This is a genomic window from Citrobacter sp. Ce104, assembly GCF_030334595.1.
In the GTDB taxonomy this organism is placed as follows: Bacteria; Pseudomonadota; Gammaproteobacteria; order Enterobacterales; family Enterobacteriaceae; genus Citrobacter; species Citrobacter europaeus.
This window is the reverse complement of sequence record NZ_JAOWDP010000064.1, coordinates 115344-173014: the sequence shown is the minus strand read 5'-3', so window position 1 is coordinate 173014 and position 57671 is coordinate 115344. Positions and strand designations below refer to the sequence as shown.

Here is a 57671-nt window from a genome sequence, read left to right as displayed (position 1 = left end):
GTTTGCATCAACTGGTGCGATGTGGCATGTTTTGCTTAGCTCATAATACTTTATCCAGTATTGGGATTTTCTTTAAAATAAAAGTTACTACAAGGCTGGTAAGAAAAATCAACACTGCAATAAATATGGTGCTAAAGAATGATAAATTCATATCTTGATTTTTAAATGAAAATTTTATGAATGCTTCAAGGATGAATATGTGAATGCAATATATCCCTAATGTATACTTAGGAATAAAAGATATAATTATATTTGAATCTTTAATCGTTTTGGATATGTTCAGTAAAAAAAAGAATAATGAAGCGGATGCAATTATCACCAAGGGTGAAAGGTTGGAGTAAAATAACGCATTTGGTTTTTGATTGTACTCACTCCAGTATGATGTTATCCATGCGGTTATTAAACTAGATGAAATGAATATTAATAGGGAAATAGTTGTGATTAATTTGTTGCCATAAGGAATGGATGCTCGCGCAATTACTTTGCCAAGAAGAAGGTAACCTGTCAGGTTTATGAAGGTCGATAATTGATAGTTATTTATGAATAAATCGACATTTAAATTAAGAACTTTATCTAAAATAGAGAGTATTGACAAGAAAAACCATATTGCTATATATGCCAAGGAATATTTTAGATGAGAGTTACAATAAAATGCACTCAGTACCGGGAGTGTTAAGTAGAAACCAATGCAGGCATATAAATACCATAGGTGATATTTTATTGGTGCTTTAGCGATTGTTAGACACCAGTCAATAATATTATTAAATTGTAGGTCGTCTGCGAATGTATAAAAAATAGACCAAAATAATAAACAATATACTATTTTGATAATGCGACGAATAGGTTTAACTGATTTCTGTTGTATAAGAAGGGTACCCGTAATCATTATGAAAAGAGGTACGCATACTCTAGTAAAAGAGTCAATAATATTAGCGGTTTGCCAGTTTTCACCATTTTCGTAAAAACCATAACCGGCAATGTGTAGAATAACAACCAAAATGCAAGCTGTTGAACGAGTAAAATTAATGCCTTTTGACAAGTCTTTTTCTATGCATTCCATCAGATCACCGAGCTTGCTTTATTAAGTTACTTAGGACTCAAATATTGATTTTGCAATATTATCCGAATTTTCTCTAACATTCCATCTTTGAATTTGTTGATGATATATCACAGTTCTATTTTTGTTGGGGGTTTCTTAAGTTGGTTTAAGTCAGATGCTTGAGTAAGCAATAAACTTAAATCAAATCCAGCAAGTTCTTTTTTTTCTCGTTTACATTGTGTCATAACCAGTACAATGCATCGTACGTGCTAAGCATACATCTAAGACTGAACATAAGGCATCCCTGTCAACCGGAGATAATGCCTTATGGCTCAGGATTACCACCACGGGGTGCGCGTTGTTGAAGTCAACGACGGCACCCGCTCCCTCACCACGGTAAGCACTGCTATCGTGGGTATGGTCTGTACCGGCGATGATGCTGATGCGTCCGTGTTCCCTCTCAATAAGCCAGTTCTGCTGACGGATGTGCTGGAGGCCAGCGGTAAAGCAGGCGAGTCCGGCACGCTGGCCCGTTCGCTGGATGCGATTGCCGACCAGTCAAAACCCGTGACGGTTGTTGTGCGTGTGGCGCAGGGCGAAACCGAAGCGGAAACCACCTCCAATATTATCGGTGGTGTCACGTCCGACGGTAAAAAAACGGGTATGAAAGCGCTGCTTTCTGCGCAGTCGCAGCTGAAAGTTAAGCCGCGCATTCTCGGTGTGCCGGGGCATGACACACAGGCGGTAGCCACTGAGCTGATGAGTGTGGCGCAGAGTCTGCGCGGTTTTGCTTATCTGTCCGCCTATGGCTGCAAGACGGTGGAAGAAGCCATTGCTTACCGGGACAATTTCAGCCAGCGCGAGGGGATGCTGATCTGGCCTGATTTCATCAACTTTGACACCGTTCTGAAAGCCGATGCAACGGCTTTTGCTACCGCCCGTGCGCTCGGTCTGCGCGCCAAAATAGACGAACAGACCGGATGGCACAAAACCCTGTCCAACGTGGGTGTGAATGGCGTCACCGGTCTTTCCGCTGATGTATTCTGGGATCTGCAGGACCCGGCAACGGACGCGGGGCTGCTGAACCAGAACGACGTCACCACGTTGATCTGCAAAGACGGCTTCCGCTTCTGGGGTTCCCGCTGCCTCAGTGACGATCCCTTGTTTGCGTTTGAGAGCTACACCCGCACGGCGCAGGTACTGGCTGACACGATTGCAGAGGGGCATATGTGGGCGGTGGATAAGCCACTGAATCCGTCACTGGCCCGCGACATTATCGAAGGTATCCGCGCCAAATTACGCAGCCTGGTGAATCAGGGATACCTCATCGGGGCGGACTGCTGGCTGGATGAGTCAGTGAACGATAAAGACTCCCTGAAAGACGGGAAACTCACCATCGACTACGACTACACGCCTGTGCCGCCGCTTGAAAATCTGATGCTGCGCCAGCGCATCACCGATCGCTACCTGGTCGATTTTGCCAGCCGTGTCAGTGCATAAGGGGGATACATGGCATTACCACGCAAGTTAAAACACCTGAACCTGTTCAACGACGGGAACAACTGGCAGGGGATCGTTGAGTCCCTGACTCTGCCGAAATTCACCCGCAAGTTTGAGAAGTATCGCGGCGGCGGTATGCCGGGCGCGGTGGATGTGGATATGGGGCTGGATGACGGCGCACTGGACACGGAATTTTCAATCGGCGGCACCGAACTGTTGTTATTCAAGCAGATGGGCAAGGCAACCGTTGACGGCATCCAGCTGCGTTTCACCGGCTCCATTCAGCGTGACGATACCGGCGAAGTGCAGGCCATTGAGCTGGTTGTGCGCGGGCGTCATAAAGAAGTGGATTCCGGCGAGTGGAAAACCGGCGAGAGCAGCACCACCAAAGTCAGCAGCACCAACAGCTACGCGAAGCTGACCATTAACGGCGAAGTGCTCTATGAGGTTGATCTGGTCAACATGATTGAAATCGTTGACGGCGTGGACCTGATGGAAGCACACCGTAACGCCCTTGGCCTCTGATTTAACTTAACGGCGCGGTGATCCGCGGCAGTATCTGATTAACAGGAAACGAACATGAGCGACAAGCTGACTGAAAAAACCGTACAACTGGATACGCCAGTCATGCGCGGTAAAACCCAAATCACCGAAATTGTGCTGCGTAAGCCGCAGTCCGGTGCGCTGCGCGGCACCCGCCTGCAGGCCATTATGGATATGGACGTGGGGGCCATGATGACAGTGATCCCGCGTATTTCCACCCCAACGCTGACCGCACAGGAAATGGCTGAACTGGACCCCGCCGATCTCACCGCGCTGTCGGTCGAGGTGGTGACTTTTTTGTTGAAGAAGTCGGTGCTTGCCGGTTTACCGACAGCCTGACGATTGATGACCTGGTGGCGGATATCGCCACCATCTTTCACTGGTCGCCGTCCATCACTGACGTTATGCCGCTGACTGAGGTGCTGGAGTGGCGGCACAAAGCGATTCAGAGAAGCGGGGCCAGCGATGAGTGACAATAACCTGCGTCTGCAGGTGATTCTGAATGCGGTTGACAAGCTCACCCGCCCATTTCGATCCGCGCAGGCCAGCTCAAAAGAGCTGGCTGCCGCTATTCAGCAAAGCCGCGCCCGGCTGAAAGAGTTAGATTCTCAGGCGGGCAGAATTGATGGCTTCCGTAAGGCCAGCGCGCAACTGGCAGTCACAGGTAACAGCCTTAAAGCCGCCCGCGAAGAAGCGGCAAAACTCGCCACGCAGTTTACTGCGACCAACCGCCCGACGGCAGCACAGGCCAGACTGCTTGAGCAGGCTAAAAATCGCGTCACCGATTTACAGGGAAAATATAACGGGCTGCGTCAGTCAGTGCAGCGTCAGCGCCTTGCGCTGAATGAGGCAGGGCTTGATACAAAGAAACTGAGCAGCGCACAGCGTGAGCTACGGCAGAACGCCGATGAAACCCGACTGGCACTGGAGCGACAGCAAAAATCCCTGAAACGCCTGGGTGAACAGCAGGCGAGAATGAATGCGGTTCGTGATCAGTATTCGCGCCGTCTTGAGGTTCGGGATCGCATAGCCGGAGCCGGAGCCACCACTACGGCTGCCGGGCTGGCAATGGGTGCGCCGGTTATGGTTGCAGTGAAAAGCTACGCCAGCATGGAAGATGCCATGAAAGGCGTGGCAAAGCAGGTAAACGGGCTGCGGGACGATAACGGCAACCGTACAAAACAGTTTTATGACATGCAGGATGCCATCAAGGCCGCCAGTGAACAACTGCCGATGGAGAATGGCGCTATAGATTATGCCGCGCTGGTTGAAGGGGGCGCGCGTATGGGCGTGACCAACCAGGACGATCCCTTTGAGGACCAGAAACGTGACCTGCTGGCCTTTGCATCCACGGCGGCAAAAGCTGCAACGGCCTTTGAGCTGCCCGCCGATGAGCTGGCGGAAGGATTGGGGAAAATCGCGCAGCTCTATAAAGTGCCGACGCGCAATATTGAACAACTGGGCGATGCGCTGAACTACCTGGACGATAACGCCATGTCAAAGGGTGGGGACATTATCAACGTCCTGCAGCGTATGGGGGGCGTGGCTGACCGCCTTGACTTCCGAAAGGCTGCTGCGTTGGGTTCAACATTCCTTTCTCTTGGGGCTGCCCCGGAAATTGCCGCCAGCGCCTCTAATGCCATGGTGCGTGAGCTGTCCATTGCCACCATGCAAAGCAAGCGCTTCTTTGAAGGTATGAACCTGCTGAAACTCAATCCTGCGGAGATTGAAAAGCAGATGACCACCGATGCCATGGGCACCATTCAGCGGGTTCTGGAGAAGGTCAACAATCTGCCGCAGGACAAGCGCCTGTCAGCCATGACAATGATTTTTGGTAAAGAGTTTGGCGATGATGCGGCAAAGCTGGCTAACAACCTGCCGGAGCTACAGCGTCAGCTGAAACTCACATCAGGCAGTGGTGCTAATGGCTCCATGCAGAAAGAATCCGACATTAACAAGGATTCATTGTCTGCGCAGTGGTTGCTGGTTAAGACGGGCGCGCAGAACGCTTTCAGCAGCCTGGGGGAAACGTTGCGTCAGCCGCTGATGGATATTATGGGCATGGTTAAGGATGTGACTGGGGCGCTGCGTCGCTGGGTGGAGCAGAATCCCGTGCTGGCTGGCACGCTGATGAAATTGGCGGCGGCTACGGCGGTGATCACTGTCGGGCTGGGTACACTTGCCGTGGCGGTGGCTGCTGTGCTGGGGCCGGTTGCGGTGATCCGGTTTGGCCTGTCTGTGCTGGGTGTAAAAACATTACCTTCCGTTGCTGCAGCAGTAACACGTACTGGCAGTGCCCTGTCATGGCTGGCAGGTGCGCCACTTTCTCTGTTGCGTAGGGGGATGGCGTCATCCGGTGGCAGTGTCGGGTTGCTGAGTGCCCCGTTTAATTCTCTGCGTCGCTCAGCCGGAATAGCGGGTAATGCACTGAAAACGGTGGCAGGTGCGCCGCTTGCCATGTTCCGTGCCGGTATGTCAGGCATCCGTGGTGTTATCGGTATGGTGATGAACCCGCTGGCGGTGTTGCGGGGTGGGCTGACAGCTGCCGGTGGCGTATTGCGTTTTCTTGTTTCTGGTCCGCTGGCATTACTTCGCGGCGCGCTGTTTGGCATTTCTGGCCTGCTGGGCGCGCTGCTCAGTCCGATAGGGCTGGTTGTGGCTGCGCTGGCTGGTGTGGCGCTGGTTGTGTGGAAATACTGGCAGCCCATCGGTGCATTTCTGGGGGGCGTGGTGGAAGGGTTCAAAGCCGCTGCAGCACCCATCAGCGCCGCCTTTGAGCCGCTCAGACCCGTGTTTCAGTGGATTGGTGACAGGGTGCAGGCATTGTGGGGCTGGTTCAGTGATTTACTCACGCCGGTTAAATCCACTTCCGAAGAACTGAACAGCGCAGCTGCAATGGGGCGCCGGTTTGGTGAGGCGCTGGCTGAAGGTCTGAATATGGTGATGCACCCGCTGGAATCACTTAAATCCGGTGTGTCGTGGCTGCTGGAAAAGCTCGGTATTGTCAGTAAGGAGGCGGCAAAGGCGAAACTGCCCGCGCAGGTTACGCAGCAGCAGCCCGCCACGGTGAACAGTGACGGCAAAGTGTTGCTGCCGCCCGGCGGGTTCCCGGCTTACGCGGGGATGTATGACACGGGCGGGATCATTCCAAGCGGGCAGTTTGGCATTGTTGGAGAAAATGGCCCTGAAATTGTGAACGGACCAGCAAATGTCACCAGCAGGCGGCGTACTGCTGCGCTTGCCTCTGTCGTTGCTGGCGTGATGGGGGTAGCTGCGACACCTGCAGAAGCGGCTCCGCTTCATCCCTTCAGTCTGCCTGCGAGTGCATACCAGACACAGCCTGTTAAGGCAGACAGCCCGCCGTCGGTTATTCGTTATGAGATAAATGCGCCCATTCATATCGTCGCGCAGCCGGGGCAGAGTGCGCAGGATATTGCCCGTGAAGTGGCACGCCAGCTTGACGAGCGGGAACGCAGGGCGAGGGCAAAAGCGCGCAGCAATTTCAGCGATCAGGGGGGATATGAATCATGATGATGGTGCTGGGTTTATATGTATTTATGTTGCGCACTGTCCCTTATCAGGAACTGCAGTATCAGCGCAGCTGGCGACATGCAGCCAACAGCCGGGTGAACCGCCGCCCGTCAACGCAGTTTCTTGGCCCGGATAATGATTCACTGACACTGTCCGGGGTCCTGCTGCCGGAAGTGACCGGAGGCAGGCTGTCATTGCTGGCGCTGGAGTTGATGGCAGAGCAGGGCAAAGCCTGGCCTTTGATTGAAGGTAGCGGAACCATTTACGGCATGTTTGTTATTGAAAGTCTGAGCCAGACAAAGACGGAGTTTTTTACCAGCGGCATGCCCAGGCGCATTGAGTTTACGATCACCCTCAAACGGGTTGATGAGTCGCTGTCTGACATGTTCGGGAGTCTGAGTGACCAGCTCAGTAACCTGCAGGACTCTGCAGCGTCTGCGATTGGGGGGATTAAAAACACGGCTGGAGGATTGCTTCAGTGAACGTTAATTCTGATCTCCTGAATCTGAACAGCAAAAGCCCCGCATTCAGTATCGTCATTGAAGGTAAGGACGTGACGACCGTGCTGGATACCCGCCTTATGAGTCTGACGCTGACGGATAACCGGGGGTTTGAAGCGGACCAGCTTGATCTGGAGCTGGACGACGCCGACGGGCTGATCGCCCTGCCGCGACGTGGGGCAGTGATTCAGCTGGCGCTGGGCTGGAAAGGCCAGCCGCTTTTTCCTAAAGGGGCTTTTACCGTGGATGAAATCGAACACTGCGGTGCCCCTGACCGGCTGACCATCCGGGCGCGAAGCGCAGATTTCCGTGAAACCCTCAATACACGGCGCGAAAAATCATGGCATCAGACAACGGTAGGGGAGGTGGTAAAGGAAATAGCCGCCCGGCATAACCTCAAAATGGCGCTGGGTAAAGACCTGACGGATAAGGCGCTGGATCATCTGGACCAGACCAATGAAAGCGATGCAAGTTTTCTGATGAAACTGGCGAGACAGTATGGGGCGATTGCTTCCGTTAAGGACGGGAATCTGCTGTTTATCCGGCAGGGACAGGGAAGAACGGCGAGCGGCAAGCCGCTGCCGGTTATCACCATCACGCGCAAAGCCGGTGACGGTCATCGGTTCACCCTTGCTGATCGTGGTGCCTATACCGGTGTTATTGCCAGCTGGTTGCATACGCGTGAACCCAGGAAAAAAGAGACAACCAGTGTTAAGCGTCGTCGAAAGAAAACCACCAAACCCAAAGAGCCGGAAGCAAAACAGGGCGATTATCTGGTGGGAACGGATGAAAACGTGCTGGTTCTTAATCGTACTTACGCCAACCGGAGCAATGCAGAGCGCGCAGCAAAAATGCAGTGGGAACGTCTGCAGCGTGGGGTTGCTTCATTTTCCCTGCAGCTCGCTGAGGGGCGGGCTGATCTCTATACGGAAATGCCGGTGAAGGTGACGGGGATTAAGCAGCCAATCGATGATGCAGAATGGACCATTACCACCCTGACGCATTCTGTCAGCCCGGATAATGGATTTACGACCAGCATGGAGCTTGAAGTGAAAATAGATGAGTTCGACATTGAATGATTAGTTCCAAATTGCGAACATTGATGTATCATTATTGAGAACTGGTTAATAATGAGGGCTGATTATTATGATGAATTGTCCTATGTGCGGGCAGGCTGCACATACCCGAAGCAGCTTCCAGGTTTCCAATGAAACCAAAGAACGCTACAACCAGTGCACTAACATCGAATGTGGGCATACCTTCGTAACCCATGAAACGTTTGTTCGGTCAGTGTGCCGCCCACAAAAAATCAGCTCTGCACCTCCTCATCCCTCAGAATCTGGCCAGACTTCCTTTTTTTGATAGAGAGGTCATGAAGACTTTGAAAAATTTAGTCAGCTGATTTGGCCTCTGGAGATATCAAAAACTATTCATTTTAGATGATTAGCGTTAAATTATATCTGCCTGACGTTAGCGGGGATATGTCCCCTATCCGTAGAAGTGGAGTTTGTCGCTTTGCGACTAGCGTACCGAATGCCGATATGCTGGGCATCCTGGACGCCGATTTGCTGGGCTTACTGGGCTTACAAATTGTTGAAGTTTTATTATTTAGTTAGGCCATGCGCTTGCGCTAAGAGACGTCAGGATTCTACGGAGTAACAAGTTATGGAAATCAACGAACTTGGCTTAGTTAAGGCGCGTGTAGAACTTATTACCGCTATGCTCAAATGCGCAACTGCATTTGTAGTGTTAGTTGGTACGGTTTACACCGTTCTTAACATGGTCTTCAACTACGATTGTTTACACCATGGAAATAGAAGTTCAAAGATGGGAACACAAGTTTGAGATAAAGCCTGGGGTTTGGGTCTATGTCCCAACTGCTGAGGCAAGTGAAGTTGGGGAACGCATACTTCAAGCCATCAGAAACAAGTGGATTCCGCCACTATATTTTTATCATTTAAGAACCGGCGGGCATCTTAAAGCAGCTAGATTACACCTTAAAAGTGATTTTCTTGCTGTTATAGATATTAAACAGTTTTTTCAGTCAACTAGTCGCAGCCGAGTCACCCGTGATTTAAAAGCCTACTTTACCTATCCTCAGGCTAGAGAAATTTCAAAAATTTCAACTGTGAGAAACCTGTCTAATAGTCCCCATAAGCACGTCCTCCCTTTTGGTTTTGTCCAGTCTCCTATGCTTGCTACCCTTTGTTTGGATAAGAGTCATTTGGGTAGTCTACTGCGTCGCTTAAACAAGCATCCCAATGTGAAACTCAGTGTGTACATGGATGATGTGATCATATCTTCAAATGATTTGGTTCAGTTGCAAAATGTTTACGACGAAATTCTAGTTGCAATGGATAAATCGGGCTATCAGCCCAATCTGGTTAAAACTCAAGCACCATCAATACTAATTAAAGTGTTCAACCTGAGTTTGGGCAGGGGGGGGATGAAAGTTACCCCACAGAAAATGAGTGACTTTCTCATAGATTTCTACGCGAGTGATTATGAGCCACATAAAATAGGTGTTAGAAACTACGTCGAAACCGTGAATCCTGAACAAGCGAAGCTGTTGAAGTTGTAACCGATATGGTCTGATTCAGGAAGGTGGATGCGATAAACCGAAATCGCTGCCGCCACTTTGTCGCCAAACATGAGAATGTGGTGGTATAAATTATTGATTTTTCTGGTTGTAAATTTCAGACAACAAAAAACCCATCAACCTTGAACCAAAACGGCGGGGTTGATGGGCTCCACAAATTGGGGACATCAAAGAAAAGCAGTGGCAATAGTTATGACTGACGCCTTGAAGAAAAGTTCTGCTTACCTGCAAAAAATTTTCGTTAAAGGGTAAATCTCAGCGCTAACCAAGGCCAGGCCAGACAATGACGATGAGTGTCCCCGCTAATGTCAGCAGAACGTTGGCAATCGCGTAGGTCCCGGCATAGCCTAATGCGGGGATGTTACTGCGAGCCGTGTCGCTGATGATTTCCATTGCCGGAGCGCAGGTACGCGCGCCCATCATGGCGCCAAACAGCAGGGCGCGGTTCATACGTAATACGTAAGCACCGAACAAGAAACAGATGACAACCGGCACCAGGCTGACCACCAGACCGGCAATCAGCATTTGACCACCGACAACGCCAAGGCCATTGCCAATGCCGCTGCCCGCGCTTAAACCGACGCCTGCCATAAATACCATCAGGCCAAACTCTTTGACCATGTTCAACGCCCCCTGCGGGATATAGCCAAACGTTGGGTGGTTGGCACGCAGGAAGCCCAGCATGATCCCGGCGAACAGCAGTCCAGCCGCATTCCCGATGCCGAAGCTGAAATTACTGAACTGGAAGGTGATCATCCCGATCATCAGACCGATGATAAAGAAGGCGCAGAAGGCCAGGAGATCGGTCACCTGACTGTGAATGGAAATGAAGCCGATACGGTCGGCAATGGTTTTTACGCGGCGGGCATCCCCACTGACCTGTAGCACATCACCTTTATTAAGCACGACGTTGTCATCGATAGGCATTTCAATCTGGCTACGGATCACGCGGTTGAGGAAACAGCCGTGGTCGGTCAATTTCAACTGGGCCAGGCGACGGCCAACGGCATTGTGGTTTTTCACCACAATTTCTTCAGTGACGATGCGCATATCGAGCAGATCGCGATCGAACACCTCTTTCCCATTACGGAAGCTGGGGTCGAGGCGGGCATGTGCGTCCGGATAACCCACCAGGGCTATTTCATCGCCCATTTGCAGTACCGCGTCGCCATCCGGGTTGGCCAGGATGCCGTTGCGACGGATGCGTTCAATATAACAACCGGTCTGGCGATAGATACCCAGTTCGCGCAGATTTTTGCCATCGGCCCATGCCACCAGCTCCGGACCAACGCGATAGGCGCGGATCACCGGCAGATATACTTTGCGGTTGGCGTCTGTGTCCAGACCCCGTTCACGTGCGATTTGTTGGGCGCTGGTTTGCAGGTCCTGATGCTGAAGTTTTGGCAAGTAACGCGCACCAACAATCAGACTGACCAGACCAATCAAATAGGTGAGGGCGTAGCCGAGGCTCAGGTTATCAAGGGCGGTTGAAAGCGATGTTCCCGACATTCCCGAATGGCGCAAGGTGTCACCTGCGCCGACCAGCACCGGCGTGGAGGTCATCGAGCCAGCCAGCATACCCGCCGTCAGGCCGATGTCCCAGCCAAACAGCTTACCCAGCCCCAGGGCGATCAGCATTGCGCTACCGACCATCACCAGAGCAAGCATTAGATAATTTTTCCCATCGCGAAAAAAAATCGAAAAAAAGTTGGGGCCGGCTTCGACGCCGACACAAAAAATAAACAGCATAAAGCCGAGATTTAATGCGTCAGTGTTAATACTAAAGTGCTGCTGACCTAATAATAGGGACACCACTAAAACGCCAATGGAATTACCGAGTTGGACTGAACCCAGGCGTAATTTACCCAGACACAGGCCCAGTGCCAGGACCACAAATAATAACAGGATGTAATTCCCATTTAACAAATCTGCGACGTTTATATTCACGGAGACTAACTTCTTGTTTACTAGTAAGCTATTGAAAGAAATGGCAATTTACGCTAATGTTTTTGCCAGAAATTAAGGGGGCGACAGCTTCGTACACAGCCCCGAATAATGCAGCGTAACAATATATGCGGCTAGTTTAATCTCATTACGTATCAACGGCTATAAGAATCGTGTGAGTGTGTTTTTGGCATGGAATGCCAGGTTACTTTATCTGACTGGACGCCTGCGGGCGAAAAGAGTGTTCGATAGAGAATGTGTCAGGAGGAACGATTGAAACATAAGCAAAGTTGGGCGGGTGCGGTCTGCTGCTTTGTGCTCTTTATTGTGGTGTGTCTTTCATTAACGCTGAACGTGAAAGGGGCATTCAGGGCGGCAGGGCATCCTGAGGTCGGATTGTTGTTTTTTATCCTGCCTGGTGCTGCAGCAAGTTTTTTCTCCCATCGTCGGGAGGTGCTCAAACCCCTTCTTGGTGCCATGTTGGCGGCGCCGTGCTGTCTGTTACTGATGCGGTTCGTTTTTATGCCGACGCGTTCATTGTGGCAAGAGCTGGCGTGGTTGTTTAGTGCGGTGTTTTGGTGCGCGCTTGGCGCATTATGTTTTTTGTTTATCAGTAGCCTGTTCAATCAGCATCAACGACGGAAAAAGAACTGATGACGCCCTCCAGCGGAGGGCGTAGAAACAGCTATCAGGCGAACAGATTCATGTTCTCTTTTGCCCACGCTTCAAAATCCGTGCAGCCGCCGATGTGTTTTTGATCAACAAAAATCTGCGGAACGGTTTCGACTGGCTTACCTACCGTCTTTTCCAGATCGGCTTTCGTAATACCTTCGGCATGGATATCAATGTAGCGGAAGTTAAAATCGTCATGCTCATTGCTTAATTTTTCTGCTAATTCTTTTGCGCGCACGCAATACGGGCACCCTGGACGACCAAAAATAACGGCAAACATCTCTCTCTCCTCGAACTTATCAGGCCGGATGGCAATACTGTTTATGATGCCGCGATTTGTGACGGATGAAAAGCAGGTTCAGCCTGTTGCTTTGATATCCTCAAGCTATAACTGTTAAACACGACAAGCCGGAACGTTTTATAATGAAAGCCATTTTGCCGGGAGGCCGCTTATGCGCACAATTGGTACATTACCCAAAAGCGTATTGATGCTGGAAATCATAGGGATGGTTTTGTTATCGCTGGCGTTGCTATCGCTTAACGATTACCTCTCTTTACCCGCGCCGCTTAGCAGTCCGTTAGCCTGCGTGGTGATGATATTTCTGGGTGTGCTGCTGATGCTCCCCGCTGCGGTGGTGTTAACGTGGCGTATTGCTCAACGGCTTGCGCCGCAGCTGATGTCACGAGCCCCCGGCGATTCTTCCCGTTCAGACAGAGAAAAAAGAGATGACGCCAACCATTGATCTACTTCGTAGCCATCGTTCCATTCGCCATTTCACCGATGATACCATTTCGGATGCGCAGCGAGAGGCGATAATTGCCGCCGCTCAGGGTACATCAAGTTCCAGTTTTTTACAGTGCACGACGATTGTTCGCATAACGGATAAAGCCCTGCGTGAATCACTGGCTACTTTATCCGGTGGACAAAAACATGTGGCGCAGGCCGCTGAATTCTGGGTATTTTGCGCTGATTTTAATCGCCATTTGCAGATTTGCCCTGACGCGCAACTTGGGTTGGCGGAACAGCTGCTGCTGGGCGTGGTTGATACCGCGATGATGGCGCAAAACGCGCTAACAGCTGCAGAGTCTTTGGGGCTTGGCGGCGTGTTTATTGGCGGCCTGCGTAACAACATTGAGCCAGTCACCGAACTGCTGAAGCTTCCGCAACACGTTCTGCCGCTGTTTGGGCTGTGTCTCGGCTGGCCTGCCGATAACCCGGATATCAAGCCGCGTCTGCCCGCATCGCTTGTGGTGCACGAAAACCAGTATCAGCCGCTCAATAAAGAGGCTTTGTCGCAATATGATGAGCAGCTCGCGCAGTATTATCTGACCCGAGGCAGTAATACGCGCCGTGACACCTGGAGCGACCATATTCGCCGTACCATCATTAAAGAAAGTCGCCCCTTTATCCTGGAATATTTGCATAAACAGGGATGGGCCACGCGCTAAAGATTTTAACCCAGTGTATGATACGCCAGCTTTTACCAGGTCATTCAGAGAGGTGCAGGGTGAAAATTGCCATTTTATCCCGGGACGGAACGCTCTATTCTTGTAAACGCCTGCGTGAAGCGGCGATGCATCGCGGTCACCTGGTAGAAATTATCGATCCCCTTTCTTGCTATATGAACATTAGCCCGGCGGCGTCCTCTATTCATTACAAGGGCCGGCAGCTTCCCCATTTCGACGCGGTGATCCCAAGGATTGGTTCAGCGATTACCTTTTACGGTACGGCGGCGTTGCGCCAGTTTGAGATGCTGGGTAGCTATCCGCTGAATGAATCAGTAGCGATTACGCGGGCGCGCGACAAGCTGCGTTCGCTGCAGCTGCTGGCGCGTCAGGGCATCGATTTACCCATCACCGGTATCGCCCACTCTCCGGACGATACCAGCGATATGATTGATATGGTTGGCGGCGCGCCGCTGGTGGTGAAGCTGGTTGAAGGCACGCAGGGGATTGGCGTGGTACTGGCGGAAACGCGCCAGGCCGCAGAAAGCGTGGTGGATGCCTTTCGTGGGTTGAATGCCCATATTCTGGTTCAGGAATATATCAAAGAAGCGAAAGGGCGAGATATTCGCTGTTTCGTGGTAGGTGACGAGGTGGTGGCGGCCATTGAGCGCCGGGCGAAAGAGGGCGATTTTCGTTCTAATCTCCATCGCGGCGGGGTTGCCACGATTGCGAACATTACGCCGCGCGAAAGAGAAATTGCGCTCAAAGCCGCTCAGACAATGGGCCTGGACGTTGCAGGCGTTGATATTCTGCGCGCTGAACGTGGGCCGCTGGTTATGGAAGTCAACGCGTCTCCCGGACTTGAAGGGGTGGAGAAAACCACCGGAATAGATATTGCAGGCAAGATGATCCAGTGGATCGAGCGTCACGCTACGCCTGAATTTTGCCTTAAAATCGGCGGCTAAGCACAATATCGATTTCGATCGTGGTATGACACGATCTTTTTGCGTAAGCTGTGCCGGTATTTTTTTCATCAATAGAGGTCGCACATTATTATGACATCACTGGTCGTTCCCACTCTGGATACGTTGCGTCAATGGCTCGACGACCTGGGCATGAGTTTTTTTGAATGCGATACCTGTCAGGCGCTGCATTTGCCGCATATGCAGAATTTTGACGGCATCTTTGATGCAAAAGTTGATTTGGTCGATAACGTCATTCTGTTTTCCGCGATGGCGGAAGTCAGACCTTCTGCACTGCTGCCACTGGCCGCCGACCTGTCTGCGATTAATGCCAGTTCACTGACGGTGAAAGCCTTTCTGGATATGCAGGATGATAATCTGCCAAAGCTGGTGGTTTGCCAGTCTTTATCCGTTACGCCAGGCGTGACGTTTGAGCAGTTTGAATATTTTGTTCGCCAGAGTGAAGAGCAAATATCGATGGTGATCCTCGAAGCCGGTGCGCATCAGCTGTTATTTAACGCTGAAGAAGATGCGCAAAACAGCAGCGCTGAAGTTCATTTCCTCCATTAATTCTTCCTGAATCTGGACATATATTGCGCAGCCGCTGCCAGAGCGGTTGCGTATTGCCCGTTTTTATTCTGCGTTTAACCTTTCATTAAAGAATTATTCACCTCGTTTCAGCGCATTCCGCTTTATGTCATAGACAATTCTTGCATAAAAAATTGATAAAAGACGTTTTTTAATCTGGGCTATATCCACAATTCCTGGCTAAAGTTATTCTTGCGAAGCTTACCAACGCCATCATTTAAACAGCCCCTTGTGACCTGACCTGCGGCCACAATGTATGTTGAATGCATAGGCGGATGCCAGCGAGCAATAGCGGCGTGAGGAGAGGCCTCTCTTTTCATTGGTGCCGCATGAAAGAATATGCACGTTTCTTGCATATGATTAGAGTGTGACATTTTTGTTCGTTTGTTAACGAACTTTCAGAAGGAAAGAGATTATGACCGCCTTAAATAAAAAATGGTTATCAGGCCTGGTTGCGGGCACTCTGATGGCTATCTCTGCCGGTACGCTCGCTGCTGAACAAAAAACGCTGCATATTTATAACTGGTCTGATTATATTGCCCCGGATACGGTGGCTAATTTTGAAAAAGAGACCGGAATTAAGGTTATCTATGACGTATTTGATTCCAATGAAGTGCTGGAAGGTAAGCTCATGGCTGGCAGTACCGGCTTTGACCTTGTTGTTCCATCCGCCAGTTTCCTTGAGCGTCAACTGACTGCAGGCGTCTTTCAGCCTCTGGATAAGAGCAAATTGCCGGGCTGGAAAAACCTCGATCCTGAACTGCTAAAGCTGGTGGGTAAACACGATCCGGACAACAAGTTTGCGATGCCGTACATGTGGGCCACGACCGGAATTGGCTATAACGTGGATAAAGTCAAAGCGGTGCTGGGGCCGGATGCGCCGGTTGATAGCTGGGATTTGATCCTTAAGCCAGAAAATCTGGAAAAACTCAAAAGCTGCGGCGTCTCTTTCCTTGATGCTCCCGAAGAGGTGTTCGCCACGGTGCTGAACTATTTGGGTAAAGACCCAAACAGTACCAAAGCGGATGATTACACCGGGCCGGCAACGGATCTGCTGCTAAAACTGCGTCCGAATATTCGCTATTTCCACTCCTCGCAGTACATCAACGACCTGGCAAACGGTGATACCTGCGTCGCGATCGGCTGGGCCGGGGACGTATGGCAGGCAGCAAACCGTGCGAAAGAAGCGAAAAATGGCGTCAATATCTCATTCTCCATTCCTAAAGAAGGTGCAATGGCGTTCTTTGACGTGTTCGCGATGCCAGCCGATGCGAAAAACAAAGATGAAGCCTATCAGTTCCTTAACTACCTGCTGCGCCCTGATGTGATTGCGCATATTTCCGACCACGTGTTCTATGCCAATGCCAACAAAGAAGCGACAGCACTGGTCAGCCAGGAAGTTCGTGACAACCCGGGCATTTACCCGCCTGCGGATGTTCGCGCCAAGCTGTTCACGCTGAAAGTTCAGGATCCGAAGATCGATCGTGTCCGTACTCGCGCCTGGACGAAGGTAAAAAGCGGAAAATAACCTGATGTACGGGACGTGACCCGGCAGGATTTACGCCTGCCGGGCAGTATCGATCCCGGACACACAAAACCCGGCAATACGCACCACCGTGGTGCGTTATTTGCACCGTTTCTTTGTTTTATGCCGGAGAGCACCTGAGTGAATGATGCAACCCCACGCCCACAAGCGAAAATCCGCAAGGCGCTGACCCCGCTGCTTGAAATTCGCAATCTGACCAAGTCATTTGACGGTCAGCACGCCGTTGATGACGTCAATCTTACTATCTACAAAGGTGAAATATTTGCTCTGCTCGGCGCGTCCGGCTGTGGCAAATCGACCCTGCTGCGAATGCTGGCGGGATTTGAACAGCCGACAACCGGGCAAATTATGCTTGATGGCGTCGATTTAGCGCATGTTCCGCCTTATCTACGTCCGATTAATATGATGTTTCAATCCTATGCCTTGTTTCCGCATATGACGGTAGAGCAAAACATTGCCTTTGGCCTCAAGCAGGACAAACTGCCGAAGGCTGAAATCGCCAGCCGGGTGAATGAGATGCTGGGCCTGGTGCATATGCAGGAGTTTGCCAAACGTAAACCGCATCAGCTTTCTGGCGGTCAACGCCAGCGTGTGGCGTTGGCGCGTAGCCTGGCGAAAAGGCCGAAGCTGCTGCTGTTGGATGAACCGATGGGAGCGCTGGATAAAAAGCTCCGTGACCGCATGCAACTGGAAGTGGTGGATATTCTTGAACGCGTCGGCGTGACCTGCGTAATGGTGACGCACGATCAGGAAGAAGCCATGACGATGGCGGGGCGCATTGCGATCATGAACCGTGGCAAATTTGTCCAGATCGGCGAACCGGAAGAGATCTACGAGCATCCGACCACGCGTTACAGCGCAGAGTTTATCGGTTCGGTTAACGTCTTTGAGGGGCTGCTGAAAGAACGGCAGGAAGATGGTCTGGTTATTGAGTCTCCAGGTCTGGTGCATCCACTGAAAGTTGACGCCGATGCTTCTGTTGTCGATAACGTCCCGGTGTATGTTGCGCTGCGCCCGGAAAAAATTATGCTCTGCGAAGCTCCTCCGCCAGAGGGATATAACTTCGCGGTAGGCGAAGTGGTGCACATTGCCTACCTGGGTGATTTGTCGGTGTACCACGTACGTTTGAAAAGTGGCCAAATGCTGAGCGCTCAGCTACAAAATGAACATCGTTATCGTAAAGGATTACCAACCTGGGGTGACGAAGTCCGTTTATGTTGGGATGCGGACAGTTGTGTGGTGTTGACGGTTTAAGGAGCGAAGATGAGTACACTTGAACCTCCGGCACGCGTGGATAAAGCGGGGCGATTCACGCTGTTTATGTCGCGGCTGCAAATGAAGCACGGGCGCAAGCTGGTGATCGCGCTGCCGTATGTGTGGCTATTGCTCCTGTTCCTGCTGCCGTTTCTGATCGTCTTCAAAATCAGTTTGGCTGAAATGGCGCGCGCTATTCCACCGTATACCGACCTCGTTTCATGGGCTGATGGTCAGCTCGCCATCACGCTCAACTTAGGAAATTTCCTGCAACTGACGGACGATCCGCTCTATTTTGATGCGTACCTGCAATCGTTGCAGGTGGCGGGAGTTTCGACTGTCTGTTGCCTGCTGCTGGGGTATCCGCTGGCATGGGCGGTCGCGCACAGCAAGCCCTCGACGCGCAATATTCTGTTGCTGCTGGTGATCCTGCCGTCCTGGACGTCGTTTTTGATTCGTGTTTACGCCTGGATGGGGATCCTGAAAAATAACGGCGTGTTGAACAACTTCCTGATGTGGCTGGGTGTTATCGACCAGCCGTTGACGATCCTGCATACCAATCTGGCGGTTTATATCGGTATTGTTTACGCCTATTTGCCCTTTATGGTGCTGCCGATTTATACCGCGCTGACGCGTATTGATTACTCGCTGGTGGAAGCGGCGCTTGATTTAGGCGCCCGGCCGTTGAAAACCTTCTTTAGCGTGATCGTGCCGTTGACCAAGGGCGGGATTATCGCAGGGTCAATGCTGGTGTTTATTCCGGCTGTTGGGGAGTTTGTGATCCCGGAACTGCTGGGTGGCCCGGACAGCATTATGATTGGCCGTGTACTTTGGCAGGAGTTTTTCAATAACCGCGACTGGCCGGTGGCTTCTGCCGTCGCCATTATTATGTTGTTGCTACTGATTGTGCCGATCATGTGGTTCCACAAATATCAGCAAAAAAGCGTGGGGGAACACGGATGAATAACTTACCGGTCGTTCGCTCGCCGTGGCGTATTTTTATCCTGGTGCTGGGCTTTACCTTCCTGTACGCGCCGATGCTGATGTTGGTCATCTATTCGTTTAACAGCTCGAAGCTGGTGACGGTATGGGCGGGTTGGTCAACCCGTTGGTATGGTGAGCTTTTCCACGATAGCGCGATGATAAGCGCCGTCGGCATGAGCTTAACGATTGCCGCGGGCGCTGCAACGATGGCGGCAATCCTCGGTACCATAGCCGCCGTGGTCATGGTGCGCTTTGGTCGTTTTCGTGGTTCGAATGGTTTCGCCTTTATGATCACCGCGCCGCTGGTTATGCCAGATGTCATTACCGGTTTGTCGCTGCTGCTGCTGTTTGTGGCACTGGCGCACGCCATCGGCTGGCCTGCGGATCGCGGTATGTTGACCATCTGGCTGGCGCACGTCACCTTCTGCACGGCCTATGTCGCGGTGGTCATCTCTTCACGTTTGCGCGAACTGGATCACTCCATTGAAGAAGCGGCAATGGACCTTGGTGCCACGCCGCTGAAGGTCTTTTTCGTCATCACGCTGCCGATGATTATGCCGGCGGTGATCTCCGGGTGGCTGCTGGCCTTTACGCTGTCGCTCGATGACCTGGTTATTGCCAGCTTTGTCTCTGGTCCTGGCGCCACAACGTTACCGATGCTGGTGTTCTCCAGCGTACGTATGGGGGTTAATCCGGAGATCAACGCGCTGGCGACGCTGATACTTGGCGTGGTAGGAATTATCGGATTTATCGCGTGGTATCTGATGGCGCGAACAGAAAAACAACGGATTCGCGATATCCAACGTGCAAGACGTGGCTGAAAAAACTAAAATCTGCCAACCTGTCTATACGGCGCAGCTGTGGTGGCTGCGCCGTTTTCATGGAAGACGACGCGTTGGGATTTTTTAAGAAATCATCCACATCACATGCCCGTTTAAACGTCCCTGCTTTGGTGCAGGTGGCGGCGCTGGCTATTATTATGATCCGCTGTCTCGATCTGTTGATGATTTTTAATACGCTCGGGTTTCGCGGAACCAGCGAATTTATCCATCGCAGCGTACAGACCTGGAATTTGACGCTGGTGTTTCTGGGTAGCCTGGTGCTGCTGTTTGTCGAAATTTACTGCGCATTTTCGCTGGTCAAAGGACGAAACTGGGCGCGCTGGATCTATCTGCTGACCCAGATTATCGCTAGCGTCTATCTGTGGGCGGCTTCGTTGGGCTACGGATACCCGGAACTGTTCAGTATTGCGGGGGAGTCCAGGCGTGAAATCCTGCATACGCTGGTGATGCAAAAATTGCCGGATTTGCTGGTGTTACTACTGCTGTTTGTTCCTGCGTCCAGCAGACGGTTCTTCCGTTTGCAATAACGTTAATACCCTAAATAATTCGAGTTACAGGAAGGCGGCAAGAGAATGAATCCCCAGGAGCTTACATAAGTAAGTGACTGGGGTGAGTGAGCACAGCCAACGCACCTGTAACTTGAAGTATGACGGGTATATAATCTTGGCCCCCTGTTAATTTGTAGGTTTTTGTATGCAGTGCGCACTTTATGACGCCGAACGCTGTCGCTCCTGTCAGTGGATAACACAGCCAGTCGTCGATCAACTCCTCTCAAAAACAGCCGATCTGCAGAATCTACTGGCTGATTATCCGGTCGGAGAATGGTGCGCGCCGGTCAGCGGCCCGGAAAGCGCTTTTCGTAATAAAGCCAAAATGGTGGTCAGCGGCAGCGTGGAAAAACCGCTGCTGGGGATGCTGCATCGTGACGGTACGCCGGAGGATTTGTGCGACTGTCCGCTCTATCCTGCGTCTTTTGCGCCCGTATTTGCCGCGCTCAAACCGTTTATCGCCCGTGCGGGGTTAACGCCCTATAACGTGGCGCGTAAACGCGGGGAGCTGAAGTATCTGCTGTTAACGGAAAGCCGGTTCGATGGCGGCATGATGCTGCGTTTTGTCCTGCGTTCCGAGGCAAAACTGGCCCAACTGCGCGCGGCGCTGCCATGGTTACAGGCACAGCTGCCGCAGTTAAAAGTGATCACCGCCAATATTCAGCCTGTGCATATGGCGATTATGGAAGGGGAGAGTGAAATCTTCCTGACGGAACAACAGGCGCTGGCGGAACGCTTTAACGATGTGCCGTTGTGGATCCGCCCGCAGAGCTTTTTCCAGACCAACCCGGTGGTGGCGGGGCATTTATACGCCACGGCGCGCGATTGGGTGCGTCAGCTTCCGGTTAATCATATGTGGGATCTGTTTTGCGGCGTCGGGGGCTTTGGTCTGCACTGCGCCACACCGCAGATGAAACTGACGGGGATTGAAATTGCACCAGAGGCGATTGCCTGTGCGAAACAGTCTGCGCAGGAGCTTGGGCTGCAGAATCTGCATTTTCAGGCGCTGGATTCGACCCAGTTTGCTACCGCCCAGGGCGAAGTGCCTGACCTGGTGCTGGTGAATCCGCCGCGTCGGGGAATTGGTAAGCCGCTGTGTGATTTTCTTTCCCGCATGGCGCCGCGTTTTATCGTTTATTCCAGCTGTAATGCCCAAACCATGGCGAAGGATATTCGCGAGTTGTCTGGATATCGCATTGAACGAGTCCAGCTTTTCGATATGTTTCCACACACCGCGCACTACGAAGTATTAACGCTTCTCAGCCGACAAAACTAACTTGCCTGATGGCGCTTCGCTTATCAGGCCTACAGGCTGTTCGTCATTTGTAGGTTTGTTAAGCGAAGCGCCGAATCCGGCAAATGCAACATGCGAAAAAAAAGCCCGTACTTGCGTACGAGCTCTTCTTAATATATGGCGGTGAGGCGGGGATTGACTCGCTTCGCTCGCCCCTTTGGGGCAGCCCGTTCGCTGCGCTCCCGGTCTGTCCAACTGGCTACGCCAGTAGTCGAACCCCGGTCGGGGTTTCTCATCCCCCCGCAGATGTGCAACATGCGAAAAAAAAGCCCGTACTTGCGTACGAGCTCTTCTTAAAATATGGCGGTGAGGCGGGGATTCGAACCCCGGATACGTTGCCGTATACACACTTTCCAGGCGTGCTCCTTCAGCCACTCGGACACCTCACCATATTGTATTGCTGCCTGACCGCTTGGGGGGCAACGGGGCGCTACTATAGGGAGTTGCGCTAAAACGGTCAAGCAGAATTTACGTGTTCACTCTCGTTTGGTTACGCAATGTACATATTCCTCCGCCCGGGCTGGCGCGGAGGAGAGGATTAGCGCTGAGAGTCCAGTTTTTCGCCGTTAGTCACGACTTCCTGAGCTTTGCCGTAGCTCTCGATCAGCAACTGATAAGCCGGGAAGACTTTGGTATACACTTCCGCCCATTCGGCGGCGTCTTCACGGTTCCATGTGCCCTGAATTTCAGAAGCGACGGCGGCAGTATCCATTGGCACGACACCAGCCTGAACAACGCGAGCCAGGGTGATTTCCTGCGCCATTTTGCTGTAAGTACCGGAAGCGTCTATCACAGCGAAAACCTTGTAGCCTTCCGCAACCGCGCTGATGGCCGGGAAAGCCATGCACACGCTGGTAATCGTACCGGCGATAATCAGCGTTTTACGCCCCGTCGCTTTGACCGCTTTCACGAAGTCCTCGTTATCCCAGGCGTTGATTTCACCTTTACGCGCCACGTATTGGGCATGCGGCGCATTGGCGTGGATCTCTGGAATCAACGGACCGTTAGGCCCCTGTGGTACGGATGCCGTGGTAATCACCGGCATCTTTGCCAGGGTCGCCATTTTAGCCAGCGCGGCGGCACGCGCACGCAGTTCTGGCATTGGCATATCGCCGACGGTCTGGAACAGCCCGCTCTGATGATCGATAAGCAGCATGACGGAATCATTCACATCGATGACCGGACGTGAGCCATTAAAGTTTGCAGGACTGGACATATTCTTCTCCTTCGATTCAGATTTGGCCAAAGCGGCCGGAGTTAAAATCGCGTACGGCTTCAGCGATTTCTTGTTTCGTGTTCATCACAAACGGACCGTAACCCACAATCGGCTCGTTCAACGGCTCGCCAGACAGCAGCAGCACGCTGGCGTCGCTGGTGGCTTCAATGTGTAGCGTCTTGCCCTGCTGGCTTAGCACCACCAGTTGCGCTTCGCTGGCAGACGTGGTGCCGTTTACGGTGATATTGCCTTTTAATACCACCAGGGCGGTGCTCCATCCTTCAGGCTGGGACAACGTAAGCTGATGATTACGTTGCAGGCGCATATCCCAGACGTTCAGCGGCGAAAAAGTATGTGCCGGGCCTTTCGTATCCTGATAGCTGCCTGCAATCACACGAACGCTGCCTGCTTCATTGGGCAGGGCGACGGTCGGAATAACATCGCTGCTGATGCCCTGATAACCCGGTACGGCCATTTTGTCTTTTGCCGGTAGATTGACCCACAGTTGCACCATTTCCAGTTCGCCACCCTGACGGGTAAATTCAGGTGAATGGAACTCTTCGTGTAATATTCCTGCACCGGCAGTCATCCACTGCACGTCGCCGGGGCCGATAATGCCGCCGCGACCGGTTGAATCACGGTGTTCAACTTCGCCGCTGTAAACGATGGTCACCGTCTCAAAACCACGGTGCGGGTGTTCGCCTACGCCGCGTTTTTCGTTACCCGGAGTGAATGTATGCGGACCGGCGTAATCCAGCAGCAGGAACGGGCTTAGTTGCTCAGCATGAGACTGGTAAGAGAACATCGAGCGGACCGGAAATCCATCGCCAACCCAGTGTGGGCGAGGTGCGGTGTAGACGCCTGTTACTTGTTTCATATGTGTCTCCTCTAAGGCGTTGTCTTGATGTGAATAAGCTTATATTCATGACAGCGAGCTGAGTAGTAGCTAAAATAATCCTCACTGTCTCATTAATAGGACAATAAAATGACGAAGCCGGATCTCAATGATTTTGCATGGTTTGTGCATGTTGTAGAGGAAGGGGGATTTGCAGCGGCGGGTAGGGCGCTTGATGAACCAAAATCAAAACTGAGCCGACGTATAGCGCAACTGGAAGAGAGGCTGGGAGTCCGACTGATTCAGCGAACCACCCGCCAGTTTAACGTGACGGAAGTTGGGCAAACCTTTTACGAACACTGTAAGGCGATGTTGGTTGAAGCGCAGGCGGCGCAGGATGCCATCGCCGCGTTACAGGTTGAACCGCGTGGGATTGTGAAGCTGACTTGTCCTGTTACGTTGCTGCATGTGCATATCGGGCCAATGCTTGCCCGTTTTATGGCGCGTTATCCTGACGTATCCGTACAACTGGAGGCCACTAACCGCCGCGTGGACGTTGTTGGAGAAGGCCTGGACGTGGCGATCCGCGTCAGGCCCCGGCCATTTGAGGATAGCGATCTGGTGATGCGCGTGCTGGCGGACAGGGGACATCGTTTATATGCCAGTCCGCAGTTAATTGAGCAAATGGGGGCGCTACACTCTCCGGCGGAGCTGACACGCTGGCCGGGCCTGAGTCTGGCCTCGGGTAAACATGTGCATCGGTGGGAGTTATTTGGCCCGCAGGGTGCGCGGGCAGAGGTACATTTCACGCCGCGAATGATTACCACCGATATGCTGGCGTTACGTGAAGCCGCAGTCGCTGGCGTAGGTGTTGTGCAACTTCCGCAGTTGATGGTAAAAGATCAATTAGCCGCGGGTGAACTGGTCGCGTTGCTTGACGGCTGGGAACCTAAGCGAGAAATTATTCACGCCGTCTTCCCATCACGCAGGGGATTATTACCTTCAGTGCGCGCATTAGTGGATTTCTTAACGGAAGAATATGCGCGGATGATTGAGGATTAAATACCTGACCTCAGCCCACAAAAAAGGCCGGTTAAACCGACCTTTTATAATCTGGACGCCATTCGGGCGTTAAAAACAATCAGCGACTACGGAAGACAATGCGGCCTTTGCTCAGGTCGTACGGGGTCAGCTCAACAGTCACTTTGTCGCCCGTCAGGATGCGGATATAGTTTTTACGCATTTTACCGGAGATGTGTGCAGTAACCACGTGACCGTTTTCTAACTCTACGCGGAACATGGTATTAGGTAACGTATCGAGAACGGTACCCTGCATTTCAATATTGTCTTCTTTGGCCATCTAATCCTCTGGGGTATCACTACCGTAATTTGAACCGGCAAGATAATGCCGAAGTTCTTTTAATAAGTAAAGATTTGTGCGTTTAAAACACAGCAAATCGGGTTTGGCGCATTACTCTAACCACACAGCAAAGCTGCACTTAAAGCGCAACGTGTAAGGGAACGAGGAGATAAACGATAGGCGTTGCCTGACGCGAACTGTTCCTTAACGGCGGCGGGGTAATGGGCTAAACCAACTCTGCGCGACAATTATAACACCCCGACAAAAAATGTGCCGAAAACATTCACCCCTGAGGTAAAAATAACGTCCTGGGAACCCAGAAATGGCTCGGTAGCCGCTGCTGGCGCAGTCTGCTCAGGTGCTCAAGGTACTCCCGACGCGGTGTTTCGACCGCCCCCAGCGAAGCTGTGTGGCTATTTAATACCTGGCAGTCGATTAATTTTCCGCCCTGACGGATAAATTCAGCGCAAAAAACAAGCAGTGCGGTTTTGGACGCATTTTCCTGACGGCTGAACATCGATTCGCCACAAAACAATGTACCTTGCGCCACACCATACATACCGCCCACTAATTCATTGTGTCGCCACACCTCAATAGAGTGCGCATGCCCCAGTTCGTGCAGGCGATGGTAAGCGTCCACCACATCATGCGTTATCCAGGTACCTTCCTCCCGGTCATTCGCGCAGCCTTCAATCACCTGACCAAACGCGTAATTGAGCGTCACGCGATAAGGCGAATTTTTATGAAAGCGTTTCATGCTGCGGCTGAGGTGAAATTTCTCGGGCCAAAGAATAGCGCGCGGATCGGGCGACCACCAGAGGATGGGGTCGCCGGGTGAAAACCATGGGAAAATACCGCGCTGGTAGGCCATCAGCAGGCGGGCGGGACTGAGATCGCCGCCAAGCGCCAACAAACCGTTAGGCTCGCGTAAAGCGCCTTCCGGTGACGGGAAGGCTATAGAATGGCGGGACAGTTGCACCAGGCGCATGACAGCGAAACTCCACTACGCGAGTTTGATCGTTCAATAATAGCTTACAGACGTTGCTTAAACTGGTAATAACGCCCCTGCCTGGCTAACAGATCTGCGTGATTACCTTGCTCAATAATTTGTCCGTTGTCCATTACTATTATTTGATCAAAACGCGACAACCCGCGCAGGCGGTGTGTCACCATCAGTACGGTTTTATTGCGCATGACATCGCTAATTAATTCAAGCATTTGGCTTTCCGTTGTGGCATCAAGCCCTTCGGTAGGTTCATCCAGCAGCATTAGCGGAGCATCGTGCAATAAGGCGCGGGCGATAGCCAGACGACGGAGCTCACCGCCAGAAAGCTGACGACCGCCTTCACCCAGCCAGGCGTTGAGTCCATCATTCTCAAGCAGTTTGTCCAGACCGACGCGGCGCAACATCGCGGCTAATGCGTCATCGTCGGCGTGCGGTGCCGCCAGCAGCAGGTTATCGCGAAGGGTTGCGCTGAACAGGTGTACGCGCTGCGGCACGACGCTGATGCACTGGCGCAGCGTGGCTTCACTAAGGGTAGCAATCGGCTGCTCGTTAATCAGGATTTCGCCACCCTGCGGATCCCATGCGCGGGTCAACAATTGCAGCAGCGTTGATTTGCCGCAGCCGGTACGACCAAGAATCGCAATGTGTTCACCGGGTGAGGCTTGCAGGGAAAGGGTATCGAGCGCTTTTTGTGCCTGACCCGGGTAGCTGAATGACACATCGCGTAGCGTAAGGGTGACCTGCTCAGGAACCGGAGAGCCGGCATCCGGGAAGGTAACTTCTGGCTGCTGTTCGGTTAACTCGGTGATGCGCAGCGCGGAGGCAATGACCTGACCGAGATGCTGAAACGCGCCGGTGACTGGCGCCAACGCTTCGAACGCCGCCAGCGCACAGAAAACAAACAGCGCGATCAGTGCGCCTGGTTGGGTATTGCCGCCCACGCCGCCGGAGGCCATCCATAACATCATTATTACCGCCAGCGCGCCAATTAACAGCATGACCGCCTGTGACAGCGCGGTTAATTCAGACTGGCGTCGCTGGGCTTCGTGCCACTGTAACTCGGTGGCTTCCATTTGAGCGCGGTAGCGTTCACTGGCGCCAAAAATGGTCAATTCAGCCTGACCTTGCAGCCAGGACGTTAACTGCTGACGATATTGTCCACGCAGATGCGTCAGGCTTTGTCCGGTGCTCTTGCCTGCCTGATAAAAGAGCGGGGGCAGGATAAATAAGGTCAGCAGCATAATACCGCCGAGAGTGATAGCCAGCGTGGAATCGAGAACGCTTAGCCCCAGTGTAACCACCATAATGACGACAAAAGCGCCCACTAGCGGAGAGAGTACGCGTAAGTACAGATGATCGAGCGTGTCGACATCTGCTACGATGCGGTTGAGCAATTCCCCCTGCCCATAACGAGACAGGCCAGCAGGGGAGAGCGGCAAGAGTTTGCTGAAGGTATAAATACGCAAATGTTGCAGCACGCGGAACGTGGCGTCGTGGCTGACCAGACGCTCGAAATAACGCCCCGCGGTACGGGTGATTGCTGCACCGCGCACCCCGGCAGCAGGGAGCATATAGTTAAAGCTGTAAATCCCGGTGACACCAACCACCGCAGAAGCCGACAGGAACCAACCTGAAAGCGTCAGCAAACCAATACTTGCCAGCAGCGTGACGATCGCCAGAACGATCCCCAGCGTTAACATCCATTTGTGACGTTTATACAGCGTCAGATAAGGTAGCAAAGCGCGCATTCAGATATCCTCCTGACGATGAGCCAGTAATGTCGCAAAAGCCCCGTTGGCTGAGCTAAGTTCGGTCCAGGTACCTTGTTCAACGATCTGCCCGTCCTGCATCACCCAGATAGCGTCCCAGTCGGTAAGATCTTCCAACTGGTGTGTCACCATCAGCGTGGTCTGGCGGCGTGATGCCGCGTTCAACGCCTGCATCACGCGTTGTTCGCTGTGCGCATCAAGGCTGGCGGCGGGTTCGTCCAGCAGCAGTAACTGACAGGGATTGAGTAAGGCGCGAGCCACGGCAACGCGTTGTGCTTGTCCGACGGAAAGTCGAGCCGCCTGATCGCCTACTGGCGTATCCACGCCCTGCGGAAGCAGGGGTAAAAACTCGCTGACCCAGGCGCTGTCGAGTGCGGCCTGTAGCTGCTCCTCGCTGGCATCGGGGCGAGCCAGCAGCACGTTTTCACGTAACGTGGCGGCTGGAAGCTGCGGGTTTTGCCCGACCCATGACAGTTGTTTACGCCAGCAATCAGGCGACAGATCACGCAGTTCAAAGCCATTAATTCGCAGCGATCCCTGATAAGAGAGGAAACCAGACAGGACATTGAGCAGCGAACTTTTGCCGGAACCGCTGCGTCCAACCAGCACAGCGCGTTGACCGGCTGCCAGGGTAAAGTTGAGCGGCCCGGCCAACACTTTGCCTTCCGGCGAGGTGATGACCAGATCTTGCGCTTCAATTGAAACGGCGTCTTTCGTCGCCAGCTCAATGTCGCCACGCTCTGGATGAGCCAGCGGGGTTTCCATAAAGGTTTTCAGGCTGTCTGCTGCACCAACGGCTTGCGCTTTGGCGTGATAAAAGGTGCCCAGATCGCGCAGTGGCTGGAAAAATTCCGGCGCCAGAATGAGCGCGAGGAAGCCAGCAGCCAACGTGACGCCCGTCCCGTAGTGGCCGAAATCGAGCTCTCCGAGGTAGGAAAAACCGAAGTAAACCGCGACCAACGCAATAGAAAGCGATGTAAAGAACTCAAGGACACCGGATGACAGGAATGCCAGGCGCAGGACTTCCATGGTGCGCTGGCGGAAATCCTGTGACGCAGCGCGGATGCTTTCCGTTTCGGCTTCACCACGACCAAATATTCTTAGCGTCTCCATGCCCCGCAGACGATCGAGGAAATGGCCGCTGAGACGAGCAAGAGCCTGAAAATTGCGGCGGTTAGCATCGGCTGCGCCCATACCGACCATTGCCATAAACAATGGGATCAGCGGAGCTGTTCCGAGCAGTATAAGAGCGGCCACCCAGTTTGACGGGAACACCGCAGCCACAATCAATAACGGGACGCATACGGCCAGCGCCATTTGCGGCAGATAACGCGCATAGTAGTCATGCATATCGTCAATCTGCTCCAGGATAAGCGTAGCCCAGCTCCCGGCTGGTTTACCCTGTATCCAGGCAGGACCTGCCTGTTGCAGACGATCAAGCACCTGGCGGCGAATTTCAAAGCGAATATGCTGCCCTGCGTGAAACCCGACCCGCTCGCGTAACCAGACGACCCATGCCCGCAGGATGAAAATCAATACCAGCACGATGAAAGGAAGCAGAAGCGCCTCTCGGGGAATATTGGCCATTATCATATGGTCCAGAATTCGGGCCATGAGCCAGGCCTGAGCGACGATTAACAGACCGCTCACGAATCCCAACAGGCGTGAAATGTTCAGCCATCGTTGGGAAATTACACTTTGCTGTTTTAACCAGCGGGTCAGCTCTTTTTGACGGGTTTTATTCATTGCACGCTTAGCAGGTGAGTTATTGGAATTTTTGGGCAGGGCAATGTTACAACGAGGCAAAAATAAAGGCGACTTATAGTCGCCTTTTTTACTTTTGTTACTGATTTGTAAAACTTATTTGCAAGCGTCCGCCAGACCGTCGAGATAACGTTCGGCATCAAGCGCGGCCATACAGCCCGTGCCCGCAGAGGTGATCGCCTGGCGATAAATATGGTCCATCACGTCACCGGCTGCGAAGACACCCGGAATGCTGGTTTGTGTGGCATTACCGTGAATACCGGACTGAACTTTGATGTAGCCATTTTCCAGCTCAAGCTGACCGTCGAAAATGGCGGTATTCGGGCTGTGACCGATAGCGACAAACAAACCGGCAACGTCCAGTGACTCCACGTTGTCAGTGTTTTGCGTATCGAGCAGACGCAGTCCGGTAACGCCCATTTGATCGCCGGTCACTTCTTCCAGCGTGCGGTGGGTGTGCAGCACGATGTTGCCGTTTTCAACTTTATCCATCAAACGCTTGATGAGAATTTTTTCGGCGCGGAAGCTGTCGCGGCGGTGAATCAAATGCACTTCAGATGCGATATTCGCCAGATACAGCGCTTCTTCAACAGCGGTGTTGCCGCCGCCGATCACCGCAACTTTTTGGTTACGGTAGAAGAAACCGTCGCAGGTCGCGCAGGCGGAAACGCCACGGCCTTTGAATGCTTCTTCCGAGGGTAGACCCAGATAACGCGCTGAAGCGCCGGTAGCGATGATCAACGCGTCACAGGTGTATTCACCGCTGTCGCCGGTCAGACGGAAAGGACGATTTTGCAGATCAACTTTGCTGATGTGATCGAAAATGATTTCAGTATCAAATTTGGTCGCATGTTCGTGCATACGCTCCATCAGCAGGGGGCCCGTGAGATCGTGCGGATCGCCAGGCCAGTTTTCCACTTCTGTCGTTGTGGTCAACTGACCACCTTTTTCCATACCGGTAATCAGTACCGGTTGCAGGTTAGCGCGCGCAGCGTAGACCGCAGCGGTATATCCTGCAGGGCCAGAGCCCAGAATAAGAAGTTTACTGTGTTTGGTTGCGCCCATGAGATCCCCATAGTTGTTGGCAGGCAATGAGCAGGATTGTAGGGAATTTGCAGGCGTAAAAAAAGAGTATGGCGATTTTGTTAACAATATGTGTAATAGCAGAAACCGATGAGCGGGTGAATTAGGCGTAATACTATAACGATTTCTACTTAAAATCGGTCAGTTATAAGGTGATAAAATGACGATTTTCCATCACTGCGAATGAATAACTGGCATGTTGTACTAAAAATCGATGTTTTGCTTTGACAATCACCTGCTGTTTTGCGAAAACATTCAAGGAAGAAAAAAACTGTGTCATGTATATGCTGCATAATCATGCATGTAGATACCATGTTTACCGTGTTAGCGAAATCTACGCATGGTGTGGACAGATGCCATTCGTGATGTCGATAGCCGCCGACAGGCAACGGTCTTCTCACCATAAGCCCAGGCATTGCGAACCGAAAATCCCTCTGGGTTGCGGTTTATTTTGATGGGTAGCGGCTCTGAACAGTGATGTTGGTAGAGTCAGGCAGGAGTAGGGAAGGAATACAGAGAGACAATAATAATGGTAGATAGTAAGAAGCGCCCTGGCAAAGATCTCGACCGTATCGATCGTAACATTCTTAATGAGCTGCAAAAGGATGGGCGTATTTCTAACGTCGAGCTTTCTAAACGTGTGGGACTTTCACCAACGCCCTGCCTTGAGCGTGTGCGTCGGTTGGAAAGACAGGGTTTCATTCAGGGCTATACAGCGCTGTTAAACCCACATTATCTGGATGCATCACTTCTGGTTTTTGTTGAGATTACTCTGAATCGTGGCGCCCCGGATGTGTTTGAACAATTTAACTCTGCGGTACAAAAACTTGAAGAAATTCAAGAGTGTCATTTGGTTTCCGGTGATTTCGACTATTTGCTGAAAACACGCGTACCGGATATGTCGGCATATCGTAAGCTGTTAGGGGAAACCCTGCTGCGTCTGCCTGGCGTGAATGACACACGTACCTATGTAGTAATGGAAGAAGTCAAACAGAGCAATCGTCTGGTAATTAAGACGCGCTAACACGGAACAGGTGCAAAATCGACGCAGTTTGATTACACTCCTGTTAATCCATACAGCAACAGTGCCGGGGTGACCCGGTGCTGTTGTCCGTTTTAGCATCGGGCAGGAAAAGCCTGAAACCTGGAGAGCCGTTTTTGAGCCAGGAATACACTGAAGACAAAGACGTCACATTGACGAAGTTAAGCAGCGGGCGCCGACTTCTGGAAGCGCTACTGATTCTTATTGCCCTTTTTGCCGTCTGGTTGATGGCTGCCTTACTCAGCTTTAACCCTTCGGATCCCAGTTGGTCGCAAACCGCGTGGCACGAACCTATCCATAATCTGGGCGGAATACCCGGAGCATGGCTGGCGGACACGCTGTTCTTTATTTTCGGCGTCATGGCCTACACCATTCCCGTCATCATTGTCGGCGGCTGCTGGTTTGCATGGCGACACCAGGCCAGCGACGAATACATCGATTATTTTGCCGTTTCGCTGCGCATTATTGGCGTTTTGGCACTGATTCTCACCTCCTGCGGGCTTGCCGCAATCAATGCCGATGACATCTGGTATTTCGCCTCTGGCGGCGTGATCGGCAGTCTGCTCAGTACGACGCTGCAACCCTTACTGCACAGCAGCGGCGGTACGCTGACGCTATTGTGCATTTGGGCTGCGGGATTAACGCTGTTTACCGGCTGGTCGTGGGTGAGTATTGCGGAAAAACTGGGCGGTTGGTTACTCAATATCCTGACCTTTGCCAGCAACCGTACCCGCCGCGACGATACCTGGGTCGATGACGAAGAATATGAAGATGAAGACGAGTCTGTCGATGCCGCTGATGGCAAACCCCATGAATCGCGCCGGGCTCGTATTCTGCGCGGTGCGTTAGCGCGTCGTAAGCGTCTGGCGGAGAAATTTACCAACCCGCTTGGCCGTCATACCGATGCGGCGCTGTTCTCCGGCAAACGCATGGATGATGAAGACGAAATTGAATACAGCGCCCGTGGCGTTGTTGCCGATCCTAACGATGTGCTGTTTTCTGGTAATCGCGCGACGCTGCCTGAATATGACGAACTCGATCCACTGCTGAATGGTCATTCGGTGACAGAGCCAGTAGCCGCCGCCGCGGCAGCTACAACGGCCGCGCAGGCCTGGAGCGCGCCGGTTGATCCGCTGCTGCAAACATCGCCCGTGACCAGCACTGTTCTGGAACAACAGGCCCCAGCCGTAGCCTGGCAAACCGCGCCTGGCCCGCAAACCGGTGATGCGGTGATTGCACCAGCGCCAGAAGGTTATCCGCAGCCATCCCAGTACGCGCAGCCACCGGTACAACAGCAGTATGAGCCATGGCAGCAGCCGGTTGTGGAGCAGAATCCGCAGCCGCAATATTACGCGCCACAGACCGCTGAACCCGCTTATGCGCAACCCGTTGCGCCGCAACCGCAGGCGTTCACCACGGAGCAAAACTGGCAACCTGAATCCACTTTTCAGCCGGAACCTGTGCAACAACCTGTGTATCAGCAGGAAGCAACCTTTCAACAAAATTCCACGCTCCAGCAGCCTGTTTATCAGCCGGAGCCCGTGCCGCAACCTGTGTATCAGCAGGAATCAACTCTACAACAGAACAATACGTTCCAGCAGCCTGTAGTTGAACAACCACCTGTGGTGGAATCTGAACCGCTGGTAGAAGAGGTTAAACCGACTCGTCCGCCGCTCTACTATTTTGAAGAAGTGGAAGAGAAACGTGCGCGCGAGCGCGAGCAACTGGCTGCCTGGTATCAACCGATACCAGAGCCTGTTCAGGAGCCTGAACGTGTTAAGCCGTCTATGCCATCTATGCCGACGGCTGCATCCATTCCGCCCGTTGAGTCTGTTGCTGCCGTTGCGCCGCTGGCTGCCGGTGTAAAAAACGCCGCATTAGGAGCGGGGGCCGCTGCCGCAGCACCTGTCTTTAGCCTTGCGGGTAGCGGTGCGCCGCGTCCACAGGTGAAAGAGGGTATTGGTCCGCAGTTACCGCGTCCGAATCGTGTGCGCGTACCTACTCGTCGGGAATTGGCGTCGTATGGCATCAAATTGCCGTCACAGCGTATGGCTGAAGAGAAAGCGCGCGAAGAGCAGCTTGATACAGATGCGTACAGTGACGATGAAATTGATGCGATGCAGCAAGATGAGCTGGCGCGTCAGTTTGCCCAATCGCAGCAGCACCGCTATGGCGAAGAGTATCAGGATGATACCAATCACACTGATGACGAAGATTCAGCCGCAGAAGCGGAACTGGCTCGCCAGTTTGCCTCTTCCCAACAGCAACGCTATTCCGGTGAACAGCCTGCCGGGGCAAATCCGTTCTCGCTCGATGACTTTGAATTTTCGCCGATGAAAACGCTGGTGGATGAGGGCCCGCATGAGCCGTTGTTTACGCCAGGCGTAATGCCGGAGTCTGCGCCACAGTACCAGGAACCTGTCGCACCGCAGCAGCATTATCAGCAACCGACGCAGCCAGTCGCACCACAGCAGCATTATCAGCAACCGGCGCAGCCAGTCGCACCGCAGCAGCAATATCAGCAACCGGCGCAGCCAGTCGCGCCGCAGCAGCATTATCAGCAACCGGCGCAGCCAGTCGCACCGCAGCAGCATTATCAGCAACCGGCGCAGCCAGTCGTACCGCAGCAGCACTATCAGCAGCCAGCACAGCCGGCTACACCGCCAACGCAGGATAGTCTGATCCATCCGCTCCTGATGCGTAATGGCGACAGTCGTCCGGCGCACCGTCCAAGTACGCCGCTGCCATCGTTAGATTTGCTCACACCGCCGCCGAGCGAAGTTGAGCCGATAGATACTTTCGCGCTGGAGCAAATGGCACGTCTGGTGGAAGCGCGTCTGGCGGATTTCCGCATTAAAGCCGATGTGGTGAACTACTCTCCAGGCCCGGTGATTACCCGCTTTGAGCTTAATCTGGCTCCTGGGGTTAAAGCGGCGCGTATTTCTAACCTGTCGCGAGATCTGGCGCGTTCGTTGTCCACCGCGGCGGTACGTGTGGTTGAGGTTATACCAGGCAAACCGTATGTCGGACTGGAGTTACCGAATAAAAAACGTCAAACCGTTTATCTGCGTGAAGTGCTGGATAACGCTAAATTCCGTGATAACTCATCTCCGCTGACCGTGGTGCTGGGTAAAGATATTGCGGGCGAACCGGTGGTGGCCGATCTGGCAAAAATGCCGCACCTGCTGGTAGCAGGGACAACCGGATCCGGTAAGTCTGTTGGGGTGAACGCCATGATCCTCAGCATGCTGTACAAGGCGCAGCCGGAAGACGTTCGCTTTATCATGATTGACCCGAAAATGCTGGAACTGTCGGTTTATGAAGGCATTCCGCATCTGCTGACCGAAGTCGTGACCGACATGAAAGATGCTGCTAACGCCTTGCGCTGGAGCGTCAATGAAATGGAACGTCGCTACAAGCTGATGTCAGCGCTTGGCGTGCGTAACCTTGCTGGTTATAACGAGAAAATCGCCGAAGCCGCCCGCATGGGACGTCCGATTCCGGACCCGTACTGGAAGCCGGGCGACAGCATGGATGTTCAGCATCCGGTGTTGGAAAAACTGCCGTATATCGTTGTGCTGGTGGATGAATTCGCCGACCTGATGATGACAGTTGGCAAAAAGGTGGAAGAACTGATTGCTCGTCTGGCGCAAAAAGCGCGTGCGGCGGGGATCCACCTGGTGCTGGCAACCCAGCGGCCGTCGGTTGACGTTATCACCGGTCTGATTAAAGCAAACATCCCGACGCGTATCGCTTTTACCGTGTCGAGCAAAATTGACTCGCGTACCATCCTTGACCAGGGCGGAGCGGAATCGCTGTTGGGTATGGGTGACATGCTTTATTCCGCACCGAACTCGACGATCCCAGTGCGTGTTCACGGCGCCTTTGTCCGCGATGAAGAAGTTCACGCAGTGGTTCAGGACTGGAAAGCGCGCGGTCGTCCACAGTACGTCGACGGCATTACTTCTGACAGCGAAAGCGAAGGCGGCGGTGGCGGCTTTGATGGTGGCGAAGAGTTGGATCCGCTGTTCGATCAGGCGGTAAACTTTGTGACCCAGAAACGCAAAGCCTCAATCTCCGGCGTCCAGCGTCAGTTCCGTATCGGATACAACCGAGCGGCGCGCATCATCGAGCAGATGGAAGCGCAGGGTATTGTCAGCGAACAAGGGCATAATGGTAATCGTGAAGTGCTGGCTCCGCCGCCCTTCGAATGATTGCAAAGTTAAGTAATTCAGTATTTTCTACTTTCCTCATGCTGATTTTTGGCCTGAAATGGATAGCAGAGGGATCTCCCCGTTGGGAGTGACGTATTTTGAGGAATAACGATGAAAAGAATCGCAATCACCTGTGCATTACTGTCGAGCTTTATGGTGAGCAGCGTCTGGGCTGACGCTGCCAGCGACCTGAAAAGCCGCCTGGATAAAGTCAGTAGCTTCCATGCCAGCTTTACTCAGAAGGTCACGGACGGTAGCGGCGCGGCGGTGCAGGAAGGTCAGGGTGACTTATGGGTTAAACGTCCTAATCTGTTTAACTGGCATATGACGCAACCTGATGAGAGCATCCTGGTTTCCGATGGTAAAACGCTGTGGTTCTTCAACCCGTTTGTTGAGCAGGCGACTGCGACCTGGCTGAAAGACGCTACGGGCAATACGCCATTTATGTTGATTGCGCGTAACCAGGCAAGTGACTGGCAGCAGTACAACATTAAGCAAAACGGCGATGATTTCGTGCTGACGCCAAAAACCAGCAGCGGCAACCTGAAGCAGTTTACTATCAATGTTGGGCGTGACGGGACTATCCACCAGTTTAGCGCCGTTGAACAAGACGATCAGCGCAGCAGCTATCAGCTGAAATCTCAGCAGAATGGTGCGATTGAACCCTCTAAATTCACCTTTACCCCGCCGCAAGGTGTAACGGTTGACGATCAACGTAAGTAGAGGCGTGTGAGTGAGCAATTTGTCGCTCGACTTTTCTGATAATACTTTTCAGCCACTGGCCGCGCGTATGCGGCCAGAAAATTTAGCGCAGTATATCGGCCAGCAGCATCTGCTGGCTGCGGGTAAACCCTTGCCGCGCGCTATCGAGGCCGGACATCTGCACTCCATGATTTTATGGGGGCCGCCGGGGACGGGGAAAACTACGCTTGCCGAAGTTATTGCCCGTTACGCTAACGCCGATGTCGAACGAATTTCGGCAGTGACCTCTGGTGTAAAAGAAATTCGTGAAGCGATTGAGCGTGCGCGTCAGAATCGTAACGCGGGCCGGCGTACGATCCTGTTTGTGGATGAAGTTCACCGTTTTAATAAAAGCCAACAGGATGCGTTTTTACCGCATATTGAAGACGGTACCATCACGTTTATTGGCGCAACCACTGAAAACCCCTCGTTTGAGCTGAACTCGGCGCTGCTGTCGCGTGCGCGCGTTTACTTACTGAAATCGTTAACCTCCGACGATATTGAACAGGTGCTTGACCAGGCGATGTCAGACAAAGCGCGGGGTTACGGCGGCCAGGATATCGTACTGCCTCCAGAGACGCGTCGGGCGATAGCTGAACTGGTCAATGGTGACGCGCGTCGGGCGCTGAATACGCTGGAAATGATGGCCGATATGGCCGAAGTTGATGATTCTGGCAAGCGCGTATTGAAGGCCGAGTTGCTCACTGAAATTGCCGGTGAACGCAGCGCGCGTTTCGATAATAAAGGCGATCGCTTTTACGATCTCATCTCCGCATTACACAAGTCAGTACGCGGCAGCGCCCCGGATGCGGCGCTTTATTGGTATGCGCGAATCATCACCGCTGGCGGCGATCCGCTGTACGTTGCCCGTCGCTGTCTGGCGATTGCCTCTGAAGATGTCGGCAACGCAGATCCGCGCGCCATGCAGGTGGCGATTTCCGCATGGGATTGCTTTACCCGTGTGGGACCCGCAGAAGGTGAACGAGCCATTGCTCAGGCGATTGTTTATCTGGCCTGCGCGCCGAAAAGTAATGCGGTTTACACCGCCTTCAAAGCTGCGCTGGCTGATGCCCGTGAACGTCCGGATTATGACGTGCCGGTTCACCTGCGCAACGCGCCAACGAAGCTGATGAAAGAGATGGGCTACGGTCAGGAGTATCGTTATGCCCATGATGAGCCTAATGCCTATGCCGCCGGAGAAGAGTACTTCCCGCAGGAAATGGCACAAACACGCTATTATCACCCCACAAACAGAGGTCTTGAAGGCAAGATTGGCGAAAAGCTCGCCTGGCTCGCCGGACAGGATCAAAATAGCCCTATAAAACGCTACCGTTAGTGTTATCGTTGCGGTAATGTTGTCTCTGTATCCCTGTGACCGCAGGCTGTGGTCACTTTCTCCTATTTTAATTCGATAAGCACAGGATAAGCATGCTCGATCCCAATCTGCTGCGTAATGAGCCAGACGCAGTCGCAGAAAAACTGGCAAGCCGGGGCTTTAAGCTGGATGTAGATAAGCTGCGCGCTCTTGAAGAGCGTCGTAAAGTTCTGCAGGTACAAACTGAAAACCTGCAGGCAGAGCGTAACTCTCGATCGAAATCCATCGGCCAGGCAAAAGCGCGCGGGGAAGATATCGAGTCTTTACGTCTGGAAGTGAACAAACTGGGCGAAGAGCTGGATGCCGCGAAAGCTGAACTTGATACCTTACAGGGCGAGATCCGCGACATTGCGCTGACCATTCCTAACCTGCCAGCGGACGAAGTTCCGGTGGGTAAAGATGAAAATGACAACGTCGAAGTCAGCCGTTGGGGTACGCCGCGTGAGTTTGATTTTGAAGTGCGCGATCACGTTACCCTGGGTGAAATGCACACGGGTCTTGATTTCGCTGCGGCAGTTAAGCTGACCGGCTCTCGTTTCGTCGTCATGAAAGGGCAGATCGCGCGTATGCACCGTGCGCTGTCTCAGTTCATGCTGGATCTGCACACCGAACAGCATGGCTACAGCGAAAACTACGTTCCGTATCTGGTTAACCATGACACGCTGTACGGTACAGGCCAACTGCCGAAATTCGCGGGCGATCTGTTCCACACGCGTCCGCTGGATGAAGAAGCGGACAGCAGCAACTATGCGCTGATCCCAACGGCGGAAGTGCCGCTGACCAACCTGGTACGTGACGAAATCATTGACGAAGATGCGTTGCCGATCAAAATGACCGCGCATACGCCGTGCTTCCGTTCTGAAGCCGGTTCTTACGGTCGTGACACTCGTGGTCTGATCCGTATGCACCAGTTCGATAAAGTTGAGATGGTGCAGATCGTTCGCCCGGAAGACTCGATGGATGCGCTGGAAGAGATGACCGGTCATGCCGAGAAGGTCCTGCAATTGTTGGGTCTGCCATACCGTAAGATCATCCTGTGCACAGGTGACATGGGCTTCGGCGCATGCAAAACTTACGATCTGGAAGTGTGGATCCCGGCGCAGAACACCTATCGCGAAATTTCTTCTTGCTCCAATGTGTGGGATTTCCAGGCTCGTCGTATGCAGGCGCGTTGCCGTAGCAAATCCGACAAAAAGACCCGTTTAGTGCATACGCTGAACGGTTCCGGTCTGGCGGTTGGGCGTACGCTGGTTGCGGTGATGGAAAACTATCAGCAGGCTGATGGCCGTATTCAGGTTCCTGAAGTGTTACGTCCGTACATGAATGGCCTGGAATTCATCGGCTAAGCTACCTTTCTCTGCTAAAAAAGCGCCTCAGGGCGCTTTTTTTATGCCCGTTTGACGTCGGACAATAACGACTACTCCCATAGGAGTAATACTGCCTTCGAATGAAAGTCAGTATTTATCTCTGTCTTTTAGCAAATTCAGTATTTAACAGCCTGTATATCGATATTAACGTTATATAAAAAACTATACAGCGAGTGTTTGTAATTTTTATTGTGAGCAGCAGAGTGAGCCACTATGAAAACTAAAATCCCCGATGCCGTGCTGGCAGCTGAGGTTAGTCGCCGCGGTTTGGTGAAAACGACGGCAATAGGCGGACTGGCGGTGGCCAGTAGCGCGTTTACCCTGCCATTTACCCGTATTGCAAATGCCGCAGAAGCCCTTAATCCGTCACAGATTAATGAGAAGGTGATCTGGAGCGCATGTACGGTAAACTGCGGTAGCCGCTGCCCGCTGCGTATGCATGTGGTCGATGGTGAAATAAAGTATGTCGAAACCGACAACACCGGCGATGACAACTATGACGGTCTGCACCAGGTGCGCGCTTGTCTGCGTGGTCGCTCCATGCGTCGTCGCGTCTATAATCCCGATCGGCTGAAATACCCGATGAAACGCGTCGGCAAACGTGGAGAAGGCAAATTTGAGCGCATCAGTTGGGATGAAGCCTACGACATCATTGCCAGCAATATGCAGCGTCTTATTAAAGACTACGGCAACGAGTCTATCTACCTGAACTACGGCACCGGTACGCTGGGCGGCACCATGACGCGCTCGTGGCCGCCGGGTAAAACGCTGGTGGCACGGTTGATGAACTGCTGCGGCGGCTACCTTAACCACTACGGTGACTACTCTTCAGCGCAAATCGCTGCCGGGTTGAACTACACCTACGGCGGCTGGGCTGACGGTAACAGCCCGTCCGACATTGAAAACAGCAAGCTGGTGGTTCTGTTCGGGAATAACCCTGGTGAAACCCGTATGAGCGGGGGTGGGGTAACCTATTACCTTGAACAGGCGCGTCAAAAATCCAATGCCCGCATGATCATTATCGATCCCCGCTACACGGATACCGGCGCTGGTCGTGAGGATGAATGGATCCCGATCCGTCCAGGAACTGATGCGGCGCTGGTTAATGGTCTGGCGTATGTCTTGATCACCGAAAACATGGTTGACCAACCGTTCCTCGATAAGTACTGCGTAGGTTACGACGAGAAAACCTTACCGGCCGATGCGCCGAAGAACGGTCACTACAAGGCATATATTCTAGGGCAGGGCAAGGACGGTATTGCCAAGACTCCGGAGTGGGCGGCGCAGATTACTGGTATTCCCGCTGATCGAATCGTCAAACTGGCGCGTGAAATCGGTAGCGCTAAACCAGCATACATCAGCCAGGGATGGGGACCGCAGCGTCACGCCAACGGTGAAATAGCGACCCGCGCCATTTCTATGCTGGCTATCCTGACCGGTAACGTAGGGATCAACGGCGGCAACAGCGGGGCGCGTGAGGGCTCATACAGTTTGCCGTTTGAACGTATGCCTACGTTGGAAAACCCTGTTGAAACCAGCATTTCGATGTTCATGTGGACGGACGCGATTGAGCGAGGCCCGGAGATGACGGCCCTGCGTGACGGCGTACGCGGTAAAGACAAGCTTGATGTTCCTATTAAGATGATCTGGAACTATGCCGGTAACTGCCTGATTAACCAGCATTCTGATATCAACCGTACGCATGAAATCCTGCAGGATGAGAACAAATGCGAGATGATCGTCGTCATCGACTGCCATATGACTTCCTCGGCGAAATACGCGGACATTTTGCTGCCGGACTGCACCGCCTCTGAGCAGATGGACTTCGCGCTGGATGCCTCCTGCGGCAACATGTCCTATGTGATTTTCACCGATCAGGCGATCAAGCCGCGATTCGAATGCAAGACTATTTACCAGATGACCAGCGAGCTGGCGAAGCGCCTTGGCGTCGAGCAGCAGTTTACAGAAGGTCGTACTCAGGAAGAGTGGATGCGCCATCTCTACGAGCAGTCGCGCAAAGCGATTCCTGAACTGCCAACGTTTGAAGAATTCCGTAAACAAGGGATCTTTAAACAGCGCGATCCGCAAGGGCATCACGTGGCGTATAAGGCATTCCGTGAAGATCCTAAAGCTAATCCGCTGACCACGCCGTCAGGTAAGATCGAAATTTATTCGCAGCAGCTTGCTGAGATCGCGGCAACCTGGGAGCTTCCTGAAGGTGATGTGATCGATCCCCTGCCGATTTACACCCCAGGCTTTGAGAGCTTAAACGATCCGCTGGTGGAGAAATTCCCTCTGCAGTTGACCGGCTTCCACTATAAGTCTCGCGTCCACTCGACCTATGGCAACGTAGATGTTCTGAAAGCATCCTGCCGCCAGGAAATGTGGATCAACCCGATGGATGCGCAGCGACGCGGCATTAACAACGGCGACAAGGTGCGCATCTATAACGACCGCGGTGAAGTGCATATCGAGGCGAAGGTCACACCACGTATGATGCCCGGCGTGGTGGCATTAGGAGAAGGCGCCTGGTATGACCCGGATGCAAAACGCGTGGATCAGGGCGGGTGCATTAACGTTCTGACGACCCAGCGTCCGTCTCCTCTCGCGAAGGGGAACCCGTCACACACGAACCTTGTTCAGGTTGAAAAGGTGTAAGGAGTAGCCGATGACAACCCAGTATGGATTTTTTATTGATTCCAGTCGTTGCACCGGTTGCAAAACCTGCGAACTGGCCTGCAAAGATTTCAAAAATTTAACCCCTGAAGTCAGCTTCCGCCGCATTTATGAGTACGCAGGCGGTGACTGGCAGGAGGACAACGGCGTCTGGCATCAGAACGTCTTTGCCTATTACCTCTCCATTGCCTGTAACCACTGTGAAGATCCGGCCTGTACCAAGGTATGTCCGAGCGGTGCGATGCACAAACGTGAAGATGGCTTTGTCGTAGTAGATGAAGATGTGTGCATTGGCTGTCGGTATTGCCACATGGCCTGTCCTTACGGCGCACCGCAGTACAACGCTGAAAAAGGGCACATGACTAAATGTGACGGCTGCCATGAGCGCGTCGCTGAAGGCAAAAAACCTATCTGCGTGGAGTCCTGCCCACTGCGTGCGCTGGATTTTGGTCCGATTGAAGAGTTGCGCAAAAAACACGGTACTTTAGCAGCGGTCGCGCCACTGCCGGGCGCGCACTTTACCAAACCGAGTATTGTCATCAAACCTAACGCCAATAGCCGCCCGACCGGGGATACAACAGGTTATCTGGCTAATCCGAAGGAGGTGTAAGATGGGAAGTGGATGGCATGAATGGCCGCTGATGATCTTCACGGTCTTCGGACAGTGTGTGGTTGGCGGCTTTATCGTTCTGGCGCTGGCATTGATGAAAGGCGACTTACGCCCAGAATCGCAGCAGCGCGTGATTGCCTGCATGTTCGGGCTGTGGGTATTAATGGGCATTGGCTTTATTGCTTCCATGCTCCATCTGGGCTCGCCGATGCGCGCTTTTAACTCACTCAATCGCGTAGGATCTTCTGCATTAAGTAATGAGATTGCCAGTGGCTCAATTTTCTTTGCTGTTGGCGGTATCGGCTGGTTGCTGGCTACGTTGAAAAAAATGTCGCCCGCATTACGTAATCTGTGGTTAGTTGTCACCATGGTGCTGGGCGTAGTTTTTGTCTGGATGATGGTACGCGTGTATAACACCATCGATACCGTGCCGACCTGGTACAGCGTCTGGACGCCGCTGGGCTTCTTCCTGACGATGTTTATGGGCGGGCCGCTGCTGGGATATCTGTTACTCAGAATTGCTGGCGTGGATGGTTGGGCAATGCGCCTGCTGCCGGCTATCTCAGTGCTTGCTCTGCTCGTGAGCGCCATCATGTCTGTCATGCAGGGGGCTGAACTGGCGACGATCCACAGTTCGATTCAACAGGCTTCTGCGCTGGTTCCGGATTACGGATCGCTGATGGCGTGGCGGATTGTGGCGCTGGCATTAGCGCTGTGCTGCTGGATTGTGCCGCAGGTGAAGGGCTACCAGCCTGCCGTTCCGCTGCTTTCCGTGGCGTTTATTTTGCTTCTGGTCGGTGAGCTGATTGGTCGTGGCGTGTTTTACGGTTTGCATATGACCGTTGGTATGGCGGTGGCGGGTTAATTTATAGTATCTCGGATTAACTCAAGTCTTATCAGGCCTGCACGATCTGTAGGCCTGATAAGTGAAGCGCCATTAACAATACATCAGGCCAGGGGTTCGCCCTGGTTTTACTTCTGCTTGGTCAACGTGTCGTAGCTGGTCATCAGATTGCGATAATCCGGAATGTGATTCGAGAACAACGTCGCCAGACCTTCGATATCGTTACGCCAGTCGCGGTGCAGCTCACATGCGACGCCGAACCATGTCATCAATTGAGCACCGGCCTGCGACATCCGATCCCATGCTGAATGGCGGGTAATTTCATTAAATGTGCCTGAAGCATCGGTGACAACAAAGACGTCAAAACCTTCTTCAATCGCCGAGAGCGCAGGGAAGGCAACGCAAACTTCCGTCACGACACCGGCGATAATCAGCTGCTTTTTGCCGGTCGCTTTTACTGCTTTCACGAAATCTTCGTTATCCCACGCGTTAATGTTTCCGGGGCGAGCAATATAAGGCGCATCGGGAAATTGAGCTTTTAGTTCCGGCACCAGCGGCCCATTTGGTCCAGTCTCAAAACTGGTTGTCAGAATCGTCGGGAGTTTGAAGTATTTTGCTAAGTCACCGAGCGCAAGCACGTTGTTTTTAAATTTATCGGGATCGATATCCCGAACCAGAGAGAGCAGGCCAGCCTGATGGTCGACCAGCAGTACTGCCGCATTATCTTTATCAAGTCTTACGTAAGGTTTAGTCATGGTATTTCTCCTGTTCTGCATCGGTGGGGGAAATTTGATGAGTTTAAGTCTACGAAAAGAACGATATTTGGATTAGATAGATAAATAAGAACTCACTGTTCTATTTTGAAGACAATGCATCTCCGTATCCCGCATAGAGTTTAGTAAGAAATAAAAGTAAGGGGAGTCCATGAAATTTTTCGACTGAACGCAACGCGAGATTTTTGTTTTAGATCAATAAAAACAAGCAGATGTGTTTTTGTGCTTTTTATCTATTCACATTAAGAATCAGTAATGCAAATCGATCGTCCAGAAAGCGCCTCAGCCCTCTGATTACGCCGATTGACAATGTTTTTGGCAGTGGCATGATGCGCATGAAATTTGAACTTCCTCACGGTTTTTATTCATGTCCACCTATACCCGTCCCGTCATGCTATTGCTATGCGGGCTGCTTCTGTTGACCCTGGCGATCGCCGTGTTAAACACGCTCGTCCCGCTTTGGCTCGCCCATGAAAATCTGCCCACATGGCAGGTAGGCGTGGTGAGCTCGTCCTATTTTACCGGTAATCTGGTAGGGACGTTGCTGACCGGGTATTTAATAAAACACCTTGGTTTTAATCGCAGCTATTACATCGCCTCGCTTATTTTTGCCGTAGGTTGTGTCGGGCTGGGGATTATGGTGGGATTTTGGAGCTGGATGACATGGCGCTTTATTGCCGGTGTTGGCTGCGCCATGATTTGGGTGGTAGTGGAAAGTGCGCTGATGTGCAGTGGGACTTCGCGTAATCGCGGACGTTTGCTTGCCGCTTATATGATGATCTATTACGTGGGGACGTTTTTAGGCCAGTTGCTGGTTAGTAAAGTATCAACTGAATTGATGAACGTTCTGCCGTGGGTGACGGGTACAATCCTGGCTGGCGTTTTGCCACTGCTCTTTACGCGCATTGCCAATCAGCAGGGTGATGAACAGCAGTCTACGCCTATTGTCTCCATGCTGAAGCTGCGACAGGCGCGTCTGGGCGTTAACGGCTGTATTATTTCCGGGATTGTATTGGGGTCCTTGTATGGCCTGATGCCGCTGTATCTCAACCATCAGGGGGTGAGCAACGCCAGCATTGGTTTCTGGATGGCGGTTCTGGTTAGCGCCGGTATCCTGGGGCAATGGCCGATTGGCCGTCTGGCGGATAAGCTGGGACGCCTGCTGGTTTTACGCGTTCAGGTTTTCGTGGTAATCGTCGGGAGTATTGCCATGCTGAATCAGGCGGCGATGGCGCCCGCGTTGTTTATGTTGGGGGCGGCAGGTTTTACTCTCTACCCGGTAGCGATGGCCTGGGCCTGTGAAAAGGTGGAACACCATCAACTGGTCGCCATGAATCAGGCATTGTTATTAAGCTATACCGTGGGCAGCCTGCTTGGTCCTTCATTTACCGCGATGCTGATGCAGAATTATTCAGATAGCTTGCTGTTTATCATGATCGCCAGCGTATCGTTTATTTATTTACTGATGCTGTTGCGTAAGACGGGCCATACGCCCAATTCTATTGCGCATATTTGACCTGATTTAACAGAATACGAACAGGTTCCCATACATACTGTTTATGTATGCTTTATGGGAACCTGCATTATTTAATCACACGCTTTTGCCCTGAAAATAAAGTGTGCAGAAGATTATAGTTTTACACCCTGCCGTTTCCGCTCGCTCATTTTACCGCGCATAATCCCACGCCTGATTTTATCGTGACGCCGTTTGTGCTGGTAGGATTGGGGCTGATTTTCCCGCTTCTGGCGCGCAGGAAACAGTAATGCGTTAACTCACTTCAAGAATAGAGAGAAGCTGCGCCAGGCTGGTGGTATGGGATAACTGGTGTAAGCGCTCCGCTTCATCCAGCCAGCACACCAACTGTTGGATCATTTCGATATGTTGAGTGCTGTTGGCTGCGGCAAGAACAATGATTAACCGCACATCCGGGTGTCCGGGAAACAGGACTGCTTCTTTCAGGCTCAATAGCGACAGATGTGTTTTACTGCCAATCACGCCTTCATCCGGTCGAGCATGAGGCAGGGCAAATTCTGGACTTAATATATACCATGGGCCATGTTTTTCTGTTTCATGGATGATTGCCTGAGTATAACTATGTGTAATTACGCCTTGCACTTCGAGAGGGTGACAGGCCAACTGCACGGCTTCCTGCCAGGTGCCGCATTGTTCGCGAAACTGCCAGGCTGAAAATAGCGTAGATAGCATTGTTTTATCCCTATTGTAGTTGGCAGACCGTGTAACGGTCTGCCAACCAGATTATTTGAGTGCTTCACAGATTGCAGAGGCTGAAATTCCGTATTTCTCTTTCAACTGCCGGCTGTTGCCCGATTCGGTGAATGTGTCCTGAGTACCAAGCCGACACAATCGTGAGTTGATTCCTTCTTCAGCCAGCACTTCAGCAATCAGGCCACCCAGTCCGCCGTTAATCGTATGATTTTCAATCGTGACGATACGTGGGCAATTGGCAATGAGGTGCAGGAAACGCTGACGATTGAACGGTTTTAGCGTTGCCACATGAATCAGTTTGCCCCTTTTCCCCTGCGCACTGAGCTGGGCGTAACCCGTACTCGCTTGTTCAAGAACTGTTCCTTCATAAACAATGGCGAAGTCGTTGCCTGAACTCTCCACGGCCTCGATATCGGATACTCGGGGGACGACTGATTTATCGCGTACGGGCATCGGTTCCCGGGCAACACGAATGTAGACAGGGCCGGGGATGTTTACTGCCTGCTCAAATGCAGCCTCAACTTCTTCGGCATCTGCCGGAGTCAGAATCGTGATTCCTGGCAATACACGAGTCAGGGCTAGATCTTCCAGCGCATGGTGCGAAGCGCCATCCGGGCCGTCATCCATACCTGGATGGCTACCGACCAGCTTAATGTTGGCCTTTGCGTAACAAGCCTGACGAAGCTGTGTCCATGCTGTACCAGTCACGAACATCGCGAAGTTAACGTAAAAAGGAATGTTACCTTCCAATGCCTGACCTGTGGCGAAACTCATCGCGGAGCCTTCGGCAATTCCCATTTCAAAGAATGCTTCAGGCCAGATCTTCTGAAACTGATCGGTGCGGGTGGAGCTCGCCAAATCGCTGTCGATAACGACAACTGGATAGCCTTTCTCCCTCAAAGCGAGCAGGGCATTACCAATCTCATCGCGTGGTGCTCTCATGACTGTAATTCCTCCATAGCTTGCTGGTATTGTTCCGCACTGGGTGTTTTAGAATGCCAGTCGCCGTTATTTTCCATATAGCTCACGCCGCTGCCTTTGGTGGTGCGGGCGATAATAGCTACCGGCTTGCCTTTCAGATAACGAGATAGCTGCAAAGTGTCGGCAACCTGGCGCATGTTGTTACCATCCTGTAGCTCAAGTACGTGCCAGCCAAAATTACGGATTTTGTCGGCCAGTGGCTCGAGATTGATGACGTCATTGACCGGATCGTGTGAGGAAAAACCGTTGTAGTCGATGATGGCGACCAGATTGTCCATCCGCATATGAGCGGCCTGTTGCAGTGACTCCCATATTTGGCCTTCGTGCATCTCACCATCGCCGATGATTGCGAAAACGCGGTTGGGATCCCCCGCGCGATTTTTGGCAGCAGCCATCCCCAGCGCAATTGACAGACCTTGGCCAAGCAGTCCAGTCGTTGCATCCACATCGGGAAGTGATTTCACGCTCGGATGTCCCTGCAGACGCGAGTTAATCTGACGAAATGTGCTAAATTCGCTGCGGGATATTTTCCCCAATTGATACAGCATGGCGTACTGTGCCGCGACGGCGTGGCCTTTACTCATCACCACCCGGGCACGAGGTGTTTCATTCAGACGAACCTCTTCATGATAAATCCAGGTCAGAATATCAATAATGGAGAGTGCGCCGCCGGGATGACCAATACCGGATTCGTAAATAATGGTGACAATATCGCGGCGGGCAGCTCGCGCATGAGATTTCAATTCATCAATATTCATGTTTACTCCTTATCAGGGCAGCATTTTGCCGATGTAATACACCACCAGACCAAGCGCGACGAAATCGGTTTCCGGGAAGCTGGTACCGGAAAGTCCTACCGATTCCATAATTGGGTAGATAAGTGCGGGACCAATGCCGATGAGAATGCCTGTAATAAAGCTTCCCACCACTGCGCCTTTCCAGCCTCCTGAAGCGTTGCCAAAGACGGCAGCCGTTGCCCCAATGAAGAAATAGGGGATCGCGACGGGGATGATTACCGTCTGACCAATCAGCGCAAGTATCCCCATCACCACCAGTCCGCCGACGAACGAAGAGATAAAACCAAGTACGGTAGCGGTTGGCGCGTAAGGGAATACAACCGGGCAGTCGAGCGCCGGTTTGGCATTAGGAATGAATTTTTCCGAGATCCCGAGAAATGCCGGAACGATCTCTGAAAGCAGTAAGCGAACACCGGTAATAATGATGTAAAGCGAGGCGGTAAAGGTCAGTGACTGAAAAAGCGGGTAGACCAACCAGTGCATGCCACCAGCTACCGCGGTAACCGCTGTTTTCCCTGCTGCCAGTGCGGCGATGTAATAGAAAATACTGACCGAAATAGAGACTGAGACAATGTAGTCTTTAAAAATCCCCAGCCATCCGGGGAGATTCAGTTTCTCCGTCGACTCTTTGGGATCGCCGACCTTCGAGCCAATCCAGCCTGAGGCTGCATAAGCCAGTGTGACGTAATGACCCATGGCGATTTCATCATTGCCGGTGATCTTACGCATCCACGGTTGGGCAATGGCCGGGTAGATGCAGGCAGCAAGGCCTAACAATACAGAACCAACCATAATCGTAACGCCATCGCTGTAACCGAGCGCTTTCAGCGTGACGGTGAGCAATGCCGAGAGATACAGATTATGTTGGCCGGTCAAAAAAATGTATTTAAACGGTGTAATACGAGCAAAAAGTAAGTTCCAGCCAAAGCCGATAACCATGATGAGTGATACGCACATGGCAAATTTGGTTTGGGCCAGGCCGGTTAGCGCCTCCGCCAACGGCATCACTCCTTTGAGTCCAAATCCATCGCTAAACAATGTCTGGAAATTACCCAGTGATGTCACCGCCAGCCCCGCGCCACCTGCAAAGACCAGAAATCCAACGATGGTTTTGAAGGTGCCGGATAATACTTTTTCAATCGGCTTGCGTTGAATGAGCAGACCGATTAATGCAATAAATCCAACTAAAAGTGGGGTTACACCCAAAATGTCGAATACAATAAACCTGAGGAGATCCATATTGCCTCCGGGAGAGGTTAGTTGCCCTGAATTACGCTGGTGAGCGCAGTTTCCATTTCTTCGCTATTCATCAAGTCGGTTATACCGATGGCTCTGAATCCAGCAGCTTCGATTTCATCGGTGAGGTCGCGCATGGTGATAACAAAATCAATCCCTTGCCAGGTGGCAAGACCGGACAATACGTCATGTTCGAGTTCAATATCCCAGCCATGCTTGTCGATGATTTTTTGCGCTTTGATTTTGAGCATTAAGGAACTGCCCATACCGGTACGACAGACAATGAGACCTTTCATTTATTTTTCTCCTGTTTTGTAAAAATAATTATTTTCATTGCTCTTGTTGTGAAAAAAATTATTATCTTAACGAGGGCAGAAAGATGTGACTGTGTTTGCATTTTGAGCAAAAAGGCGAAAAATGAGTCAGATTGACACTAACTTACTGATAAACATCAGAAATGAGGCTGGAGGGTTAAGCCCAATTCTGGAAAAAGTGGGCCGTTTTGTGACGGAGAACCCTGATTTTGTGATGAGACATACGATCACGGAGTTAGCGGATTCTATTGAAACCAGTGAAGGGAGTATTACCCGTTTTTGCCGCGCATTTGGTTTTAAAGGTTTTTCTGATTTCAGAACTGCGCTTGCGCTGGAGCAGGGAGCTGCGCGTCCTGAAGAGCAGGAAAATGATGAGGTCTCTGCCGTAGTGGCGAGTATTCGTGACAGCCATGCCATCATTAATACGCAAGAATTACAGGCTGCTGCGGCGTGGATCAACCAGGTTAATTCTGTCGCGATATACGCTGTTGGTACGGCGGTGCCCGTCGCGCTGTTCTTACAAATGAACCTGATTAAAATGGGTAAGGCGGCAAGTTTTGTCGATCGTTTTTACCTCACAACCTCATCCATGATGGTTGAACCGCAGAGCCAGGGAATCATTGTGGTGCACACTGAGCAGGCATCGGCTGATATGATGCAAGCGCTGGCGTTGGCGAAGCAGCATGGCGCGCGGATCCTTTCGCTGACCCGCGGCACCTTTGCGCCGCTTAGCCGTCTTTCGGACTGGAATCTACAGGCCGCCGTAGCCCTGAAGGGTGAGGGGGAGTATGGTTTCGCAGAAATCGCCGGTGCAATGATGGTGGCGGACAAATTACTCAATGCGCTGGAGGAGCAAGATGAGCGCTATGCAGAGTGCCGTAAAGCGCATCAGAAGAGCATTTTCTCAATTGAAAGCGTGGCGAATAAGCTCTCGGAATATTTTATGTCCTGAACCGTTTACTCAAGCGGCGCCAGATTTTTGGGGACGACATACTGTTTTCCATTATAAAGCAGGGTCCAGCTCGTCTTGCTGGACTTATCTTTTGAGGTACACTCAGCATCAGCCTGAAGATTGGCGTTGGATGCTACACTTTTCTCGCTTACACGAATATCAACGTATCCATTATGCGAGTCAGGCGTAAGTGAGAGGGTACGAGTAATATCGTTGAATGTTCCGTCACAGTTCCCGTCCCATTCCCCGGTACTGTTTTCAAGGACGATACCGTTTAATATCGTTCGTAGTTGGTTATTTTCAATAACAAACAGCGATAGCACATCTTCACTAAACGGATTTACACGGGAACTGCCGGTGCGGGCTATCCGCAAGCCAAATGCGGTTTGGTTAGTGGCGACTTTCCAGCGAGCGGTATCCAGCATCAGACCGGAAATTCGAATAGCGTCGTCACTCATCCTTTCGGGCAGGCGTAATCGTTGTTTAACGTCGAGGCTCGCGGAGTCCAGTACCAAAAGTTCCAGATCGCCAGTATGATCGTAATCGTTATCCTGTTGTGCCATCAGCGGAATCGCCGCCAATGTCAGTTCCGGATGAGCGGGCCAGACGCGGCAAATTACGCTTTGCGCTGAGTTGCCCGTGATATCGATAACCTGATTGCTTTTGGTGAGCATCTTACCTTCCGCTGCTGGTTTTGCCTCCGGCCACGCATGCTGCACAATGGCGTTGATATCACAGGTGCTGGCGGCATTCGTACTCTGAGCAAGCAGCAAAAAAAATGCTGAAACAAGTACTCTCATCGTGAAATCCTTTAGTGGCCTGAGAGGTAGAAGCGGGCAGCAACCAGCTCACTGTCGGTTAAATCAATGATTATTGGTACATGACCAGGGCGGTATAACAAGGAATCAATGGGCAAGCCATCGTTACCTTTTTGCATATCTACCGTGATTTTCAGCCCATTATCAAGGGGAAAAACCAGGTAACGTTTTTCGGTATCAACAATCTGGAGCTTATATTTTTCAAGAGCTTCCATGGTTTGCGCGACGTAGTAAGCGTGGTCGGCGCTGGTTTCATTACCGTCTTCTTCACTGACTGACGGATCTAATTGGAACCTGGCGGTTATCAAACTGGCTTGTGTAATTTCCTGTTTTTGCGCTGCGGGTAATTTATTGTTATCTAACTGATAGTCAGGTGTGTCAGCAACCCAACGATAATCAATTATCTTCCAGGGGGACTCTTTTGGAATCTTTAATGGGAGAGGGAAACACTCTGCTGCGTTGATGCAGATTTTGTTATCAGCGACTTTATAAATATTGCCCATTCGGGTATCGAACGGCGTTGAGCGTAGCGCATCGATATCACTTTGACTGTACGGATTGCATTCGGCACAGCGAGCAAAGGAGTTATCGTAGAAGAAAGCGACTGTTTCTTCGGTAGTGTCATCGTTATACAGATAACGAATCTTCGGTCCGGAATCTGACCGGACCGAAGCTGTATTGAATATAAAGAGCAGTGCGAATATTCCGTATCGCAAAAATCTATCCATGATTTACTTCCTTAATGCATAAACATTAATACATCACTTTATGTCCATATTGCTCGAGAATGCCTTTCACGCGCTCCATGGTCTCTTTCTTTGGTGGCTTGACGCCATCCAGTTTGTACTCTTCGCCCATTGCCACCCATTTGTGTTTGCCCAGCTCGTGATATGGCAGCAGCTCGATTTTTTCAACGTTGCCCATATCGCGGGTAAACTCACCCAGGCGGTGCGCAGAGTCGTCATCGTCAGACCAGCCAGGCACGACAACGTAGCGGATCCACACTTTGATGTCTTTATTGGACAGGTAACGCGCGAACTCCAGCGTACGATGGTTCGATACGCCGACCAGATTTTGATGGATTTCATCGTTCATCTGTTTGAGATCGAGCATGACCAGGTCGGTGACTTCCAGCAATTCATCGATAACCGGATCGTAGCGGCGAACAAAGCCGTTGGTATCCAGACAGGTATGAATACCTTCTTTTTTACAGGCCCGAAACCAGTCACGTACGAATTCAGCTTGCAGAATAGCTTCGCCGCCGGACGCCGTCACACCGCCACCGGATGCGTTCATAAAGTGGCGGTAGGTCACGACTTCTTTCATTAACTCGTCGACGGTGACTTCTTTGCCGCCGTGCGTATCCCATGTGTCACGGTTATGGCAATACAGGCAGCGCATCAGGCAGCCCTGGAAGAAGGTAATAAAACGGATGCCCGGGCCATCAACAGTGCCACAGGATTCAAAGGAGTGAATGCGACCAATAACTGACATTGCGGTGTATCTCCAGGTGTGGCCCATCCGGGGCCTGTGTTAGTGCACAGTTATTAACTGTGTCGAGTCTGTTTTGGCTGCTATCCATAAGTATAGATAGCAGCCAAAGCAGGCTATTAAAAAGGCCCCACTTACGTGGAGCCTTTATTGTACGCTTTTTAAAGTACGATTTCAGTCAAAACCAATTACATGGTCTGAGTGAAGGTACGAGTAATAACGTCCTGCTGCTGTTCTTTAGTCAGGGAGTTAAAACGTACAGCGTAGCCAGAAACACGAATGGTCAGCTGCGGATATTTTTCCGGATGTTCCATCGCATCCAGCAGCATTTCACGGTTCATGACGTTCACGTTCAGGTGCTGACCACCTTCGATGGACGCTTCATGGTGGAAGTAACCATCCATCAGACCAGCCAGGTTGGTCTTACGAACTTCGTCGTCTTTACCCAGTGCGTTCGGAACGATAGAGAAGGTGTAAGAGATACCATCTTTAGCGTAAGCAAACGGCAGTTTAGCAACGGAGGTCAGAGAGGCAACAGCACCTTTCTGGTCACGACCGTGCATTGGGTTAGCACCCGGTCCGAACGGCGCGCCAGCACGACGACCATCTGGGGTGTTACCGGTTTTCTTACCATAAACCACGTTAGAGGTGATGGTCAGAACAGACTGAGTCGGGATAGCGTTACGATAAGTAGTCAGTTTCTGAATTTTCTTCATGAAACGTTCTACCAGGTCAACCGCCATATCATCAACGCGAGGGTCGTTGTTACCAAACTGCGGGTATTCGCCTTCGATTTCGAAGTCTACAGCCAGACCGTCTTCATCACGAATCGGTTTAACTTTCGCATATTTGATTGCAGACAGGGAGTCAGCAGCAACGGACAGACCAGCGATACCACACGCCATGGTGCGGATAACGTCACGGTCATGCAGCGCCATCAGAGAGGCTTCGTAGCTGTACTTGTCGTGCATGTAGTGGATAACGTTCAGCGCGGTGACATACTGTTTAGCCAGCCAGTCCATGAAGTGATCCATGCGGTCCATAACTTCGTCGAAGTTCAGAACGTCGCCTTTGATCGGTTCAGATTTAGGACCAACCTGCATTTTCAGTTTTTCATCAACGCCGCCGTTGATTGCGTACAGCATGGTTTTCGCCAGGTTTGCACGCGCACCGAAGAACTGCATTTGTTTACCAACAACCATCGGGCTTACGCAGCAAGCGATAGCGTAATCGTCGTTGTTGAAGTCCGGACGCATCAGGTCATCGTTCTCGTACTGCAGAGAAGAGGTGTCGATGGACACTTTAGCGGCGAATTTCTTGAAGTTCAGAGGCAGTTTTTCAGACCACAGAACGGTGATGTTCGGCTCCGGAGAAGGACCCATGGTGTACAGGGTGTTCAGGAAGCGGAAGCTGTTTTTGGTAACCAGAGTACGGCCATCAACGCCCATACCACCGATAGATTCAGTTGCCCAAATCGGGTCACCGGAGAACAGTTCATCATATTCAGGAGTACGCAGGAAACGAACCATACGCAATTTCATGACCAGGTGGTCAATCATTTCCTGAGCGTCTTGCTCGGTGATTTTGCCTGCTTTGATATCACGTTCGATGTAAGCATCCAGGAAGGTGGATACGCGACCGAAGGACATTGCTGCGCCGTTCTGAGATTTAACAGCGGCCAGGTAGCCGAAGTAAGTCCACTGGATAGCTTCCTGAGCGTTGGTAGCCGGACCAGAGATATCGCAGCCATATTTAGCAGCCATTTCTTTGATCTGACCCAGTGCACGGTGCTGTTCAGCAATTTCTTCACGCAGACGGATAGTTGCTTCCAGGTTTACGCCGTTTTCCAGATCGGACTGCAGAGAGACGAACTGAGCGTATTTGTCTTTCATCAGGTAGTCGATACCGTACAGCGCAACGCGACGGTAGTCACCGATGATACGGCCACGGCCATACGCATCTGGCAGACCAGTCAGAACACCGGATTTACGGCAGTTCAGAATGTCTTTGGTGTAAACATCGAATACGCCCTGGTTGTGGGTTTTACGGTATTCGGTGAAGATTTTTTTCAGCATCGGGTCCAGTTCGCGATTGTACGCTTTGCAGGAACCTTCAACCATTTTGATGCCGCCAAACGGAATGATCGCACGTTTCAGCGGAGCTTCAGTCTGCAGACCAACGATTTTCTCGAGCGCTTTGTTGATGTAGCCAGCGTCGTGAGAAGTGATGGTAGAAGCAACGGAGGTGTCAAAGTCAACAGGCGCGTGAGTGCGGTTTTCCTGTTTAACGCCTTCCATCACGCTGTCCCACAGTGCAGTGGTCGCATCAGTTGCGCCAGCCAGGAAGGACTCGTCACCCTCATACGGAGTGTAGTTTTTCTGAATGAAGTCACGGACGTTTACTTCATTCTGCCAGTCACCTTTGGTAAAACCTTCCCAGGCTGTGGCTAACTTTTCATTAAGCTCGGACATGTAACACCTACCTTCTTAAGTGGATTTTTTATTTACTGCGTGTAATGGGCATCATCAGATTAATGATGATCGTTACCACGCAGATAAATGACCCAGTATGTCAACCCGACCAACAAACCGCCGCCGATAATGTTACCGATCGTAACCGGAATCAGGTTATCGGTGATGAAGTTCATCACGGTCAGGTGAGAAAAATTCTCCGGAGAAGACCCAACAGCGGCCCAGAATTCCGGGGTGGCGAAATCGCGTATTACAATACCCATAGGGATCATAAACATGTTTGCGATACTGTGCTCAAAACCGCTGGCAACAAACATTGCGACCGGTAATACCATGATAAACGCTTTGTCCATCAGGCTGCGGCCCGAGTAGCTCATCCATACCGCCAGGCACACCATCAGGTTAGCCAGGATGCCAAGACTTACCGCCTCAACAAAAGTATGGTGCACTTTGTGGTCGGCTGTCTGCAGGACGTTGAGCCCCCACGCGCCGTTGGCGGTCATGTATTCGCCGGAAAGCCACATCAGTAGCACGAAGAGCAAGCAACCAACCAGGTTACCGACATAAACGTTAAGCCAGTTTTTAGCCAATTGGCCCCAGGTAATACGACCACTGGCTTTTGCTACGACAATCAATACGGTTGAGGTGAAGAGGTCTGCGCCGCAGACAACACAAAGAATCAGCCCCAGGGAAAAGCAGATACCACCTACTAATTTTGCCATGCCGAAAGGCATAGTTCCGGTACCGGTTGTGGCGGTGATATAGAAAACAAAGGCAATTGAAATGAATACACCGGCAGTAATTGCCAGATAGAACGTCTTAAGCGGATGTTTCGTTGCTTTATAGACGCCTGCTTCTTCGGCAACTTTGGCCATTGCAGCAGGAAGAATAAGATCAAAAGGGTTGTCAGCTTTCACACTAACTCTCTCTTTATTAAGTCGGCGACGAGATACTAACAAAGCATTATAGATGAGAATTTGATATAGATCATATCTCGCCTGGCTTATAGGCCCGTAAGACGCATGGTTTTTATGCGATTACGGAGTAACTTGTTGATTATCCATATAAAAATAAATTTTAAAAATTATAAAGTGAGTTGAATTTTTTCTTTTTGTCTCCTGTCAGACGGTTAATTAAAATGGAGTAATTGAGATAAAAAACCACATTAATAAGCTAATTTTTTTAATATCAACTACTAATATTTAACCTTGTTTTTACATTTATTTTTTGATTTGACCAAAATAAAAAACAGGGCGCATAAAGCGCCCCGTAATATAGCCCAGACAATACCTTTAGCCTACTCAGCGCAGGTTGATTGTCACTATTTTGACCAGTGTGCAGCTTTCGCGCGCTGCAGTTTTTCGTAGGCTTTCAGCAGAGACTGATGCGCCGGGAAAGCCTGCAGATCGCTATCAACGGGTTGCAGCCCGTAGAACGGCGCTTCGCCACTTAATGCCGCACTTGCCGCTTCAACCGCATCGGCGCCGTACATGCGAACGAATGCGTTCAGATATTGCAGCGGTTGGCGATCTTCTTCCTGAGATAGCAGTAGCAGCGTTTGCAGGCAGCGATAGTAGTTGGCTCGTTCAGCGCTAAAGACAGATGCGTTGAATTCCATCGTCCATTCAGTCCAGATCAGCGCCTGTTCCAGGTCGCCACCGGCCAGCGCCAGCATCACTTTAAGCTCGCCAATGCGCAGGGTATACCAACCGTTATCCGCACCGGTCGCCAGACCAAGCAGTTCACGTACACGGGTGAAGTCGTCAAAGCCTTCTTCGTCCAACTGTTCGATCAGATTGAGATAGTCTTCTTTATCCCATTCACTGCCTGGCAGAGAGAGGATGGTGTCACGCAGATGGGCACCCATGGCGTTGTTGGCTAACCACAGATCTTCCGCCGGATAGATGTCAGACATTC

General features: G+C 51.8%; 53 protein-coding genes, 1 tRNA gene and 1 pseudogene (1 of these 55 only partly in view). 32 read left to right on the top strand and 23 right to left on the bottom strand.

Translation table 11 applies throughout. The features are described 5' to 3' along the window. Positions 1–40: 40 nt before the first annotated feature. Positions 41–1060, bottom strand: a complete 1020-nt coding sequence (locus tag OGW16_RS11440) for an acyltransferase (protein ID WP_080625482.1) — start codon at positions 1058–1060, stop codon at positions 41–43. Between the two features lie 306 nt (positions 1061–1366). Here OGW16_RS11440 and OGW16_RS11435 point away from each other — a divergent pair, with 306 nt between their 5' ends. The 9 genes from OGW16_RS11435 to OGW16_RS11395 all read left to right on the top strand — a co-directional run bounded on the left by OGW16_RS11435 (position 1367) and on the right by OGW16_RS11395 (position 9694). After that, positions 1367–2539: a phage tail sheath protein gene (locus tag OGW16_RS11435; protein WP_080625481.1), complete on the top strand. Its 1173-nt coding sequence runs from the start codon at positions 1367–1369 to the stop codon at positions 2537–2539. A 9-nt stretch (positions 2540–2548) separates the two neighbouring features. Continuing rightward, complete coding sequence (locus tag OGW16_RS11430; protein ID WP_016150797.1) at positions 2549–3064, top strand: phage major tail tube protein; 516 nt, start codon at positions 2549–2551, stop codon at positions 3062–3064. A 54-nt stretch (positions 3065–3118) separates the two neighbouring features. Continuing rightward, a complete protein-coding gene (locus OGW16_RS11425; RefSeq protein ID WP_019077474.1) occupies positions 3119–3421 on the top strand; it encodes a phage tail assembly protein in 303 nt (100 codons plus the stop codon). Between the two features lie 14 nt (positions 3422–3435). Next, positions 3436–3555, top strand: a complete 120-nt coding sequence (locus OGW16_RS11420) for a GpE family phage tail protein (RefSeq protein ID WP_001397628.1) — start codon at positions 3436–3438, stop codon at positions 3553–3555. After that, the gene (locus OGW16_RS11415) at positions 3548–6613 is read left to right on the top strand and encodes a phage tail tape measure protein (protein ID WP_286518458.1); all 3066 of its coding nucleotides are present in this window, start codon (positions 3548–3550) and stop codon (positions 6611–6613) included. Before OGW16_RS11420 ends, OGW16_RS11415 begins: the two co-directional genes overlap by 8 nt. Then, positions 6610–7095, top strand: coding sequence for a phage tail protein (locus OGW16_RS11410; RefSeq protein WP_019077472.1), 486 nt, complete (start codon positions 6610–6612; stop codon positions 7093–7095). Before OGW16_RS11415 ends, OGW16_RS11410 begins: the two co-directional genes overlap by 4 nt. Beyond that, entirely contained in the window at positions 7092–8192 is a 1101-nt protein-coding gene (locus OGW16_RS11405; RefSeq protein ID WP_080625479.1) for a phage late control D family protein, read from the top strand. The genes OGW16_RS11410 and OGW16_RS11405 overlap by 4 nt, the downstream gene beginning before the upstream one ends. Before the next feature lie 67 nt (positions 8193–8259). Beyond that, a complete protein-coding gene (locus tag OGW16_RS11400; RefSeq protein ID WP_075262641.1) occupies positions 8260–8475 on the top strand; it encodes an ogr/Delta-like zinc finger family protein in 216 nt (71 codons plus the stop codon). A gap of 445 nt (positions 8476–8920) precedes the next feature. Then, positions 8921–9694, top strand: a complete 774-nt coding sequence (locus OGW16_RS11395; protein WP_105179624.1) for a reverse transcriptase domain-containing protein — start codon at positions 8921–8923, stop codon at positions 9692–9694. Positions 9695–9973: 279 nt separating this feature from the next. On the opposite strand, the gene OGW16_RS11390 is transcribed toward OGW16_RS11395, so the two are convergent. Then, positions 9974–11659 carry an aspartate:alanine antiporter gene (locus OGW16_RS11390; RefSeq protein WP_043015726.1) on the bottom strand — a complete coding sequence of 562 codons (1686 nt, stop codon included), beginning with the start codon at positions 11657–11659 and terminating at the stop codon, positions 9974–9976. A gap of 270 nt (positions 11660–11929) precedes the next feature. Here OGW16_RS11390 and OGW16_RS11385 point away from each other — a divergent pair, with 270 nt between their 5' ends. Then, positions 11930–12310, top strand: coding sequence for an inner membrane protein YbjM (locus OGW16_RS11385; protein WP_043015727.1), 381 nt, complete (start codon positions 11930–11932; stop codon positions 12308–12310). A 34-nt stretch (positions 12311–12344) separates the two neighbouring features. On the opposite strand, the gene OGW16_RS11380 is transcribed toward OGW16_RS11385, so the two are convergent. After that, positions 12345–12608: a GrxA family glutaredoxin gene (locus tag OGW16_RS11380; protein ID WP_016152408.1), complete on the bottom strand. Its 264-nt coding sequence runs from the start codon at positions 12606–12608 to the stop codon at positions 12345–12347. Between the two features lie 172 nt (positions 12609–12780). Here OGW16_RS11380 and OGW16_RS11375 point away from each other — a divergent pair, with 172 nt between their 5' ends. The 10 genes from OGW16_RS11375 to rlmC all read left to right on the top strand — a co-directional run bounded on the left by OGW16_RS11375 (position 12781) and on the right by rlmC (position 21774). Then, positions 12781–13071, top strand: a complete 291-nt coding sequence (locus OGW16_RS11375) for a YbjC family protein (RefSeq protein ID WP_080625477.1) — start codon at positions 12781–12783, stop codon at positions 13069–13071. After that, complete coding sequence (gene nfsA / locus OGW16_RS11370) at positions 13055–13777, top strand: nitroreductase NfsA (RefSeq protein WP_043015729.1); 723 nt, start codon at positions 13055–13057, stop codon at positions 13775–13777. Before OGW16_RS11375 ends, nfsA begins: the two co-directional genes overlap by 17 nt. Before the next feature lie 59 nt (positions 13778–13836). Further along, positions 13837–14739 (top strand): 30S ribosomal protein S6--L-glutamate ligase, encoded by a 903-nt coding sequence (gene rimK / locus OGW16_RS11365; RefSeq protein ID WP_043015730.1) that lies wholly within the window; start codon positions 13837–13839, stop codon positions 14737–14739. 90 nt (positions 14740–14829) lie between these two features. Further along, on the top strand, positions 14830–15306 hold the full coding sequence (locus tag OGW16_RS11360) for a type III secretion system chaperone family protein (protein WP_047412390.1): 477 nt from the start codon (positions 14830–14832) through the stop codon (positions 15304–15306). A gap of 433 nt (positions 15307–15739) precedes the next feature. Next, positions 15740–16852 (top strand): spermidine/putrescine ABC transporter substrate-binding protein PotF, encoded by a 1113-nt coding sequence (potF, locus tag OGW16_RS11355; RefSeq protein WP_080625475.1) that lies wholly within the window; start codon positions 15740–15742, stop codon positions 16850–16852. A 138-nt stretch (positions 16853–16990) separates the two neighbouring features. After that, positions 16991–18124 (top strand): putrescine ABC transporter ATP-binding subunit PotG, encoded by a 1134-nt coding sequence (gene potG, locus OGW16_RS11350; protein WP_043015733.1) that lies wholly within the window; start codon positions 16991–16993, stop codon positions 18122–18124. 9 nt (positions 18125–18133) lie between these two features. Next, positions 18134–19087, top strand: coding sequence for a putrescine ABC transporter permease PotH (gene potH / locus OGW16_RS11345; protein WP_286518452.1), 954 nt, complete (start codon positions 18134–18136; stop codon positions 19085–19087). Further along, on the top strand, positions 19084–19929 hold the full coding sequence (gene potI / locus OGW16_RS11340) for a putrescine ABC transporter permease PotI (RefSeq protein WP_003831669.1): 846 nt from the start codon (positions 19084–19086) through the stop codon (positions 19927–19929). The genes potH and potI overlap by 4 nt, the downstream gene beginning before the upstream one ends. A gap of 59 nt (positions 19930–19988) precedes the next feature. Continuing rightward, positions 19989–20477: a YbjO family protein gene (locus OGW16_RS11335; RefSeq protein WP_047412386.1), complete on the top strand. Its 489-nt coding sequence runs from the start codon at positions 19989–19991 to the stop codon at positions 20475–20477. Positions 20478–20643: 166 nt separating this feature from the next. Beyond that, a complete protein-coding gene (gene rlmC, locus OGW16_RS11330; RefSeq protein WP_043015736.1) occupies positions 20644–21774 on the top strand; it encodes a 23S rRNA (uracil(747)-C(5))-methyltransferase RlmC in 1131 nt (376 codons plus the stop codon). 319 nt (positions 21775–22093) lie between these two features. On the opposite strand, the gene OGW16_RS11325 is transcribed toward rlmC, so the two are convergent. The 3 genes from OGW16_RS11325 to OGW16_RS11315 form a co-directional block, all read right to left on the bottom strand. Then, positions 22094–22181, bottom strand: a tRNA-Ser gene (locus OGW16_RS11325). A gap of 149 nt (positions 22182–22330) precedes the next feature. After that, positions 22331–23008: an isochorismatase family protein gene (locus tag OGW16_RS11320; RefSeq protein ID WP_043015737.1), complete on the bottom strand. Its 678-nt coding sequence runs from the start codon at positions 23006–23008 to the stop codon at positions 22331–22333. A gap of 16 nt (positions 23009–23024) precedes the next feature. Then, positions 23025–23885 carry a pirin family protein gene (locus OGW16_RS11315; protein ID WP_047412377.1) on the bottom strand — a complete coding sequence of 287 codons (861 nt, stop codon included), beginning with the start codon at positions 23883–23885 and terminating at the stop codon, positions 23025–23027. 108 nt (positions 23886–23993) lie between these two features. Between OGW16_RS11315 and OGW16_RS11310 the strand changes: the two genes are divergently transcribed. Continuing rightward, positions 23994–24905 carry a LysR family transcriptional regulator gene (locus OGW16_RS11310; protein ID WP_043015739.1) on the top strand — a complete coding sequence of 304 codons (912 nt, stop codon included), beginning with the start codon at positions 23994–23996 and terminating at the stop codon, positions 24903–24905. A 79-nt stretch (positions 24906–24984) separates the two neighbouring features. On the opposite strand, the gene infA is transcribed toward OGW16_RS11310, so the two are convergent. From infA to trxB, 5 genes are all read right to left on the bottom strand, one after another. Beyond that, positions 24985–25203 carry a translation initiation factor IF-1 gene (gene infA / locus OGW16_RS11305; RefSeq protein WP_002211347.1) on the bottom strand — a complete coding sequence of 73 codons (219 nt, stop codon included), beginning with the start codon at positions 25201–25203 and terminating at the stop codon, positions 24985–24987. 283 nt (positions 25204–25486) lie between these two features. After that, on the bottom strand, positions 25487–26191 hold the full coding sequence (gene aat, locus OGW16_RS11295; RefSeq protein ID WP_008784251.1) for a leucyl/phenylalanyl-tRNA--protein transferase: 705 nt from the start codon (positions 26189–26191) through the stop codon (positions 25487–25489). Between the two features lie 44 nt (positions 26192–26235). After that, positions 26236–27957 carry a heme ABC transporter ATP-binding protein/permease CydC gene (gene cydC, locus OGW16_RS11290; RefSeq protein ID WP_286518450.1) on the bottom strand — a complete coding sequence of 574 codons (1722 nt, stop codon included), beginning with the start codon at positions 27955–27957 and terminating at the stop codon, positions 26236–26238. Next, entirely contained in the window at positions 27958–29724 is a 1767-nt protein-coding gene (gene cydD / locus OGW16_RS11285) for a heme ABC transporter permease/ATP-binding protein CydD (protein WP_043015741.1), read from the bottom strand. A gap of 114 nt (positions 29725–29838) precedes the next feature. After that, on the bottom strand, positions 29839–30807 hold the full coding sequence (gene trxB / locus OGW16_RS11280; protein WP_286518449.1) for a thioredoxin-disulfide reductase: 969 nt from the start codon (positions 30805–30807) through the stop codon (positions 29839–29841). Positions 30808–31354: 547 nt separating this feature from the next. Between trxB and lrp the strand changes: the two genes are divergently transcribed. The 8 genes from lrp (at position 31355) to OGW16_RS11240 (ending at position 43715) form a co-directional block, all read left to right on the top strand. Beyond that, positions 31355–31849 carry a leucine-responsive transcriptional regulator Lrp gene (lrp, locus tag OGW16_RS11275; protein WP_002439523.1) on the top strand — a complete coding sequence of 165 codons (495 nt, stop codon included), beginning with the start codon at positions 31355–31357 and terminating at the stop codon, positions 31847–31849. Between the two features lie 134 nt (positions 31850–31983). Continuing rightward, complete coding sequence (gene ftsK, locus OGW16_RS11270) at positions 31984–36081, top strand: DNA translocase FtsK (protein ID WP_286518447.1); 4098 nt, start codon at positions 31984–31986, stop codon at positions 36079–36081. Positions 36082–36192: 111 nt separating this feature from the next. Next, complete coding sequence (lolA, locus tag OGW16_RS11265; RefSeq protein ID WP_043015744.1) at positions 36193–36804, top strand: outer membrane lipoprotein periplasmic chaperone LolA; 612 nt, start codon at positions 36193–36195, stop codon at positions 36802–36804. A gap of 10 nt (positions 36805–36814) precedes the next feature. After that, positions 36815–38158, top strand: a complete 1344-nt coding sequence (gene rarA / locus OGW16_RS11260) for a replication-associated recombination protein RarA (RefSeq protein ID WP_043015745.1) — start codon at positions 36815–36817, stop codon at positions 38156–38158. A gap of 92 nt (positions 38159–38250) precedes the next feature. Further along, positions 38251–39543 carry a serine--tRNA ligase gene (gene serS, locus OGW16_RS11255; protein WP_286518445.1) on the top strand — a complete coding sequence of 431 codons (1293 nt, stop codon included), beginning with the start codon at positions 38251–38253 and terminating at the stop codon, positions 39541–39543. Positions 39544–39777: 234 nt separating this feature from the next. Then, complete coding sequence (gene dmsA, locus OGW16_RS11250; RefSeq protein WP_080625462.1) at positions 39778–42222, top strand: dimethylsulfoxide reductase subunit A; 2445 nt, start codon at positions 39778–39780, stop codon at positions 42220–42222. 10 nt (positions 42223–42232) lie between these two features. Further along, the gene (locus OGW16_RS11245) at positions 42233–42850 is read left to right on the top strand and encodes a DMSO/selenate family reductase complex B subunit (protein WP_003035741.1); all 618 of its coding nucleotides are present in this window, start codon (positions 42233–42235) and stop codon (positions 42848–42850) included. A 1-nt stretch (position 42851) separates the two neighbouring features. After that, on the top strand, positions 42852–43715 hold the full coding sequence (locus OGW16_RS11240; protein WP_080625461.1) for a dimethyl sulfoxide reductase anchor subunit family protein: 864 nt from the start codon (positions 42852–42854) through the stop codon (positions 43713–43715). A 107-nt stretch (positions 43716–43822) separates the two neighbouring features. Here the strand turns inward: OGW16_RS11240 and ycaC are convergent, their stop codons facing one another. Further along, the gene (ycaC, locus tag OGW16_RS11235) at positions 43823–44449 is read right to left on the bottom strand and encodes an isochorismate family cysteine hydrolase YcaC (RefSeq protein WP_016152433.1); all 627 of its coding nucleotides are present in this window, start codon (positions 44447–44449) and stop codon (positions 43823–43825) included. Between the two features lie 385 nt (positions 44450–44834). Here ycaC and OGW16_RS11230 point away from each other — a divergent pair, with 385 nt between their 5' ends. After that, on the top strand, positions 44835–45983 hold the full coding sequence (locus tag OGW16_RS11230; RefSeq protein ID WP_043015749.1) for an MFS transporter: 1149 nt from the start codon (positions 44835–44837) through the stop codon (positions 45981–45983). 179 nt (positions 45984–46162) lie between these two features. Beyond that, a pseudogene (locus OGW16_RS26460) lies at positions 46163–46231 on the top strand (transporter); the annotation flags it as partial. 4 nt (positions 46232–46235) lie between these two features. Here OGW16_RS26460 and OGW16_RS11225 read toward each other — a convergent pair. The 5 genes from OGW16_RS11225 to OGW16_RS11205 are packed head-to-tail and all read right to left on the bottom strand — an operon-like array spanning position 46236 to position 50004. Beyond that, positions 46236–46673, bottom strand: coding sequence for a PTS sugar transporter subunit IIA (locus OGW16_RS11225; protein WP_047412356.1), 438 nt, complete (start codon positions 46671–46673; stop codon positions 46236–46238). 51 nt (positions 46674–46724) lie between these two features. After that, complete coding sequence (locus OGW16_RS11220; protein ID WP_047412354.1) at positions 46725–47636, bottom strand: transketolase family protein; 912 nt, start codon at positions 47634–47636, stop codon at positions 46725–46727. Beyond that, a complete protein-coding gene (locus tag OGW16_RS11215) occupies positions 47633–48433 on the bottom strand; it encodes a transketolase (protein WP_080625460.1) in 801 nt (266 codons plus the stop codon). Before OGW16_RS11215 ends, OGW16_RS11220 begins: the two co-directional genes overlap by 4 nt. 12 nt (positions 48434–48445) lie before the next feature. Next, on the bottom strand, positions 48446–49711 hold the full coding sequence (gene ulaA / locus OGW16_RS11210) for a PTS ascorbate transporter subunit IIC (protein ID WP_042309469.1): 1266 nt from the start codon (positions 49709–49711) through the stop codon (positions 48446–48448). A 17-nt stretch (positions 49712–49728) separates the two neighbouring features. Then, a complete protein-coding gene (locus OGW16_RS11205) occupies positions 49729–50004 on the bottom strand; it encodes a PTS sugar transporter subunit IIB (protein ID WP_042309466.1) in 276 nt (91 codons plus the stop codon). Positions 50005–50125: 121 nt separating this feature from the next. Between OGW16_RS11205 and OGW16_RS11200 the strand changes: the two genes are divergently transcribed. Next, a complete protein-coding gene (locus OGW16_RS11200; RefSeq protein WP_042309464.1) occupies positions 50126–50974 on the top strand; it encodes a MurR/RpiR family transcriptional regulator in 849 nt (282 codons plus the stop codon). Positions 50975–50979: 5 nt separating this feature from the next. Here OGW16_RS11200 and OGW16_RS11195 read toward each other — a convergent pair whose 3' ends face one another. The 6 genes from OGW16_RS11195 to ycaO form a co-directional block, all read right to left on the bottom strand. Further along, complete coding sequence (locus tag OGW16_RS11195) at positions 50980–51774, bottom strand: PA3715 family protein (RefSeq protein ID WP_286518440.1); 795 nt, start codon at positions 51772–51774, stop codon at positions 50980–50982. Positions 51775–51785: 11 nt separating this feature from the next. After that, positions 51786–52520: a hypothetical protein gene (locus tag OGW16_RS11190; RefSeq protein WP_286518438.1), complete on the bottom strand. Its 735-nt coding sequence runs from the start codon at positions 52518–52520 to the stop codon at positions 51786–51788. A gap of 25 nt (positions 52521–52545) precedes the next feature. Continuing rightward, on the bottom strand, positions 52546–53286 hold the full coding sequence (gene pflA, locus OGW16_RS11185; protein WP_003035751.1) for a pyruvate formate lyase 1-activating protein: 741 nt from the start codon (positions 53284–53286) through the stop codon (positions 52546–52548). A gap of 185 nt (positions 53287–53471) precedes the next feature. Then, a complete protein-coding gene (gene pflB / locus OGW16_RS11180) occupies positions 53472–55754 on the bottom strand; it encodes a formate C-acetyltransferase (RefSeq protein WP_043015754.1) in 2283 nt (760 codons plus the stop codon). A 59-nt stretch (positions 55755–55813) separates the two neighbouring features. Next, positions 55814–56671 (bottom strand): formate transporter FocA, encoded by an 858-nt coding sequence (gene focA / locus OGW16_RS11175; RefSeq protein WP_043015755.1) that lies wholly within the window; start codon positions 56669–56671, stop codon positions 55814–55816. 404 nt (positions 56672–57075) lie between these two features. After that, positions 57076–57671, bottom strand: the 3' end of a protein-coding gene (gene ycaO / locus OGW16_RS11170; RefSeq protein ID WP_080626331.1) for a 30S ribosomal protein S12 methylthiotransferase accessory factor YcaO. Its footprint extends 1165 nt past the window's final position; the window shows 596 of its 1761 coding nt (coding positions 1166–1761); its start codon lies off the right edge, out of view; it ends in the stop codon at positions 57076–57078.

Bases quoted from the DNA above. Each gene is read 5' to 3' on its own strand.
- OGW16_RS11440 (WP_080625482.1), bottom strand. From the start codon at position 1,060: ATGGAATGCATAGAAAAAGACTTGTCAAAAGGCATTAATTTTACTCGT.
- OGW16_RS11435 (WP_080625481.1), top strand. From the start codon at position 1,367: ATGGCTCAGGATTACCACCACGGGGTGCGCGTTGTTGAAGTCAACGAC.
- OGW16_RS11430 (WP_016150797.1), top strand. From the start codon at position 2,549: ATGGCATTACCACGCAAGTTAAAACACCTGAACCTGTTCAACGACGGG.
- OGW16_RS11425 (WP_019077474.1), top strand. From the start codon at position 3,119: ATGAGCGACAAGCTGACTGAAAAAACCGTACAACTGGATACGCCAGTC.
- OGW16_RS11415 (WP_286518458.1), top strand. From the start codon at position 3,548: ATGAGTGACAATAACCTGCGTCTGCAGGTGATTCTGAATGCGGTTGAC.
- OGW16_RS11410 (WP_019077472.1), top strand. From the start codon at position 6,610: ATGATGATGGTGCTGGGTTTATATGTATTTATGTTGCGCACTGTCCCT.
- OGW16_RS11400 (WP_075262641.1), top strand. From the start codon at position 8,260: ATGATGAATTGTCCTATGTGCGGGCAGGCTGCACATACCCGAAGCAGC.
- OGW16_RS11395 (WP_105179624.1), top strand. From the start codon at position 8,921: ATGGAAATAGAAGTTCAAAGATGGGAACACAAGTTTGAGATAAAGCCT.
- OGW16_RS11380 (WP_016152408.1), bottom strand. From the start codon at position 12,608: ATGTTTGCCGTTATTTTTGGTCGTCCAGGGTGCCCGTATTGCGTGCGC.
- OGW16_RS11375 (WP_080625477.1), top strand. From the start codon at position 12,781: ATGCGCACAATTGGTACATTACCCAAAAGCGTATTGATGCTGGAAATC.
- nfsA (WP_043015729.1), top strand. From the start codon at position 13,055: ATGACGCCAACCATTGATCTACTTCGTAGCCATCGTTCCATTCGCCAT.
- OGW16_RS11360 (WP_047412390.1), top strand. From the start codon at position 14,830: ATGACATCACTGGTCGTTCCCACTCTGGATACGTTGCGTCAATGGCTC.
- potF (WP_080625475.1), top strand. From the start codon at position 15,740: ATGACCGCCTTAAATAAAAAATGGTTATCAGGCCTGGTTGCGGGCACT.
- potH (WP_286518452.1), top strand. From the start codon at position 18,134: ATGAGTACACTTGAACCTCCGGCACGCGTGGATAAAGCGGGGCGATTC.
- potI (WP_003831669.1), top strand. From the start codon at position 19,084: ATGAATAACTTACCGGTCGTTCGCTCGCCGTGGCGTATTTTTATCCTG.
- OGW16_RS11335 (WP_047412386.1), top strand. From the start codon at position 19,989: ATGGAAGACGACGCGTTGGGATTTTTTAAGAAATCATCCACATCACAT.
- rlmC (WP_043015736.1), top strand. From the start codon at position 20,644: ATGCAGTGCGCACTTTATGACGCCGAACGCTGTCGCTCCTGTCAGTGG.
- OGW16_RS11320 (WP_043015737.1), bottom strand. From the start codon at position 23,008: ATGTCCAGTCCTGCAAACTTTAATGGCTCACGTCCGGTCATCGATGTG.
- OGW16_RS11315 (WP_047412377.1), bottom strand. From the start codon at position 23,885: ATGAAACAAGTAACAGGCGTCTACACCGCACCTCGCCCACACTGGGTT.
- OGW16_RS11310 (WP_043015739.1), top strand. From the start codon at position 23,994: ATGACGAAGCCGGATCTCAATGATTTTGCATGGTTTGTGCATGTTGTA.
- infA (WP_002211347.1), bottom strand. From the start codon at position 25,203: ATGGCCAAAGAAGACAATATTGAAATGCAGGGTACCGTTCTCGATACG.
- aat (WP_008784251.1), bottom strand. From the start codon at position 26,191: ATGCGCCTGGTGCAACTGTCCCGCCATTCTATAGCCTTCCCGTCACCG.
- cydC (WP_286518450.1), bottom strand. From the start codon at position 27,957: ATGCGCGCTTTGCTACCTTATCTGACGCTGTATAAACGTCACAAATGG.
- cydD (WP_043015741.1), bottom strand. From the start codon at position 29,724: ATGAATAAAACCCGTCAAAAAGAGCTGACCCGCTGGTTAAAACAGCAA.
- trxB (WP_286518449.1), bottom strand. From the start codon at position 30,807: ATGGGCGCAACCAAACACAGTAAACTTCTTATTCTGGGCTCTGGCCCT.
- lrp (WP_002439523.1), top strand. From the start codon at position 31,355: ATGGTAGATAGTAAGAAGCGCCCTGGCAAAGATCTCGACCGTATCGAT.
- lolA (WP_043015744.1), top strand. From the start codon at position 36,193: ATGAAAAGAATCGCAATCACCTGTGCATTACTGTCGAGCTTTATGGTG.
- serS (WP_286518445.1), top strand. From the start codon at position 38,251: ATGCTCGATCCCAATCTGCTGCGTAATGAGCCAGACGCAGTCGCAGAA.
- dmsA (WP_080625462.1), top strand. From the start codon at position 39,778: ATGAAAACTAAAATCCCCGATGCCGTGCTGGCAGCTGAGGTTAGTCGC.
- OGW16_RS11245 (WP_003035741.1), top strand. From the start codon at position 42,233: ATGACAACCCAGTATGGATTTTTTATTGATTCCAGTCGTTGCACCGGT.
- OGW16_RS11240 (WP_080625461.1), top strand. From the start codon at position 42,852: ATGGGAAGTGGATGGCATGAATGGCCGCTGATGATCTTCACGGTCTTC.
- ycaC (WP_016152433.1), bottom strand. From the start codon at position 44,449: ATGACTAAACCTTACGTAAGACTTGATAAAGATAATGCGGCAGTACTG.
- OGW16_RS11230 (WP_043015749.1), top strand. From the start codon at position 44,835: ATGTCCACCTATACCCGTCCCGTCATGCTATTGCTATGCGGGCTGCTT.
- OGW16_RS11225 (WP_047412356.1), bottom strand. From the start codon at position 46,673: ATGCTATCTACGCTATTTTCAGCCTGGCAGTTTCGCGAACAATGCGGC.
- OGW16_RS11220 (WP_047412354.1), bottom strand. From the start codon at position 47,636: ATGAGAGCACCACGCGATGAGATTGGTAATGCCCTGCTCGCTTTGAGG.
- OGW16_RS11215 (WP_080625460.1), bottom strand. From the start codon at position 48,433: ATGAATATTGATGAATTGAAATCTCATGCGCGAGCTGCCCGCCGCGAT.
- ulaA (WP_042309469.1), bottom strand. From the start codon at position 49,711: ATGGATCTCCTCAGGTTTATTGTATTCGACATTTTGGGTGTAACCCCA.
- OGW16_RS11205 (WP_042309466.1), bottom strand. From the start codon at position 50,004: ATGAAAGGTCTCATTGTCTGTCGTACCGGTATGGGCAGTTCCTTAATG.
- OGW16_RS11200 (WP_042309464.1), top strand. From the start codon at position 50,126: ATGAGTCAGATTGACACTAACTTACTGATAAACATCAGAAATGAGGCT.
- OGW16_RS11195 (WP_286518440.1), bottom strand. From the start codon at position 51,774: ATGAGAGTACTTGTTTCAGCATTTTTTTTGCTGCTTGCTCAGAGTACG.
- OGW16_RS11190 (WP_286518438.1), bottom strand. From the start codon at position 52,520: ATGGATAGATTTTTGCGATACGGAATATTCGCACTGCTCTTTATATTC.
- pflA (WP_003035751.1), bottom strand. From the start codon at position 53,286: ATGTCAGTTATTGGTCGCATTCACTCCTTTGAATCCTGTGGCACTGTT.
- pflB (WP_043015754.1), bottom strand. From the start codon at position 55,754: ATGTCCGAGCTTAATGAAAAGTTAGCCACAGCCTGGGAAGGTTTTACC.